Below are 53770 nucleotides of genomic sequence, written 5' to 3'. Positions count from 1 at the left end.
CTTACTTGATGCCGGTGATCTTGACGCGCGTGAGGTCCTGACGGTGGCCCTGGCGCTTCTTGTAGCCGGTCTTGTTCTTGAACTTCTGGATCACGATCTTCGGGCCGCGCTCCTCGCCGAGGACCTCGGCGGTCACGGTCACCTTCGCGAGCTTGTCGGCGTCGGTCGTCACGGCGTCACCATCGACGAGCAGCACCGCGGGCAGCTCGAGCTTGTCGCCGATCTTGGCCTGCTGACGGTCGAGGACGACGATCGTGCCGACCTCCACCTTCTCCTGACGGCCACCGGCGCGCACAACTGCGTAAACCACTTCACACCTGTTTTTCTTCTGCGGAGCCAACGGCCCCGGCTGTCTTCATGGGACGAGTACGTCCCCTGAGGGTGTACCCAAATATCCAGTGCGGAGGCGAAACTCGACGCACCAAGGGTCTACTTTACCGGATGCCGGGGCCATCGGCAAAAGCGACGCAAGGCGTGTCGCGCGTCGACCTAGACTGCGAGGATGGCGATCCTCATCGACGACCCGCGCTGGCCCGCCCACGGGAGGTTGTGGGCGCACCTGGTCAGCGACAGCGACCTCGATGAACTGCACGCCTTCGCGGCCGCGAACGGCATCCCGCGGCGCGGATTCGATCGCGATCACTACGACGTTCCCGAGGATGAGCTGACGCGCCTCGTCGCCGCCGGTGCCGAGCACGTCAGCGGCCACGAACTCGTCAAGCGTCTGATCGCCTCGGGCCTGCGGATCACGGCACGCGAGCGTCGCGAGGGCTGACCGCTCCCCCGCCACGCGCGAGCATCACTCGGCGGCGGGCTCGGCCGTCGGCGTCGCCGCCACCGGGGTGCCGGTCAGCGCGGCGGTGGTGACGCGTCGGCGTCCCCGACCCTGGCCAGGAGCCTTCGGCTCCGGAAGAGCGCTCAGCACCGAGTCGAGGAGGATCTCCTTCTCGCTCCGCTCGTTGGCCGAGGAGCGAGAAGCCGGCTCGCGCTTCTTGCGGGGACGCTTGGCGCGCTCGGGTGCGGCCTCAGGCTGCGCATCGATCAATGTCACCGCCGGGGCCTCTGCGGCCTCCGGTGCATCCTCGGCTGCGGTGTGGATGGTGGATGCGGCGATCTGCGCGAGCGCGGACTTCGCACTCTCGGTGATCACGTGCGTGCCGCCGCTCACGGAGCCGTTGCCGCCGGCGGCGGCGGGCGAGGAGCTCTGTCGCGACCGACGGCCGCCGGTCGACGCGGGCGCCTGCGCGCCACGGTGCTTGACGACCGGGTCGTGATGCACGATCACGCCGCGACCGGCGCAGACCTCGCAGGCCTCGCTGAAGGTCTCGAGCAGTCCCAGTCCCAGCTTCTTGCGGGTCATCTGCACGAGGCCGAGCGAGGTCACCTCGGCGACCTGATGCTTGGTGCGATCGCGGCTGAGGCACTCGACGAGGCGTCGCAGCACGAGATCGCGGTTGGACTCGAGCACCATGTCGATGAAGTCGACGACGATGATGCCGCCGATGTCGCGCAGGCGGAGCTGGCGGACGATCTCCTCGGCGGCCTCGAGGTTGTTCTTGGTGACCGTCTCCTCCAGGTTGCCGCCGGAGCCGACGAACTTGCCGGTGTTGACGTCGACCACCGTCATGGCCTCCGTGCGATCGATGACGAGCGAGCCGCCCGACGGCAGCCAGACCTTCCGGTCCAGCGCCTTCTCGATCTGCTCTGTCACGCGGAAGCGGTCGAACGGGTCCTGGTCGTCTTCGTACTTCTCCACGCGCTCGAGAAGGTCCGGCGCGACGCCGGCCAGATAGGCCGTGATCGTCTGGTAAGCGTCCTCGCCCTGGATGAGCATCTTGGAGAAGTCCTCGTTGAAGACATCGCGGACGATCTTCACGAGCAGGTCGGGCTCGGAGTGCAGGAGCGCAGGAGCGCCGATCTTCTCGACCTGAGACGAGATGTGCTCCCACTGCGCGGTGAGCCGCTGCACATCGCGCGTCAGCTGCTCTTCCGTGGCGCCCTCTGCGGCCGTGCGCACGATGACGCCGCTGGATTCCGGCAGCACCTCCTTGAGGATGCGCTTGAGGCGCGCGCGCTCGGTGTCGGGGAGCTTTCGCGAGATGCCGTTCATGGCGCCGCCCGGCACGTACACGAGGTAACGGCCCGGCAGTGAGATCTGACTCGTCAGGCGCGCGCCCTTGTGGCCGACGGGGTCCTTCGTGACCTGGACGAGAACGCGGTCGCCGCTCTTGAGCGCCAGCTCGATGCGCCGCGGCTGGTTGCCCGTCTCCACGGCATCCCAGTCGACCTCTCCGGAGTAGAGCACGGCGTTGCGGCCCCGGCCGATGTCGACGAAGGCAGCCTCCATGCTCGGCAGCACGTTCTGCACGCGGCCGAGGTACACGTTGCCGATGAGCGAGGACTCCTGGCTGCGAGCGACGTAATGCTCGACCAGCACGTTGTCTTCGAGAACCGCGATCTGGATGCGACCGTTCTTCGAGCGCACGATCATGTCGCGGTCGACGGCCTCGCGCCGGGCGAGGAACTCGGCCTCCGTGACGACGGTGCGGCGGCGTCCGGCCTCGCGGCCGTCGCGGCGACGCTGCTTCTTGGCCTCGAGGCGCGTCGATCCCTTGATCCGCTGCGGCTCGGTGATCAACTCCACGGCGCGCCGGCGAGGCTGGCTCTGCTCTCGCGGGGTGTCATCATCGTTGGCCGACGATCCGCCGCCACGTCGACGGTTGCGCCGGCGCGCGCTCGTGCCGGACTCGGAGGGCCCCTCGTCCCGGTCGTCTCCCTGATCGACACGGATGCCGGGACGCGCGGGAAGCGGCACGATCTGCGGGGCGTAGAAGACCAGCTTCGTCGAGACGGCGGAGACGAACTCGGCGGGCAGGAGCCCGAGGCTCACAGCCGTGACGGGCTCCGTCGCTTCGGGTTCCGTCGCTTCGGGTTCCGTCGCTTCGGGCTCGGTGGCTTCGGGCTCGGCGGCGTCGGACTCGCTGCCGGCGGCCTCGGTGCTCTCAGCATCCGCGGCCTCCGCCTCGCCGCTGTGCTCCTCCGCGACCGGCGCGCCGTCAATGATAGGCGCGTCCTCGGCGGCGGCGTCGTCGTGCGTGCCGGCGGCGGCGTCGTGCGTGCCGGCGTCCGTGGGCGCACCAGCCTCCTCGATGGAGGGAAGCGACGGGGTCAGGACCTCGTCGGCAGGGATTGTGGACTGATCGTTGTTCTCATCGGCCATCTCTGGCTTACTCCTCGCCGCCGGCTCCGCGTGCCGTCGGGTGAACTCTGGCGGCGTCACCCGATAGTGGGGAACCGCATACTCACTCGGTCTGCAGCCTCACCCGCTCGTCGGCGGGACTCGTGCTGCCAAGGGCGTTCATCGCCCGAAGTCTTCGGTGATGCGTGGTGCGGCGCGGCCGCGATGCATCGGCCACCATTATCGCATCATCCGACGAAGATTGAGCAGAGCGACGCTCGGACCGTGCTCTGACGCTCACTCGGTCTCCCAGCAGCGACCGTCCGTGTGGATGCGATAATCGCCAGCATGTCCGCGCAGACCATCGACACCCGCCCGAAGATCCTCGCCATCTGGCTGGTGATCGCGGGAGTCATCGGGTGGATCGCGGCGTTCGCCCTGACGTTGGAGAAATTCGACAAGGCCACCGGATCGACCGCACCGGCGTCATGCGACTTCAGTGTCGTCGTGCAGTGCAGTGCGAACCTCGACTCCGCTCAGGGCAGCGTCTTCGGCTTCCCCAACCCCATCCTGGGCCTCACCGGATGGATGGCGCCGATCGTGGTGGGGATGGCTGTTCTCGCCGGCGCCCGTTTCGCCCGCTGGTTCTGGCTCACGTTCTTCGCGGGCGTCACGTTCGCCTTCGGATTCGTGATCTGGCTGATCACCCAGAGCATCTTCTTCCTCGGAACGCTGTGCCCCTGGTGCATGGTCACGTGGCTCGTCACGATCCCGACGTTCTACGCCGTGGCGGTCCAGCTGCTGCGCTCGGGCGTGATCTCCTCCCACCCGCGTGTGCGTGCCGTCGGCGACTCTCTGGCCGCGTGGGTCCCGCTCATGGCGTTCGTGTCGTATGCGGTGGTGCTCCTGCTCGCGCAGCTGCGGCTGGACGCCGTCCCGCAGCTGCTCGACGTCATCTTCTGAGATTCCGCGTCGCCGGCGCCCGGCGCTCGAACGGCCGGTGCCCTCCCGTCTCAGGGACGGAAGGGCACCGGATCGCGCAGGGTGGGATCAGAACCAGATCGCCAGTTCACGTGCGGCCGACTCGGGGCTGTCGCTGCCGTGGACGAGGTTCTGCTGAACCTTCAGTCCCCAGTCTCGGCCGAAGTCTCCCCGGATCGTGCCGGGTGCCGCGGTCGTGGGATCGGTCGTGCCGGCGAGTGAACGGAAGCCCTCGATGACGCGGTTGCCGGCGAGACGGATCGCGACCGACGGCCCGGAGAGCATGAACTCGAGAAGCGGCTCGTAGAAGGGCTTGCCCGCGTGCTCGGCGTAGTGCTGCTCGAGGACGTCACGGTCGGGCTCGACCAGCTTGATGTCGACCAGGGCGTAACCCTTGGCCTCGATGCGCGCGAGGATCGCTCCGGTCAGGCCGCGCGCCACGCCGTCAGGCTTGACGAGGACGAGGGTCTCTTCGGTGGGCATTTCAGTCTCCGTTCGTGACGTGCGGGGAAGCGCCTGCGCGGACCGCGTTGCGGCGGTCGAGCGCTCTGCCCTTGATGGTCGCATACGCGTACATGCCCCCGAAAATCACTCCCACGAGGACGAGTGCGGGCACGAGCAGTCCGCCGAGCACGACGACGACCTGCCAGAGCCAGCCGAGCAGGATGCCCACACGTGAGCGGGTCAGGCCGGTGGTGATGACCATGAGTGCCGCGAGGACGGAGCCGCCGACGATCCCCCACCATGAGGGGATGCCGTCGGGAAGGGCGTTCAGGCCATAGATCGCCAGGCCGCCGAGGAAGACGATGATCGACTCGAATCCGAGCACGACCTGCGCGAGCGACTCTTCCGCGCCGCGCGCGCGTCGCACGCGCCCGCTCACGCGCTCCACCCCGCCTTCCAGTCACCGTCGGCAGCAAGTTGCAGGGCCTCGCCCGCCAGCACGACGCTGCCCGCGATGACGACGGCGCGTCGGTTCGAGCCCGCCGCCCATTCGCGCGCGGCTTCGGCCGCGTCGGCGAGGTCGCGGTGCACGGTGACGGGAACTCCCGCAGCTTCGACCAGGTCGGCCAGCGCATCGGGGTCGGCCGCCCGCTCGGAGTCCGGCGCCGTCACGAACACCTGGGTCGCCGCCGGCGCGACAGTGGCGACGATCCCCGCGATGTCCTTGTCGGCGAACGCGCCGAGCACGATGCCCCATTCGTCGAAGTCGAACGAGTCGCCCAGCGCGGCCACCAGGGCGCGTGCGCCGTGCGGGTTGTGCGCGCTGTCGATGAGCACGGTGGGCGCGACACCGATCAGCTGGAGACGGCCGGGCGAGGTCACCTGTGCGAGTCCGTCGGTGAGCACATCGGGCGCGATCGGCTGTCGGCCGGCGCCGATGAGCGACTCGACGGCCGCGATGGCCAGGGCCGCGTTGTGCCCCTGGTGTGCGCCGTACAGCGGCAGGTAGAGATCGTCGTATGTCGCCGCGAGGCCCCGCACGCTGAGCTGCTGTCCGCCGACGGCGAGCGTCTGGCTCGTGAGGCCGAAGGCGGTCCCCTCGACCGCGAGGGACGCGCCTCGCGCGGCCGCGGCTGTGGTGAGGACGTCCAGGGCCGAGGGATCCTGCTGTGCCGACACCGCGGCGGCGTCGGTCTTGATGATCCCCGCTTTGACGGCGGCGATCTCGGCGATCGTGTGTCCGAGCTTGTCGGCGTGGTCGAGATCGATCGGTGCGATCACCGCGACGTCGCCGTCGGCCGTGTTCGTCGAGTCCCACGTGCCGCCCATCCCGACCTCGATGACGGCCACGTCCACCGGCGCGTCAGCGAAGGCCACGAAGGCGAGCACCGTGAGCAGCTCGAAGAAGGTGAGAGCGGCGTCCCCGGATGCCGCGAGCTCGGCATCGACGAGGTCGACGATCGGGGCGATCTCGTCCCAGGCATCGGCGATGAGTGCGTCCTCGATCGGCTCCCCGTCGATCATGATCCGCTCGGTGAAGCGTTCGAGGTGAGGACTCGTGAACAGCCCCGTGCGCAACCCGTGGGCGCGCACGATCGATTCGATGATGCGGCTGGTCGAGGTCTTCCCGTTCGTCCCGGTCACATGCACGACGCGGTAGGTCCGCTGCGGATCGTCGAGCAGTTCCAGCACGCGGCGGGTGCGTTCGACGCGGGGCTGCACCCATTGCTCGCCCTGGCGGGTCAACAGGGCGCGGTAGACGGCGTCGGCGCGCTGGCGGTCGTTCACGAGGACGCTCCGATCCGGGTCACGGCAACGGTGACGTCGCCGGTGTTGGCGTACGTGCCGGCGGCGACCACCGCCGTGTGATCGGCGTCGATCGTCTCGGCGGCAGCCAACACCGATCCCTCTCCGACGAGCGCGGTGCCCTCGGGTGAGACGACCGCGTAGTCGAGGGCGAGTGTCTCGCCCGCGACGTCCGCGGTGGCGAAGGCGGCCGCGACGGCCGCGGCATCCTCCGATGCGGAGAACAGCAGCTGCAGGCGGATGCGGTCGCTCACGTCGAAGCCGGCGGCCTTGCGGGTATCCTGCACGGCGCGGATGATGTCGCGCGCGAGACCCTCGGCTTCGAGCTCGGGCGTCGTGGTGGTGTCGAGCAGCACGAAGCCGCCCTGGCGGTCTCCCGCACCCGTCAGCACCGCGAGCGCCTCGCCGTCGGGGCGTCCGGCGGTCTCGAGCACGAGGTCGTACTCCCCCGGCTCCAGGGCGATCCCGCCGACGACGACAGAGCCGTCGGCGTCCGTCCACTCCCCTGCGCGGGCGGCGGCGATCACCTGCTGCACCTGCTTGCCCAGGCGGGGACCGGCGGCGCGGGCGTTGACCGACAGGCGGTGCGTGATGCCGTAGTCGACCGCCGTGCTCGCCTCGAGCTCGACGAGCTCCACGGCCTTCACGTTGAGCTCGTCGCGCAGAATGTCCTCGAACTGTGCGAGCGCCTCGGCGTCCGGCACCACGACCGTGAGCCGCGGCAGGGGCAGGCGCACGCGTTTGCCCTCCTTCTTGCGGAGGGCGTTCGCGACGCTCGAGACCTCACGGACGGCGTCCATCGCGGTGCGGATGTCGGATGCCGTCGGGAACGCGTCGGCGTCCGGCCAGTCCTCCAGGTGCACGCTGCGACCACCGGTCAGGCCCTGCCACACGCGCTCGGAGATCAGCGGGATCAACGGCGCGGCGACGCGCGTCAACGTCTCGAGCACCGTGTAGAGCGTGTCGAACGCGTCGGTGGATGCCGGGTCGTCAGTCACCCCCACCCAGAAGCGGTCGCGCGATCGGCGGACGTACCAGTTGGTCAGCGCCTCGGCGAAGTCGCGGAGCTTCGCCGCGGCCGTCGTCGAATCCAGCTGCTCCAGGTCGGCGGCGACGCCGCGCACGAGGTCGCCGGTCAGCGCGAGGATGTAGCGGTCCAGAACGTTCGTCGAGTCGGTGCGCCACGTCGCCTGGTAGCCCCCGGGGGCGGCGGCGTTCGCGTACGTCGCGAAGAAGTACCACGTGTTCCACAGCGGCAGCAGGAACTCGCGCACTCCGGCGCGGATCCCCTCCTCGGTGACGATGAGGTTGCCGCCGCGCAGCACCGAGGACGCCATGAGGAACCACCGCATGGCGTCGGAGCCGTCGCGGTCGAACACCTCGCTGACATCCGGATAGTTGCGCAGCGACTTGCTCATCTTCTGCCCGTCGCTTCCGAGCACGATTCCGTGGCAGGCGACACCCGTGAAGGCTGGCCGGTCGAACAGGGCACCGGACAGGACGTGCATGACGTAGAACCAGCCGCGCGTCTGGCCGATGTACTCCACGATGAAGTCGGCCGGCGCGTGCTCGTCGAACCACTCCCGGTTCTCGAACGGGTAGTGCACCTGGGCATACGGCATCGACCCCGAGTCGAACCAGACGTCGAAGACGTCCTCGATGCGTCGCATGGTGCTCGCACCCGTCGGATCGTCCGGGTTCGGGCGCGTCAGCTCGTCGATGAAGGGACGGTGCAGATCGATGTCGCCGGCGGCATTGCGCGGGAGCCGGCCGAAGTCGCGCTCCAGGTCGGCGAGCGACCCGTACACGTCCACGCGCGGGTACTCCGGGTTGTCACTGCGCCAGACCGGGATCGGCGAGCCCCAGAAGCGGTTGCGGCTGATGGACCAGTCGCGGGCGCCTTCGAGCCACTTGCCGAACTGGCCGTGCTTGACGTTCTCCGGCGCCCAGGTGATCTGTTCGTTCAGTTCGATCAGACGGTCCTTGATCGCCGTGACGCGCACGAACCAGCTGGAGACGGCCTTGTAGATCAGAGGGTTGCGGCAGCGCCAGCAGTGCGGGTAGGAGTGCTCGTAGGAGGCTTCGCGCAGCAGGCGACCCTCGGCGCGCAGCAGACGGATGAGCGGACGGTTGGCGTCCATCCACAGCTCGCCCGCGACATCGCCGACCTGCGGGAGGAAGCGTCCGCCGTCGTCGAGGCTCATGATGAGCGGGATGCCGGCCGCCTCGGTGATCCGCTGGTCGTCCTCACCGAACGCCGGTGCCTGGTGCACGATGCCGGTGCCGTCGGTCGTGCTGACGTAGTCGTCGACGAGGATGCGCCAGGCGCTCTCGGTGCCCCACACCTCGGCATCCGCGTAATAGTCGAAGAGCCGGTCGTAATGCACGTCCGCCAGCTCGCTGCCGAGAATGGTCCGTTCCACGGCTTCGGCCGCCTCGGCCGCGTTCTCGTATCCGAGATCCTTCGCATAACCGCCGAGCAGATCGGAAGCGAGCAGGTAGCGATGTGCCGCCGCGCCCTCGTCGTCGCCGGATGCCGGGACATCCGCCGCTCCGTTCGGCCCGCCCGGCACGACGACGTACTCGATGTCGGGGCCGACGGCCAGAGCGAGGTTGGTCGGCAGCGTCCAGGGCGTGGTCGTCCACGCCAGGGCACGGACACCGGTGAGCCCCAGGCTCTCCGCCTTCACGCCGACGAGCGGGAACGTGACGGTGACCGAGGGGTCCTGCCGCATCTTGTAGACGTCGTCGTCCATGCGCAGCTCGTGGTTCGACAAAGGAGTCTCATCCCGCCAGCAGTAGGGCAGCACGCGGTGCCCCTCGTAGGCGAGGCCCTTGTCCCAGAGCTCCTTGAACGCCCAGAGCACCGACTCCATGTAGCCCGTGTCGAGCGTCTTGTAGCCGCGTTCGAAGTCGACCCAGCGCGCCTGGCGGGTGACGTAGTCCTCCCATTGCTGCGTGTACTCGAGCACCGACTCGCGGGCCTTCGCGTTGAAGGAAGCGATCCCCATCTGCTCGATCTCGCTCTTCTCGGTGATGCCGAGCTGCTTCATGGCCTCGAGCTCAGCGGGAAGGCCGTGCGTGTCCCAGCCGAAGACGCGGTCGACTTTCTTGCCCCGCATCGTCTGGAAGCGCGGGAAGAGGTCCTTCGCGTATCCGGTCAGCAGGTGTCCGTAGTGCGGCAGTCCGTTGGCGAACGGCGGGCCGTCGTAGAAGACCCACTCCTCGGCGCCGTCGCGCTGCGCGATCGACGCGCGGAAGGTGTCGTCGCGCGCCCAGAAGTCGAGCACGTCGCGCTCGATCGCGGGAAAGCGCGGGCTCGGAGACACGTCGGCGGCGGGCCCGAAGGGGCTCGTGACGCCGGCGGCGGGGTTCGTCGAGGGACGGGGGTAGCTCATGTCACTCCAGCAGGTGCTCGTGCATCGGATTCGTGCAGTCTTCCTGCGAGGACGATCGTGCGACCGCGGTACCACCCCGCTTGCCGACACCCATCGTCGGCCACTCATGCGACGGCTGTGACGGGCCTGCCCCGCGCGGTTCTAGTGACCCCGGGGGTTCCCTGGGCGTTCTTCCGCGAGCTCCCCGGTGATGGCCGGATCGGTGCTGATCAGACCATCATACCGGGCGCGTAGGCTCGAGGGATGGCTGCCCGCTCCTCCGGTTCTCTCGGCCCCCGGCCTCCGCGAATCAGCGCCCCCGACGTTCCCACCGACCTCGACGCGGTCAGCGCGCTGCGCAGCCGGGCCGACCTGCTCGGCGTTCTCGTCGACGGCCTGGGCGGCGAGGTGGATGCCGCGCACTGCCGTCTCGTCGAGTCTCGGGTGGCTGCGGCATCCGGACCGGCCGCCGGTCACGTCGACGCCACGGGCGCCACGTTCGTCGACGTCGCGGTCGACCAGCTCCGCGCGATGGCGCTGGTCGCCCGTGACGGAAGCTGGCGCAATGTCGAGCTGACCGGCGGGCGTATCGCGACGCTCGACGGGCTGCGGGTGCGCTGGGACAGCGTCGTGGTGCGAGGGGCGCACATCGACTACCTCTCGCTGCCGTCCGCCGAGCTCACCGACGTGCTCTTCGTCGACTGCAGCTTCGGCTCGATCGATCTGCCTGAGGCGCGACTCGCGCGGGTCGCCTTCGAGGGATGCCGCGTCGACGAGGTCGACACGCGTGGAATGCGAGGCGACGATGTGGATCTGCGCGGGCTCGAAGCGCTCGCATTCACCGATGTTCGTGCGCTCACCGGTGCCTGGCTCCAGCCCCGACAGGCTGAGCTTCACGCCCCCGCGTTCGCGCAGGCTCTCGGCATCCGGATCGTCGCGTGAACATCGCGACGGCCCGGCTGCGGCTGCGAGAGATGACCGACGAGGATCTGCCGGACCTGCGCGCGATCCTCCACGACCCGGAGGCGATGACGGCGTACAACGGCGCGTTCAGCGATGCGGAATCGTCGGCGTGGCTGCGTCGCACGCAGCAGCGGTACCGGGACGACGGTTTCGGGCTGTGGGCGGTGGTGCACAGCGGGACGGGCAGGATGATCGGGCAGTGCGGCATCACGCGGCAGCAGATCGATGACGACGAGATCGTCGAGGTCGGCTACCTGTTCCAGCGCGCTCACTGGGGTCACGGGTACGCCGTCGAGGCCGCCGCCGGGTGTCGTGACTGGGCGTTTTCGACGCTGGGGATCGACGAGCTGTACGCGAAGATCCGCTCGACGAACGTGGCCTCGATGAACGTCGCGATCCGACTCGGCATGACGGTGCGCCGCACCTTCACCACCCACCACCGCGGCGTCGACATGCCACACCTCGCCTTCGCCGTCGACCGCAGTGCGTGGGAGCGCCACGCCGATGCGCGGCCGATTGGTTCGCGAGGAGATGTCGAGATCGGATCGGGTCGGGCGTTCCTCGGCATCCGCCATTTCGTCGGAACCTACCGGCGCGCGCCCGGTAGACTGGGGCGCACATTCCACACTCAGGCACGCTCACACAGTGCCGCACATATCGTTCGAGGAGATCCATGTCCGACGCGCAGATTCCCGACAAGCCCGCCCTGGAGGGCCTCGAGCAGAAGTGGGATGCCGCGTGGAGCGCGGCGGGCACCTACCTCTTCGACCGCGACGCAGCGAAGGCCAAGGGTCGCGCCGGCGTCTTCTCCGTCGACACGCCGCCGCCGACCGCGTCGGGATCGCTCCACATCGGCCACGTCTTCAGCTACACCCACACCGACGTGAAGGTGCGCTTCGAGCGGATGCGTGGCAAGACGGTGTTCTACCCCATGGGATGGGATGACAACGGGTTGCCCACCGAGCGTCGCGTGCAGAACTTCTACGGAGTGCGCTGCGACACGTCATTGTCGTACGACCCCTCCTTCACTCCCCCGTTCCGCGGCGACGCGAAGAGCTTGAAGCCCGCCGATCAGGTGCCCATCAGCCGCCGCAACTTCATCGAGTTGTGCGAGGAGCTGACGCTCGAAGACGAGAAGGCGTTCGAGGCTGTCTTCCGTCAGCTCGGACTTTCGGTCGACTGGACGCAGACGTACCGCACGATCTCGGACGACACCATCCGCACGAGCCAGCTCGCGTTCCTGCGCAACCTCGAGCGCGGTGAGGCGTATCAGGCGCTCGCGCCGACGCTGTGGGACATCGACTTCCGCTCCGCGATCGCCCAGGCCGAGCTCGAGGATCGCGAACAGCAGGCGTCGTATCACCGTCTCGCCTTCCACAAGAGCGACGGCTCGGGAGACATCCACATCGAGACGACCCGCCCCGAACTGCTCGCGGCCTGCGTGGCGCTGGTCGCCAATCCCGGCGACGAGCGGTACCAGCCGTACTTCGGCCAGACGGTTCGCACGCCGATCTTCGACGTGGAGGTGCCCGTCCTCGCGCACCCGCTCGCCCAGCAGGACAAGGGTTCGGGCATCGCCATGGTGTGTACGTTCGGAGATGTCACCGACATCATCTGGTGGCGTGAGCTCGATCTGCCCAACCGGACGATCCTCGGCCAGGACGGACGTATCCTTCCCGACGCCCCCGAGGCCGTGACCACGGATGCCGCAAAGGCCGCCTACGCCGAGCTGGCCGGGCTCACCGTCTTCAGCGCCAAGAAGAAGATGGTCGAGCTGCTGGAGGCCTCGGGCGAGCTGCTGCAGGTTTCGAAGCCGTTCAGCCACCCGGTGAAGTTCTACGAGAAGGGTGACCGTGCGCTGGAGATCGTCTCCACGCGCCAGTGGTACCTGCGCAACGGCGCCCGCGACGAGGCGTTCCGCGAGAAGCTCATCGCACTCGGTCAGGGCATGCAGTGGCATCCGGACTTCATGCGCGTGCGCTACGAGAACTGGACCAACGGCCTGACCGGTGACTGGCTCATCAGCCGCCAGCGCTTCTTCGGCGTGCCGATCCCCGTCTGGTATCCGCTCGACGAGAACGGCGAGCGGGTCGAGGGCGGTGTGATCACCGCCGAGGTCGCGAGCCTGCCGGTCGACCCGACGACCGACGTGCCGCCCGGCTTCACGGAGTCCCAGCGCGGCGTGCCCGGCGGCTTCGAGGGTGAGAAGGACATCTTCGACACGTGGGCGACCTCCTCGCTCACGCCGCAGCTGGCCGGCGGATGGCAGCGCGACGAAGAGCTCTGGAACGTCGTCGCGCCGTTCGACCTGCGTCCCCAGGGCCAGGACATCATCCGCACCTGGCTGTTCTCCACGATGGTCCGCTCGGCCCTGGAAGACGATCGCGCTCCGTGGTCGGATGCCGCCATCAGCGGCTTCATCGTCGACCCCGACCGCAAGAAGATGTCGAAGTCCAAGGGCAACGTGGTCACCCCCGCCGACATCCTCGACCAGCACGGCACCGACGCGGTGCGGTACTGGGCCGCATCGAGCCGGCTCGGCGCCGATGCCGCGTTCGACCCCCAGAACCCGACGCAGGTGAAGATCGGGCGACGCCTGGCGATCAAGGTACTCAATGCAGCCAAGTTCGTGCTGTCGTTCCCCGTGCCGGCGGGCGCCGAGGTGACCCACGCTCTGGATGCCGCGATGCTCGCGACTCTCGACCGTGTGGTGCGCGACGCCACGGCCGCCTTTGAGGCGTACGACCATGCCCGCGCCCTGGAGATCACCGAAGCGTTCTTCTGGACGTTCTGCGACGACTATCTCGAACTCGTCAAGGAGCGCGCCTACAACCAGACCGACGTCGGACAGGCCTCCGCGGCACTCGCGTTGCGCACGGCGCTGTCGACGTTGCTGCGTCTCCTCGCCCCCGTGCTCGCGTTCGCGACGGAGGAAGCCTGGTCATGGTTCGAGGACGGCTCGGTGCACACCGCGTCCTGGCCTGAGCCTGTCGAGGGCGGCGCACCCGGTGACCCGGGCGTGCTCGCGGCGGCCAGCGCTGCGCTCATCGGCATCCGCCGTGCCAAGACCGAGGCCAAGGCGTCTCAGAAGACGCCGGTGGCGCGCCTCGTGCTCGGCGGCGACGACGTGACCATCGCCGCCCTCCGTCTCGCAGAGGGCGACCTCAAGGCTGTCGGGCGCATCGCCGAGCTGGAGCTGGTCGGTGGCGGGGAAGGCCTGGTCGTGCAGGCCGTCGAGCTCGCTCCGGAGGCGTGAGATGCAGCTCGGGACACGATGGACCAGCGGCGACGAGCCGCCGGCGGCCGTTCCTGCCGTCCTGCGACCGCAGATCCACGCTGTCGATCGCGCGCTTCCCGGCGACGACCTCGGCCAGCCGCGCCCTCGCTGGACGCTGACCTTCTTGGAGGGGCGCCCGATCGCCGAGTTGGACACCGGCGTGATCGTGGAGGCCACGGCATCCGGTGAGGTGCTCGTGCGGCACGACGACGAGGATGAGTTCGGCTGAGAACGGGCGCTCCTAGGTGAAGGACGGCGTCGGGCGGCACGACGTCGTAGACGAGCCGGGCGACGGGCCCAGCCGCGTGAGCAGAGCGCAAGGAGAGGCGCTCTGCTTCGCTGCGCCGGGGCAGCGGCGGCGCCCCTGCGCCGGGCGTGACGGGCGCGACCGACACGGCGATCTCGTCGAGGGCACCCGCGTCGAAGAACTGACCCGCCAGGTCTCCGCCCCCCACGACCCAGATGTCGCGGTCTCCTGCCGACGCGCGGATCCGCGGCAGCGCCGCCATAGAGGTCTCGCCGGCGCTCGGGGCGCACCAGCAGATCCTCCGCCGCGAGTACCCACTCGTACGTCGTCGCCCCCTCCACCAGAGCGCCGGCGTTCGAGGGGGAGCAGGTCTGGATCGGGGTCGGTCCCGCCGGCCGCCTCGAGCGCCGTCAAGCGATCTCCGCTCCCGCCTGTCGCGTCCCCGCGATGAGCAGTCGCATGCCGAGGAGCGCGACGATCGCCGTCGCGGCGCCACCGATGAGGAAGGGCAGGCGCAGATCGATCCGCGCGACGAGGCCGCCGAGGATCGTGGCGATCGGGAACAGCCCCCAGGTGAGGGTGCGCGTGATGCCGAGCACGCGGCCGAACATATCGGGCGGGATGATCTGCTGACGCAGGCTGCCCCACGGCACGTTCCAGATCGACACCGCGCACGCGGCGGTTGCGAAGGCGAGGATGGCCGTCCAGACCGACGGTGCGATGCCGGTGAGCAGCATCGCGACACCTCCGCTGAGGATTGCTGCGAACATCACCGGGCCCCGCCCCCATCGAGCCACCAGACGCGGCGCGAGCAGCGATCCGCACAGGGCGCCTACCCCGAGACCGGCGGTGACGAACCCGATGGCAGCGGCCGGGACGGCCAGCGCGTCGACGAAGAAGAGGACGATGACCGCCTGCGCGAAAGCCAGCGCGCTTCCGGTGAACGAGGTGAACACGACCATCGTGCGCAGATAGCGGTGATGCCACAGGTAGGAGAGCGCCTCCCGCGCCCCCGAGCGCTGTGCAGCAGGACGAGCGGCGTCGTCGGGATCGGCCGGCGTGCGAAGCGGCCGAGCCGCCGGAAGGGGAAGCAGCAGAGCGAGGACGACCGGGACAAGGTACCCCGCCGAACCGATCCAGAGCGGCAGGGCGAGTGAGGCGGCGAACAGGATGCCGGAGATCGGGGTGGCGATGAAACTGTCGACGGTCACCTGAGCAGCCTGGATCCACCCGTTCGCGCGATCGAGCTGATCACGCTCGACCACGCCGGGGATGACCGCATTCGTGGCGTTGTCGAACAGCGTCTCGCCCAGACCGAACACCAGCGTGCCGACGAACAGCGCCAGAGGCTCAGGCTGCCGGAGGCACCGAGGATGGCGAGCCACAGCGCCACGCTTCCCCGGATCACGTTCGCCAACGCCATGACGTAGCGCCGATCCAGGCGGTCGACGATCAGCCCCGCGGGCAAGCCGAAAATCAACCACGGCACGAACGCCAGTGCCGACAGCACCGAGATCACCAGCGGGTCGGAGCTCAGCGTGATGGCGATCAGGGGCACCGCCGTGCGTCCGACACCGTCGGCGAGGTTGCTGAAGACCGCCGCCGACCACAGCGTGCGAAAACCCCGCCCGGGCGGGGCCCGGTGGACGGGTGGCAGCGGCGAGGATGCCGGTGCCCCGGCATCCTCGTGCGTGGCGGGCGTCGTCATGAGCTGAGTCCATCTTCGGGGAGCGGGAAAACATCGGTGCGGATGCTGATGGGCTGGAGGTCCGCGCCGGTCTGATCGCGGTAGAGGTCGCCGTAGCGCAGCACGAGCTCGTGCATCTCGGTGATGAGCGCCTCCGTCTGCGCCGGAGTGAGTCGCAACGTCGAGGTCGCGACCATCGCGTTGGCTTCGTCGAGGCCGCCGGGAGAGGCCAAGCTCTCGGTCACGTAGCGCATCAACTGCTGGTGACGCCGCGTGAGGAACTCGCTCATGACGAGCTGCGTGGACGCCTTGCCGGCGGGCGTCTTCATCGCCTCGGGGTTGGTGAAGGAGATGCCGCCGCGGGGCCGCTCCCACCAGCGCTCGCGTCCCGTGCCGCGGTCACTGAGCTCTCGGATGAGGTCGTGCTTCGCGAGTGCGCGTAGGTGGTAGCTGGTTGCCCCGGACGACTCCCCCGTCATCGCCGCCAAGGAACTGGCCGTCTGCGGGCCGTACTGGTTGAGGATGTCGAAGATCTCGATCCGCAGCGGGTGGGCGAGGGCGCGCAGCGCTCCGGCGTCGAGTCGGCGCTCTTCGGCGCGTCCCGTTACGGATCCGTCGGGTGCATCATCGGGGATCATAATGCAAAGCTACTCTTGCAAAGAATGCTTTGCAACCAGATCTTTGGAGATTTCCGGCCTACGCTGGAGGGATGATCGACGTCGACTCCAATCCTCTGCTGGCACCCTCTTCACTGCCCTACGGCCTCCCCGACTACTCGTCGATCGCCCCGGCGCACTATCTCCCCGCGTTCATGGAGGGGTTCGCGCGGCACCGCAGCGAGATCGATGCCATCGTCGCTGACGAGTCCGCCCCCACGTTCGAGAACACGATCGTCGCGTTGGAGCGCGCCGGAGAGCTCTTGGGCCAGGTGGCGCGCACCTTCTACACGGTCTCCTCAGCCGACGCGTCGCCCGAGATCCAGGAGATCGAAGAGACGCTCGCGCCGCTGATGGCCGCCCATCACGATGCCGTGCAATTGGACGGCGCGCTCTTCGCGAGAGTACGGGCCGTTTTCGACAGTCGCGACGAACATGCGCTGAGCGCAGAGGAGCGCTATCTGGTCGAACGTCGATTCCGCGAGATGGCTCATGCCGGCGCGGGGCTCGACGATGCCGAGAAGCAGCAGCTCACGGATCTCAACCAGCGGCTGTCGGTGCTCACGACGACGTTCGAGAAGAATCTGCTCGCGGACACGAACGACCTCGCCGTCGTCTTCGACTCCGCGGACGAGCTCGACGGCCTGACGGACGGTGAGTTGTCTGCCGCCGCGCAGAATGCCGCGGACCGCGGACTCGAGGGGCGCTACGTCGTGACGCTCACGCTCTTCACCGGGCATCCGTACCTGTCGAGCCTCACGCGCCGCGAGAGCCGCCGACGTCTGCTCGCGGCCTCGCGATCGCGTGGCTCGCGCGGCAACGCGAACGACAATCGCGACGTGCTGCCTCAGATCGTGCGCCTGCGTGCGCAGCGGGCTGCGCTCCTCGGATACGAGAACCACGCCGCCTACGTGACCAGCGACGAGACGGCCGGCTCTCCCGGGGCCGTCCGTGCGCTGTTGCGGCAGCTCGCTGCACCGGCGGCGGCCAACGCGCGTGCGGAGCAGGCGGCGCTGCAGGCGATGGTGGACGCTGAGCCCGAGCCGTTCCCGCTCGAAGCGCACGACTGGGCGTTCTATACCGAGCGTGTGCGCGAAGCGGAGTATGCCGTGGATCGCACGGCACTGCGGCCCTGGTTCGAGGCGGAGCGGGTGCTCGTCGACGGGGTCTTCTTCGCCGCGACCTCGCTGTACGGCATCACGTTCACCGAACGTCCCGATCTTCCCGCCTACCACCCCGACGTGCGCGTCTTCGAAGTGCACAACGCCGACGGATCCGCGCTCGGCCTGTTCCTCTTCGACCTCTACACGCGCGACACCAAGCGCGGCGGGGCATGGATGAACTCCATCGTGACGCAGTCGCACCTGCGCGGTACGCGTTCGATCGTCGTGAACAACCTCAACGTGCCCAAGCCGGCCGCCGGCAAGCCGACGCTCCTGACGCTCGACGAGGTCACGACGATGTTCCACGAGTTCGGGCACGCGCTGCACGGTCTGTTCGCGACGGTGACCTTCCCGCACTTCGCCGGCACCGCGGTCTTCCGCGACTTCGTGGAGTTCCCGAGTCAGGTGAACGAGATGTGGATCCTCTGGCCGGAGGTGCTCTCCTCGTACGCTCGGCACATCGACACCGGCGAGCCGTTGCCCGCCGACGTCGTCGCCCGCCTGCACGCCTCCGAAGCCTTCAACCAGGGGTTCGCCACGAGTGAGTACCTGGCCGCGGCGTGGCTCGACCAGGCATGGCACGGCGTGAACGTCAAGGAGGCCGATGCGGTGACGGACGTCGCCGCGTTCGAGGCAGCGGCGCTGGCGGACATCGGTCTGCACAATCCGGTCGTGCCGACGCGGTACTCGTCCACCTACTTCGCTCACGTGTTCTCGGGCGGCTACAGCGCGGGCTACTACTCGTACATCTGGAGCGAAGTGCTCGACGCCGACACGGTCGAGTGGTTCGCGGAGAACGGGGGCTTGACCCGCGCCGGTGGCGATCGCTTCCGCGACCGCGTGCTCGGAGTGGGCGGCTCGAAGGACCCGTTGGAGGCGTACCGTGACTTCCGCGGGCGGGATGCCGACATCGCGCCTCTGCTGGTGCGGCGAGGACTCGGAAGCTGACGAGCGCGCGGGAGGCGGTGTGCGATGGCGCTACCTCCCGCTGCCTCGCTCAGGGTGTCGCCGAGGGAATCGGAAGGGGCGTCGCTGACGGCGAGGGGGCTGCGGACGCGGGGAGGGTCGGCGTCGAGGATGGAATCGAGGCGGGGCATTCGATCGGCCGATAGGACGAGCGACCCTGCCGCACGTGGAACCGGAAGCACTCCGTGGCGCTTCCTGCGGCGACACCGGGCTGGAAGAGTTCGCGGGACGGTTGCGGTTGGACGCTCACGCGCAGGCGGACGTCGATGCGGGCCCCGTCGGGATCGGACGTCGACCCGCGCCACGAATACGCGTGGACGTCGGCTCCCCCGACCGTCCCGATGAACTCGGCGGCGGCGAGAGTCTGTGCATCCACACCCGGGCCCGGCTGGTTCACCCGCCGTTGCAGCTCGCGTGCCGCCATGTCGACGCGCGCATGCGCGATCGATTCTCCGTCGCGCGGGCCGAAGGCGTGCATGAAGGTGACGGCTCCGACACCGACGAAGATGAGGGTGGCCATCACGATCGCCACGGTGACGCGGAGCACGCGAACGGCCTTGGAGGGCTGCTCGCGTGACGTGTACGGCGCGGACACCGCGTCAGGCGCTCTTGCGCTTGTGCTCCAGCACGAGGGTCGGCGGAGCTCCTTCGGTGACGGACGCCCGCGTCACGATGACCTTCGCGACGTCCTCGGTAGAGGGGATCTCGAACATGATCGGACCGAGAACGTCCTCGAGAATCGCGCGAAGTCCACGGGCACCGGTCTTGCGGGCGACGGCGAGGTCGGCGATCGCGCGCAGGGCGTCGTCCTCGAACTCCAGCTCTGCGCCGTCGAGTTCGAACATGCGCTGATACTGCTTCACGAACGCATTCTTCGGTCCGGTGAGGATCTCGATGAGTGCCGCCTGGTCGAGCGGCGCGACGGACGTCACCACGGGCAGGCGGCCGATGAACTCGGGGATCAGGCCGAACTTGTGGAGGTCTTCGGGCTGGACCTCGCCGAAGAGGTTGAGGTCCTCGGACTTGCGATGCAGTGGTGCACCAAAACCGATGCCGTGCTTGCCGACACGCGCGGAGATGATGTCCTCGAGGCCCGCGAAGGCGCCCGCGACGATGAACAGCACGTTGGTGGTGTCGATCTGGATGAACTCCTGGTGCGGGTGCTTGCGGCCGCCCTGCGGCGGCACGGAGGCGACCGTTCCCTCCAGGATCTTCAGCAGCGCCTGCTGGACGCCCTCTCCGGACACGTCGCGCGTGATCGACGGGTTCTCGGCCTTACGGGCGATCTTGTCGACCTCGTCGATGTAGATGATGCCGGTCTCGGCGCGCTTGACATCGAAATCGGCGGCCTGCAAGAGCTTCAGGAGGATGTTCTCGACGTCTTCGCCGACGTAGCCGGCCTCGGTCAGTGCGGTCGCATCCGCAACGGCGAAGGGCACGTTCAGTCGCTTGGCGAGCGTCTGGGCGAGATAGGTCTTCCCGCACCCGGTGGGGCCGAGCAGCAGGATGTTGCTCTTCGCGATCTCCACCTCGTCGGCGCGCTGCTCGGCCGACTGCAGGGTCCCGTGGGCGCGGACCCGCTTGTAATGGTTGTACACGGCCACGGCGAGAGCCCTCTTCGCCGGCTCCTGACCGACGACGTACTCCTCCAGGAAGGAGAAGATCTCGCGAGGCTTCGGGAGGTCGAAGTCGCTGACGACACCGTCGGCGGACTCCGCCATGCGCTCTTCGATGATCTCGTTGCAGAGTTCGACGCACTCGTCGCAGATGTACACGCCGGGGCCGGCGATCAACTGCTGCACCTGCTTCTGGCTCTTGCCGCAGAAGGAGCATTTGAACAGGTCGGCGCTCTCACCGATGCGAGCCATGATGCTCCTCCTCCAGAGACCTCTCAGGGATGCGCTTCGAGCCTAACCGCTGCGACCGACATCTCGCCGGATTGCGACACGGTTGTGAAACTCTGCGCACCTGACGAGGCCCCGCGGTCGAAGTGACGGCGGGGCCTGTGTCGGGTGGTGTCCGGTCAGGAGGTGAGCGCAGCCGGAACGCGCTTGCGCGAGGTCAGCACCTGGTCGACGACGCCGTACTCGAGCGCTTCGGAGGCCGAAAGGATCTTGTCGCGGTCGATGTCCTTGTGTACCTGCTCCTGCGTGCGGTTGGTGTGGCGCGCCATCGTCTCCTCCAGCCACGTGCGCATGCGCATGATCTCGGCGGCCTGGATCTCGATGTCCGATGCCTGACCGTGTCCCGACTCGCCGACGGCGGGCTGATGCATCAGGATGCGGGCATTGGGCAACGCCAGACGCTTGCCCGGGGCTCCGGCGGCGAGCAGCACGGACGCGGCAGAGGCCGCCTGGCCGAGCACGACCGTCTGGATCTCCGGAGACACGAACTGCATCGTGTCGTAGATGGCCGTCATCGCGGTGAAGGAGCCGCCCGGCGAGTTGATGTACATGATGATGTCGCGGTCGGGATCCTGCGACTCGAGCACGAGCAGCTGCGCCATGACGTCGTCCGCAGATGCGTCGTCGACCTGGACGCCGAGGAAGATGATCCGATCCTCGAACAGCTTGTTGTACGGGTCCTGGCGCTTGTAGCCGTAGGCGGTGCGCTCTTCGAACTGCGGCAGGATGTAGCGGCTGGAGGGCATCTGGAAGCCCTGCGGGATGCCGGCGGTGGGCATGTTCATTCTCGGTTCCTTCAGTTCTTGGTGCCGCCGCCGCCGATGACATCGGTGGCCGACTCGCGGATGTGGTCGACGAAGCCGTACGCCAGGGCCTCCTCGGCGGAGAACCAGCGATCCCGGTCGCCGTCGGCGTTGATCTGCTCCACGGACTTGCCGGTCTGGGCGGCAGTGATCTCCGCCAGGCGCTTCTTCATGTCGAGGATGAGCTGCGCCTGCGTCTGGATGTCGCTCGCCGTGCCGCCGAAACCGCCGTGCGGCTGGTGCAGCAGCACGCGCGCGTTGGGCGTGATGTAGCGCTTGCCCTTCGTGCCCGCGGTCAGCAGCAGCTGGCCCATCGACGCGGCCATGCCGATACCGACCGTGACGATGTCGTTCGGCACGAACTGCATGGTGTCGTAGATCGCCATGCCGGCGGTGATCGAGCCGCCGGGCGAGTTGATGTAGAGGTAGATGTCCTTCTCGCTGTCCTCGGCCGCGAGGAGCAGGATCTTGGCGCAGATCTCGTTCGCGTTCTCGTCGCGCACCTCCGACCCCAGCCAGATGATGCGGTCTCTCAGCAGCCTGTCGAAGACGCTCGTAGCGACAAGTGGTTCAGCCATGGATACTCCTGATTCCGGGTTTCCGTACGCCATTGAATCTATCTGGGCAGGCACGCCGCCTCGCCCGTGTTCGCCGTCGGCGGAGCCTCGTGTCGCAGGTGTCACGAGCGGGAACGACGAAGGGCCGGTTGCCGCAGCATCCGACCCTTCGTGGGGACGCGTCCCCGTGGACTTACTCCGCGTCGGCCTTCTTCGCCGGCGCCTTCTTGGCAGCGGGCTTCTTGGCGGCGGGCTTCTTCGCGGCCGGCTCCTCGGCGGCATCCGTGTCGGCCTTCTTGGCGGCGGGCTTGCGCGCCGGTGCCTTCTTGGCCGGCTTCGCCTCTGCGGCGGCAGCCTCGTCGGCGATCTCCTCCGCCTCCGCGACGACCTCGGCCTCGGCGTCGGCCTCATCCTCGACGACGAAGCCGGTCAGATCGACCGCCTTGCCGTTGGTGTCGACGACCGACACCTTGCCGAGGGCGATCGCGAGCGCCTTGTTGCGGGCGACCTCGCCGACCATGGCGGGCAGCTGCCCACCCTGCTGAAGAGCGTCGACGAACTCCTGGGGAGCCATACCGTACTGCGCGGCCGACTGGATGAGGTACTGCGTCAGCTCCTCCTGCGAGACCTGCACGTCGTGCGCCTCGGCAAGCTTGTCGAGGATCATCTGCGTGCGGAACTGCTTCTCGCTGGCCTCGGTGACCTCGGCACGGTGCTCGTCGTCCTCCAGGCGGCCCTCGCCCTCGAGGTGCGTGTGCACCTCGTCCTCGACCAGCTGCGCCGGCACCGGGATCTCGACCTTGGCGAGCAGCGCCTCGATGAGCTTGTCGCGCGCCGCAGCGCCCTGGAGGTACACCGACTGCTCCGAGACGCGCTCGGCGAGGCTCTCGCGCAGCTCTGCGATGGTGTCGAACTCGCTGGCCATCTGCGCGAAGTCGTCGTCGGCCTCGGGCAGCTCGCGCTCCTTGACGGCGGTGACGGTCACCGAGACCTCCGCCTCCTGGCCGGCGTGGTCGCCGCCGACGAGGGAGCTGCGGAACGTCGTGTCCTCACCGGCGGTGAGCGACTCGACGGCCTCGTCGATGCCCTCGAGCAGCTCGCCCGAGCCGACCTCGTACGACACGCCCTCTGCGCGGTCGATCTCCGCGCCGTCGATCGTTGCGACGAGGTTCAGCTCGACGAAGTCGCCCTTGGCTGCGGGACGGTCGACGGTCACCAGCGTGCCGAAACGGCCGCGCAGGCGGTCGAGCTCCGCATCGACGGCGGCCGCGTCGGTCTCGACGGCGTCGATCTCGACGGTGACGTCGTCGAGGGCCGGCAGATCGAACTCGGGACGCACGTCCACCTCGACCTCGACCTTGAGGTCACCGGAGAAGTCCTTGTCGCTGGGCCATTCGATGACCTCGGCCGACGGACGGCCGACGATGCGCACCTCGTTGGCGGTGACGGCTTCGCGGTAGAAGGCATCCAGTCCCTCGCTGACCGCGTGCTCGATGACGGCACCGCGGCCGACGCGCTGGTCGATGATCGGGGCGGGAACCTTGCCCTTGCGGAAACCGGGGATCTGGATGTCCTGGGCGATGTGCTCGTACGCGTGCGAGATGCTCGGCTTGAGCTCGTCCGGGGTGACCGTGATGTGCAGCTTGACCCGCGTGGGGCTGAGCTTCTCGACGGTGCTGGTGACCATGCCTGTGTTCTCCTCGTGTCCGGACGCACACGTGCGCGTCCGTGGTTTCTTAGGTCTGGGGGTCGTTCGTGTCGGGGCGACAGGATTTGAACCTGCGGCCTCCCGCTCCCAAAGCGGGCGCTCTACCAAGCTGAGCTACGCCCCGGGCGCGCACTCACCTTTTCAGGTCGCGTGCGCCGAATAACGGCCGTTGGTCAGTCTAGCCGACAAGACCTTGTAGACTCTTCGGGATGCCGCTCGCAAGCGGCCTCGGGGATGTAGCTCAATGGTAGAGCCTCAGTCTTCCAAACTGATGGTGCGGGTTCGATTCCCGTCATCCCCTCCACATGACTGATCCGGAGCACTGGCCCTTCTCGACGCCAGCGGCCCGACCCGGTCAGCACCGCGGGATCCACGAACGATCGACGCCGCAGCGATGTCGGAGTAGTCGACCAGGATCGATGCGCGCTCGCGAGGCGAGCACGCCGTGAGGTAGAGACGTTGACCCTCGACATACCGTCGCTGACTGGTGTGCAGGGGATCCGGCGAGGAGCCGTCGCGGAGGGCGAGCCGCCGCACTGACTCCGTGGCCGGGACGTCGAGAAAGACAGTCGTATCCCAGACGTCGCGCAGCTCGTCACGGTGGAGGAAGATTCCGTCGGTGATCACCGTTGCGCCGGCGATCACCGGAAGCCGAGGAGCGGACACAAGCGCGTCGCTGTCGACGTCGTGGACCGCGGCTAGATAGGTGCCCGTCCCCGAGCGGAACGGCACGACGACCTCACGCCAAAAGGCAGCGTAGTCGTAGGAATCGAGCCAGAAGCCTTCGGGTGAGTCGCGACCACGCGCGTGTCGCGCTGCGCGTGGCCGATGGAACCCATCGATGGAGATCCTTACGACCGCTCTCGCCGGTCGCATGATCTCCGCGAGGTTGTCCGCGAGCGTGGTCTTGCCGGCGCCGTCCACACCGTCGATGGCGATGAAGGTGCACGCCGTGCCCGGGGCCGGAGCCGGCAGCAACCGCGCCAACTCCTCGACGAAACTCGAACGCGGCAACATCAGCGCCCGTCGGATGCCGTCGCGTGCGCGGTCGAGTGCGCCCGGTAAATCTGGGCGTTGCGGAGGATCCCCGCCTTCTCCTCGTTGGTGAGCTCGCGGCGGACTTTGGCGGGCACGCCGGCAACCAGCGACCCCTCCGGGATGACGGACCCTTCGAGCACGACGGCTCCCCCGGCGATCAGGCACCCCGAACCGATGACCGCACCCGACAGCACCACGCTGCCCATGCCGATCAGCGAGCCATCGCCGATCGTGCACCCGTGCACCACGGCGTTGTGACCCACCGACACATCCCGCCCGATGACCACGGGGTGCTCGGCATCCACGTGCACCGAGACGTTGTCCTGCAGGTTGCTTCCGGCTCCCAGCGTGATCGAAGCACTGTCGCCGCGGACGACGGCGTTGTACCAGACGCTTGCGCCCTCTTCGAGGGTGACGTCGCCGACCAGGCGTGCGCCGGAGGCGACGAACGCGGTCGCGTGTACGACCGGCCGACCGGCCGGGATGGACAGGATCGAGGCGTCTTCGGCGATCGTCATGTGGCCGACGATAGTCGCGGCGGCATATTCACGGCCCATCCGTAAGCCCAGCCTTTTCTACCTTGCGGAATGCAGGGCGCTCGGTAGCGTTGTCATCAACGTGGGAGAACCCCGACGAACGGAGACGAGATCATGACCAAGACGCAGAACATTTCCATGACCGCTGCCGGCCCCGAGGCGGCCGCCGGCACCGCCCAGTTCCTGACGCCCGTCGTGCTCGGACTGCAGGCCCTGGCCGTCAACGGCAAGCAGGCGCACTGGAACGTGCGCGGCGCGAACTTCATCGCGATCCATGAGCTGCTCGACCAGATCGTCAGCAACGCTCGGGGCTTCGCCGACCTCGCAGCGGAGCGCATCGTCGCCCTCGGTCTGCCGGTCGACGCGCGTGTGTCCACGGTCGCCGAGAAGACCGACGCCACCTCGGTGCCGGCTGGCTTCGCGCAGTGGCAGGACGAGATCGTCGCCATCGTCTCGGACATGGATGCCGTCATCTCCGACGTGCAGGCCGCGATCGACGGACTCGACGAGACCGACCTCACCAGCCAGGACGTCGCGATCGCCATCAAGGCCGGCCTCGAGAAGGACCGCTGGTTCCTCTCGGCCCACCTCGCCGCGTAGTCACAGCTCGACACGAACGCCCCGGGACGACATCCCGGGGCGTTCGTTGTTCGTCGGGGCTCATGACACGTGCGTGAGACGGCCCTCGATCATGGTCGCCCGGGCGACAGTCGCGCGCAGGCTTGCCTCATCGGCGCTCAGCGGGTCGCGGTCGACCACGACGAGATCGGCCACGTCGCCGGGGAACAGGGCCGAGCCGGTGTGCGATCCGCCGTCGGTGGAGGCGGCGAGGGCGGTCGCGGCATCCACGCCCTCTTCGGGGCGCCAGGCCGGGCGCCCGTCGCGGGTCCGGAACACGGCGGCAGCCATCGCTGCCCACGGATCCAGCGGGGCGACAGGCGCATCGGATCCGAAGAAGAGGTTGGCGCCGGATGCCGCCAGCGAACGCAGCGCGTACGGGATGCCGGTCTGCGTCGCCCAGATCGTGTCGGTCATGTCGCGGTCATCGATCGCGTGCTCCGGCTGCACGCTGGCACCGACGCCGAGGCGCGCGAAGCGGGGGATGTCGACGTGGGCGACCAGCTGTGCGTGCTCGATGGTGCCGGTCGCACCGGTGGTCGCGAACGCGTCGAGCGCGTGCGAATTCGCGACGTCGCCGATGGCGTGCACGGCGCACGCCAGCCCTCCCCCTGTGGCGCGGGTCATCAGCTCCGCGAGCGTTTCCGGGGGCACGGTGAGCAGCCCGCGGTTGTGGGGGTCGCCGGGATAGGGGTGCGAGCATGCTGCCGTGCGGGTGCCGAGCGAGCCGTCGGTGATGATCTTCAGCGGCCCGACGCGGACGAGCCCCGCCCGATCCAGCGCGTCGCCCGACGCCAGCCTCTCCGCCAGGGCGCGGTCGAGCTGCGCCGGATAGATGCCGAAGCGGACGCGGGCGGCGTCGAACCCGGCATCCAGGCGGCGGCGCCACGCATCCGCATTCCACGCCATGTCGAGATCGACGATGCCCACGATCCCGCGCGCAGCGGCGTCGTCGAGTGCCGCCGTCACCAGCCGGTCGCCGACGAGAGGATCGGCGGCGTTCAGTCGACGGGAGATCTCGAACGCGGGTTCTTCCCGCAGCACACCGGTCTCATCGGCCGTGAAGCCCTCGCGTCGCAACGCCGCGGTGTTGAGCCACACGCTGTGCACGTCGGCGTTGATCAGGTACGTGGGCACATCGCCGGTCGCCGCGTCGAGAGCCGCGAGGGTCATCTCGTCGGGCCACAGCGCATCGCGAAAGCCGGTGCCGATACGTCGACCGTCGCCGAGCGGCGCCGCACCGGCCATCAGAGCGGCGGCCTCGGCGGCCGAGCCCACCGAGCCCAGCGCCACGCGCTGCGCCACGAGTGCCCACTGGACGGTGTGCACGTGGTGGTCCCAGAGCCCCGGGATCACCCAGCCGCCATCCGCGTCGAGCACCTCTCCGCGTCGGAGAAGGGCGCGCACCGGGGCGATGTCGACAATCCGCCCCTGGGCGAGGTGGATGTCGACCGGGTCGTCACCGAACGGGTCGAGCCGGTCGGCACCGGTGAGGCGGGCGTTGGCGATGACGTCGACGGTCGCGCCTCGCGGCGGCATCCCGTTCACAACTCCTCCTCAGGACGCGTCGACGGCGCAGGTGAGGCCTCTCCCGGCCCGTTCAGGCGGACTTGTGCACCACGCGCGGCCCGGAGCGTCTCGTGCGCGCGTCGCATCTCCCCCGCCAGCCGTGGATCGGCGTAGGGACTGCCGGCCTCCAGCTGCACGATGACCTCGTCGACGGTCGCGTCGGGCTTGTTCTGGCTGAGCTTGCGCTTGGCCGCCACCTTTGTGGGCGTCAGCCGGAAGCCCACGGTGCCGCGCTCCAGTCGCCGGACGAACTCCTCATCGTTCGGCGGCTGCCACATCAGCCGCGGCCGCGGCAGGGCGCTCTCGAACCGTGCCACCAGTCTCTCCAGCACCCGGAGGTTCTCTTCCGGCGTGAGGATCTCGGGGATGCCGGACAGGTGCACGGCGACGTAGTTCCAGGTCGGGACGTCGGGTCCGGGGAGGTACCACTGCGGAGAGATGTACCCGTGGGGCCCTTGCGCGATGACCAGCAGCTCGTGCTGCCCGAGGCCGTGGATCGCATCGTCGGGCCTGCCGACGTGGCCGACGACCGTGAGGTCGTCGCGGTCCTCGTCCAACAGCACGGCGTAGTGCGAGGCGACCAGACCGTCGGGTCCCTGGCTCACGAGCGTCATCCAGGGGTTCTCGTCGAGGATGCGCCGCAGCTCGGCGACGTCGGTCATGGTGAAGCTGGGGTTCTGTCTCATCGGTGTTTCACTTCTGGCAGTTCGGGCACCAGTAGAGCTTTCGGGCGGCCATCTCCTCGAGGACGATCTCGGTGCCGCAGATGCGACACGGCAGCCCTGCCCGGTGGTAGACCCAGTGTCGATCGTCGCGGCTCGCCATGGCGCGCCGGTAGGCCTCGGCGTCGAGGTCGTCCATGGTCATCATCTGGCCCGTCTCGACCCCGATCACGAGCAGGCGCGACCAATCGCGCCAGAGCTGTCGCACGAGCTCTTCGGGAACCAGCTTTCCCGGCGTGTGCGGGTCGAGCAGGGCGCGGTACAGCAACTCCGCCCGATAGACGTTCCCGATGCCGCTGACGACGGATTGGTCCATGAGTAGCAGACCGATCGGCGTGGGCTTGCGGCGGACGGCCGCGACGAAGCGATCTTCGCCCTCGGCGAGATCATCGACCAGAGGGTCGGGTCCGAGTTTCGCGATCGTCGCCTGCACGTCGTCCGGAGTCTGCAGCTCGCAGGCGGTGGGGCCGCGCAGATCCGCAGACGTGACGGCGGTGAGCAGTCGCAGCCGCACCTGGCCGACGACCGGTGGCGGCCACTCGGTGTCGTCGGCGCCTTCCAGGCCGCGTGTCTGCTCACTCATCCGCACATGCACGCGGGTCTTGCGCGGCGCGCCGATCGAGCTCAGGGAGTTCTCGCCCGCGGCGTCGTAAACGGCGTCCAGATCGGTCCCGCGCTGATTGGTCTGGCCCATGCGCCCGTTGGCCGAGGCGATCGTGGGATCGATCTCGATTTCGCCCGCGAAGTCCCACGCGCCGTACATGCCGAGGTGCACCCGGAGCCAGACGTCTCCGTCGAAGGCGAGGAACATCTGCTTGCCGACAGCGCGCACCTCGATCGCTTCGCGGCCGTCGATGACCGCGGCGCCCTCGGCGAAGCGGCCCTGCGGACTGGATGCCGAGACCTCGCGTCCGACGATGTTTCGATCGAACTGGCGGGCGATGCGGTGTACGGAGTGTCCCTCGGGCATCAGCCGGCTTCGGGATCCATCGCGTCGACGGACTCGCCACCCGCCGGCGCGGGCACCGCTGCCCGCGGGTCGGGAAGGAGACTGCCGTCGTGCTCGAACGCCGCCAGCTGGGCGATGCGGCGTGCGTGGCGCTCCTCCCCCGAGAAAGGGGTGGCGATGAAACGGTCGATGAAGGCGATGGCCTCGTCGACGGTGTGCTGACGGGCTCCGATGGAGATCACGTTGGCGTCGTTGTGCTCGCGCGCCAGCTCGGCGGTCGCGATGCTCCAGACGAGGGCGGCGCGGACACCGCGCACCTTGTTGGCGGCGATCTGCTCGCCGTTTCCCGACCCGCCGAACACGACGCCCAGCGTCTCGATCCCGGCCGCCTGATCGCGGACGACGGCCTGGGCGGCGCGGATGCAGAACGCGGGATAGTCGTCGAGCGGGTCGTATTCGATCGGCCCGTGGTCCACGACGTCGTGGCCCTGCCCCGCGAGGTGGTGCTGCAGCTGCGTGGAGAACTCGAGACCCGCATGATCGGTGGCGATGTGGATGCGCATGCCCCCATCCTAGGGAGCCCCGGAACGCCTGCGGCGGCGCGCGAAGAGACGATATGATGGCTTTATCATGCCATTCACTCAGAGCCAGCGCCCCCTCTACGAGGTCAAGGCGAACCTGTTCAAGGGGCTGGCGCATCCCCTCCGCATCCGTCTTCTCGAACTGCTCGCAGGGGCTGAGGAGGTCCGCGTCGCGGACCTCCAGTCCGAAACGGGCCTGGAGGCTTCGCATCTGTCCCAGCACCTCGCCGTGCTGCGCCGTCACCGACTCGTCGAGTCCGAGCGTCGCGCCAGCCACGTCTACTACCGGTTGGCCGACCCCGGCGTCGCGGACCTGCTGACCGCGGCTCGTGAGCTGCTTCTCGGCATCCTGAGCGCGGATGGCGAGCTTCTCGTCGATGCGCAGTCCCTGCCCGCACTGCCTGCGGCGCGCTCGTGAACGTCCGGATCCGCAACCTGCTGCCCTCGCGTCGGGACTACGCGGGGCTGCGGCGCACGTGGCGCGGTGACCTCGTCGCCGGCGTGACCGTCGGCATCGTCGCGCTCCCGCTGGCGCTGGGTTTCGGTGTGAGCTCGGGTCTCAGCGCGGAGGCGGGCCTGGTGACGGCCGTCGTGGCCGGAGTGATCGCCGCGGTCTTCGGCGGCGCGCACGTGCAGGTGTCCGGGCCGACCGGGGCGATGGTCGTCGTCCTGGTTCCGATCGTGGCCGGCCACGGCCCGGGCGCCGTCGTGGTGGTGACGCTCCTGGCGGGCGTCCTGGTGGTCCTTGCCGGCGTGCTCCGGCTGGGGCGCGCCGTCTCCTTCATCCCGTGGCCCGTCATCGAGGGGTTCACGCTCGGCATCGCGGTGATCATCTTCGCCCAGCAGATCCCCGCGCTCGTGTCGTCCCACGTCGCCGGTGCGAGCGAGCACAGCTCCAACGCGATCGTCGCGGCCGTGCAGGCCTTCGCCACTCTCGACCCTGCGTATGCCGCGTGGGCGCTGGGAGCAGTGGCCGTCGTCACGGCATGTATGTGGGGTGCGCCCCGGCTGCACCGCAGTGTGCCCGGGTCTCTGGTCGGCATCGTCGTCGTCGCCGTCGCGGCCCTCGTCGTCGGCACCCCGTTGGCCCGGATCGGTGCCCTCCCCGGCACACTGCCCGCTCCCGCGCTGCCGGCGATCGACCTCTCCAGCCTCGCGGCCCTGACGGCCCCGGCTGCGACGGTCGCAGCGCTGGCCGCCATCGAGTCGCTCCTGTCGGCGCGCGTCGCCGCGAGCTTGGGTGACACGGGGACCTATGACCCGGATCGGGAGCTGATCGGGCAGGGGCTCGCATCGATCGGTTCGTCCCTGTTCGGCGGGATGCCGGCGACCGGCGCGATCGCACGGACCGCCGTCAACGTGCGATCGGGTGGGCGCAGTCGCCTGGCCGCGGTGACGCATGCCGTCGTTCTGCTGCTGGTCGTGCTCGTGGCCGCCGGCCCCGTCGGGCAGATCCCGCTGGCAGCCCTCGCGGGCGTGCTCATGGTCACGGCCGTCCGGATGGTGCATCTCGACACCGTGCGGGCCATTCTGCGCTCCACGCGCGCGGATGCCGTGGCCTTCGTCGCCACGGCCGTCATCACCGTCTCGTTCGATCTGATCGTGGCGGTCGTCATCGGAGTCGCCTTCGCCGGATTCTTCGCGCTGCGCGGCATGTCGCAGGCGTCGCAGGTGCGGCGCGAAGACGTGCGCGGACAGACGCAACCGGGCGACGACCGTATCGCGATCCTGCGCTTCGACGGGCCACTGTCGTTCACCTCCGCCGATCGGGTGTCGGCCGAAGTCGACGCGGTTCGCGGCGTGTCGGTCGTCATCATGCGGATGAGTCAGCTGGAACTGGTCGATGCGACGGGGGCGCACATGCTCGGCGAGATCACGCAGACGCTGGAGCGCCGCGGCATCACCGTGCTCATCAAGGGCGTGCAGCCCCGACACGAGGATCTGTTCCGCACGGTGGGCGTGCTCGCCGCCCTGCGCCACCACAACCACCTGTTCACCGACCTCCCCTCCGCCATCGCACACGCCCGCAGCCACGTGCAGCGTGAAACGACGACCGCGTAGGCTGGATGGGTTGCCGTCGGCGCCAGCAGTGCCGGATGGTTCAGACCCCACCCCTCACCCACGGGAGTACCGCAGTGCCTGGAGAGAACCTCACCCGCATCGAGGCGCAGGAGCGCCGCGCCATCGTCGAAACGCAGTCGTACGACATCGCGCTCGACCTCACTCGTGGCCCGGAGGTGTTCGGCTCACGCACGGTCGTGTGCTTCGGCGCCACCGAAGGTGCGTCGACGTTCATCGACCTGATCGCCCGCGACGTCCGCGAGATCACGCTCAACGGCACCCCGGTGGACGCGTCCGCCTTCGGCGACGCTCGCATCGTGCTGGAGGGTCTGCGCGCCCAGAACGAGCTGATCGTCGACGCCGACTGCCTGTACACCAACACCGGCGAGGGCCTGCACCGCTTCGTCGACCCGGTCGACGGCGAGGTCTACCTCTACTCGCAGTTCGAGGTTCCCGACTCCCGTCGCGTGTTCGCCGTGTTCGAGCAGCCCGACCTGAAGGCGACGTTCCGCTTCACCGTGACGGCGCCCGCCGCCTGGAAGGTGATCTCCAACTCCCCCACGCCCGAGCCGGTGGCCGGCGATGGTGGCGCCGCGATCTGGGCGTTCGAGCCCACCCCGCGGATCTCGTCCTACATCACCGCCATCGTCGCCGGCCCGTACGAAGCGACCTTCAGCGAGCTGACCAGCGCCTCGGGCGCCGTCATCCCGCTCGGTGTCTACGGCCGAAAGAGCCTCTGGCAGCACCTGGATGCCGAGTACATCTTCGACAAGACGCGTGAGGGGTTCGCGTACTACGAGGAGAAGTTCGGCGTCCCCTATCCCTTCGCCAAGTATGACCAGCTCTTCGTCCCCGAGTTCAACGCCGGCGCGATGGAGAACGCCGGGGCCGTGACGTTCACCGAGACGTACGTCTTCCGCAGCAAGGTGACCGACGCCGTCAAGGAGCGCCGCGTCGTCACGATCCTGCACGAGCTGGCGCACATGTGGTTCGGCGACCTGGTGACCATGAAGTGGTGGAACGACCTCTGGCTCAACGAGTCCTTCGCCGAGTGGGCGTCGACGATCGCCACCGCGGAGGCGACCGAGTGGACCGAGGCGTGGACGACCTTCAACGCGATGGAGAAGACCTGGGCGTACCGCCAGGACCAGCTGCCCTCCACGCACCCGGTCGTCGCCACGATCAACGACCTCGAAGACGTGCAGGTCAACTTCGACGGCATCACCTACGCCAAGGGTGGCTCCGTGCTGAAGCAGCTGGCGGCGTGGGTGGGCATCGACGCCTTCTTCGCCGGCGTCGGTCAGTACTTCCAGAAGCACGCGTTCGGCAACACCGAGCTGTCCGACCTGCTGGTCGAGCTGGAGGCCACGAGCGGCCGCGACCTGTCCGGCTGGTCGCAGAAGTGGCTCGAGACCGCGGGCGTCAACACGCTTGCGCCGGAGCTTCGCGTAAGCGATGACGGCGTCATCTCGCGGTTCGCCATCGTGCAGACCGCGCCTGCCGATTACCCGACGATCCGACCGCATCGCCTCGGCGTCGGCTTCTACGCGCTCGAGGGTGGGGCGCTCGTGCGCACACGCAACATCGAACTCGACGTCGATGGCGACCTCACGGAGGTGCCCGAACTCGTCGGTGAGCGTCAGCCCGACCTCATCCTCCTGAACGACGAGGACCTCGCCTACGCGAAGATCCGTCTCGACCCGCGCTCGCTGACCACCGCGATCGACCACCTCGCCGGTATCAGCGATCCGCTGGCGCGCTCGCTCGTGTGGGGTGCGGCCTGGGATCAGACACGGGATGCCGAGGCGTCGGCATCCGATTACATCGATCTGGTCCTGCGCAACATCGGCGCCGAAACCGAGTCCACGACGGTGCGCACCACCCTCGCGCAGCTGCAGCTCGCCGCGAACGCCTACGTCGCCCCGGACAAGCGCGAGGCCGCGCGGGTGCGCGTCGCCGACGGCCTGTGGGAACTGGCTCAGGATGCCGAGGCGGGCAGCGACAGCCAGCTGCAGTTCGTCACCGCCTTCGCCTCGGCGGCGGCGACTCCCGCCCAGTGGGAGACGGTGCGCGCTCTGCGCGACGGTGAGCTGACGTTGCCTGAACTCGAGATCGACGCCGACCTCTCGTGGGCGCTGCTGGTGTCGTTGGCAGCCGGCGGGGTCGTCTCGTCCGAGCAGATCGATGCGGCGCTGGCCGCGGACAACACGGCGAAGGGCGGAGAGTTAGCGGCGCAGGCGAAAGCGGCCCTGCCCACGGTCGAGGCCAAGCGTGCGGCCTGGGCGTCGCTCGTCGACAGCGCCGACCTGCCGAACACCGTCGTGCGCTCCGCCGCTCTCGGATTCGTGCACCCCGCCGGCATCGCGGCGCTGGAATCGTTCGTCCAGCCGTACTTCGACATGCTGCTGCCGGTCTGGGAGTCGCGGACCTACCAGATCGCGAACTACCTCATCACGGGGCTGTATCCCGCGCCGCTCGCCTCCCTGGCGTTGCGCGACGCGACCCGTCAGTGGCTCGCCTCGCACACCGAGGCCCCGGCGGCCCTCCGCCGGCTCGTGAACGAGAACCTCGCGGGCGTCGAGCGCGCCCTCGCTGTGCAGGAGCGCGACGCCGACAGCTGACCGCGTCCCGCCACGCTCAGCCGCGCATCCTTCGTCCGGACGAGGGTGCGCGGCTGATCTCATCCTCTCGCAGGATGTGGTGCCGACCTGGGTCGCCGTAGCGTCGAAGCATGATTGTTGCGGAGAACCTCACGAAGAGATACGGAAGCACCACCGCCGTCGACGACGTCTCGTTCACGGTGCGACCCGGGCAGGTGACCGGCTTTCTCGGCCCCAATGGCGCCGGAAAGTCGACGACCATGCGCATGATCGTCGGGCTCGACGCCCCGTCGGCGGGCCGCGTGAGCGTCGGTGGGCACCGGTACACGCAGAGTCGTTCACCGCTCACGGAGGTCGGCGTGCTGCTCGATGCGAAAGCCGTGCACACGGGGCGTTCGGCCCGTGGGCACCTGCGTGCCATGGCGGCGACCCACGGCATCGCGAACACGCGCGTCGACGAGGTCATCGCCCTCACCGGTCTCGAGGCTGTCGCGGGCACGCGCGCAGGGAAGTTCTCCCTCGGCATGGGGCAGCGACTCGGCATCGCGGCGGCGCTTCTCGGCGACCCGCAGACGCTGATTCTCGACGAGCCGGTCAACGGCCTCGACCCCGAAGGCGTGCGGTGGGTGCGTCAGCTCGTGCGTCATCTGGCGGGAGAAGGCCGCACCGTGCTGTTGTCGAGCCACCTGATGAGTGAGATGTCGCAGACCGCCGACCACGTGATCGTCCTCGGTCGCGGACGCGTGATCGCCGACGCGCCCCTTCCCGATTTGGTGCGGGCATGGACGCGCAATGAGGTGCTCGTCCGCACCCCGCGCGCATCCGATCTCGCCGGAGCGCTCGGCTCGCCAGACGTCACGGTGACCGATGCCGGCGACGGAGGCCTGCTCGTCGCGGGCGTCAGCGCTCGCGCGATCGGCGATCTCGCCGCTGAGCGCGGCATCCCCCTGCACGAGCTCACACCACGAACCGGTTCGCTTGAAGAGGCCTACATGGCGCTCACCGAAGGCGCCGTCCAGTACAAGACGAAGGAGATCGCATGAGCACCGCGACCGTCCCGACGGCATCGTCCGCTGCGCAGACACGTGCCGCGGCCTCGCCCTACCACCTCACGTTCGCCCGCGTCGTTCGCAGCGAGTGGCTCAAACTGCTGTCGCTGCGCTCGACCTGGTGGTCGCTCGCGATCACCGTCGCTCTGTCCGTCGGCATCTCGCTGTTGATGGCCTCCGCATTGCGTGACTTCGACGCGGGGTTCGCGCCGGTGATGGTCATCGTCATGCCGATGCAGTTCACGATGCTCGTCGCCGGCATCCTGGGAGCGATCGCCATCACCGGGGAGTACTCCACGGGGATGATCCGCTCGACTCTGACGGCAGAGCCGCGTCGTGGCGCCGTGCTGGTCGCGAAGGCCCTCGTCGTGGCGGTCGTCCTGGCCCTGACGACCGCGGTGACCTACGCGATCGCCGTGCTGACGACGGCACCGATCCTCAAGACGGCGATCGACTGGTCGGATCCCACGCTGTCCTGGTTCCCGCTGCTGGCGGGTGTGTTCGCCCTGGCGATGTTCGCCCTGATCGGTCTCGGCTTCGGCTTCATCGTGCGCAACGGTGCCGGCGCGATCGCGGCGACCGTGGGCGTGCTGTTCGTCCTGCCGATCGTCCTCAGCATGTTCTCCTTCGCCGGCGAGGGCTGGAAGTGGATCGTGGATGCCAGCGCCTATCTGCCCGTGTCGGGGGCGCAGTCCGCGACCACCGCCGGTGGCGAGGACGTGCTGCGAGGCGTGGCGACCCTCGCGGCATGGCCTGCCGCGCTGCTTCTCGGAGCCTGGGCGAGCCTGCGCGGTCGGGACGCCTGAGCTGGAGGAGATGACCGCTGAGAGCCGCAGCTCGCTGGACACGGGGTCCAGCGAGCTGCGGCTTCCGCGTCCACCCGGCGTGATCCGCCGCTTCTGGGCGCGCCATCCTCGCCTGACCGACGTCATCGTCGCTCTTCTCACCGCCCTGGTGACGTTTCCCGCCCCAGGACGGGACGATTTCGCCGGCGACGCGCGGCTGTGGACGGGGGTGCGTCCCGTCGTCGTCGTGCTCACCCTCGCGTGCGTGGCGATGCTCTGGCGTCGCCGTCTCCCACTGGTGCCGTTTTCGCTCGCGGCGGTGGGCGTCGTTCTCGCCGTGTCATCCGGTGCGGGTGTGGGGGCGGCTACGACGGCCGTCGCCGTCTACGCCGTCGCCGTGTACGCGGGGTCCTCGGCCGCGTGGATCGCGTCGGGAATCGTCGTCGGTGGGGCGGCGATGGCCGCGGGCACCGCCGTCCTGCTCGGGGCGTTGCCGTGGTCGACGGCGGTCAACGGGTGCGCCGCTCTTGCGGTGGGCCTCCTGCTCGGGTGCCTCGTGGGCGTGAACATCGGCAACCGCGCCCGTTACGTCGAGGCGCTGATGGAGACTTCCGGTCAGCTGTGGGCCGAACGCTCGCAGCACGCGGAGCACGCCGCCGCTGCCGAGCGTGCGCGCATCGCTCGCGAGATGCACGATGTCGTGGCGCACTCGCTCACGGTGATGGTCGCGTTGGCCGAGGGCGCCACGGCCACGGAGGATGCGGCGCGCGCCCGTGCGGCGACGGGCCCGACCCGATTCGTGTCGTCATCGCCGACGACGGCAGCTCATCCGGCTCGGGTTCGGGCTGGTGCTCGACGCGGAGCACGACATCACGGTGGTGGGCGAAGCCGCCGACGGCGCCGACGCCGTCGCCCTGTGCATCGCCCTCCGGCCGGACGTGGTGCTCATGGACGTGCGCATGCCCCGCCTGGACGGTGTGGCGGCGACGGCGCGCGTCGTCGCCGAGGCGCCGGAGACGCGGGTGCTGGTGCTCACGACGTTCGACCTCGACGAGTACGCTTTCGGCGCTCTGGATGCCGGGGCCAGCGGCTTCCTGCTGAAGGACGTCGAGCGCAGCGCGCTGGTGACGGCCATTCGCGCCGTGGCAGCCGGCGATGCCGTGCTGGCGCCGCGGGTGACCCGTGAAGTGCTGCGTCGGCGCGCCGTCCGGGCGCCCGCGTCGCACTCCGTGGACGATGCCGAGAGGTCGGCCATCGAGGCGCGGGTGGGCGAGCTCACGCCTCGGGAGAAGGACGTGTTCTTCGCGCTGGCGCGCGGGCTGACGAACGCCGAGATCGCGCGCGAGCTGTTTCTCAGCGAGAGGACCGTGAAGACCCACGTCGGTCGCGTGCTCGCCAAGCTGGGTGCGCGAGATCGCATTCAGGCCGTCATCATCGCCCATTGGGGTGGGTGGGCCGACGACTCCCCCGCGGGTTCCCAGAACGGGCAGAGCCGGCCTCGTTAGGATTGAGGAGATGCGGTACTTCTCTGACTCCGGCGGCGGAGCGACGGCCCCCGTGATCGACCCCGGGGTGTGGACGGCGATCCTCACCTGGCTGGGCGAGGCCGGGGTGAACCTCCTCACGATCGCGGGCATCATCGTCGGTGCGTTCATCGTCTCGTGGGTGCTGCGCCTGGTCATCCGGAGGATCGTCAACCGGATCGTCTCCGGCGCCAAGAGCAAGGCGAACGTCGATGACACGCAGGCGTTGGAGCGCTCACCGCTGGCCGCCATGCGGCTCGTGCAGCGCACCCGCACGCTCGGGTCGATCCTGCAGAACATCGTCAACGTCGCGATCGTCACCATCGCCATCCTGCTGACCTTCAACGTGCTCGCTCCCAGCGCGCTCGGCTCCTTCGCGCTGCTGTCGGCGGCGATCGGCGCCGGCCTCGGCTTCGGTGCGCAGAACATCGTCAAGGATGTGCTCAACGGCATCTTCATCGTCGCCGAGGATCAGGTCGGCATCGGCGACGTCGTCGATCTGGGTCTGGCCACCGGCATCGTGGAGTACGTCAGCGTCCGCATCACGCACGTCCGGGACGTCAACGGGACACTCTGGTACGTACGCAACGGCGAGATCACCCGCATCGGCAACATGTCCCAGGGATGGTCTCGTGTGATCATCGACCTCGCTCTGCCGGTCGACGTCGAGATCGATCAGGTCGAGAAGACCATGCTCGCCACGGCGAAGAACCTCGCGAAGGATCCGAAGTGGCGCACCCGCGTGATCGAGCAGCCCGAGGTGTGGGGCCTGGAGTCGATCACGGGGGACGCGCTCGTCATCCGTCTCGTCATGAAGACGCGTGCCAACGCGAAGGACGATGTCGCCCGGGAACTGAGGATGCGTCTGAAGCGGGCGATGGACGAAATGGGCGTCACCCTTCCGTCGATGAACACGGTCATGCTGGCCGGCCTCGAGGGCGCCCAGCGCGTGCGCGGCGCCAACCCGCCGCGCACGCGGCCGACACCCGTCGCGACGGCGGACGGCAAGGGCATCTGGAAGCCCAAGCGCGGCGGAAAGGCGGCCCCCGCGCCGACGGCCTCCGGCGGGGCGGATGCCGCGACGTCCCCGGACGGCTCGACGACGACACCGAAGAAGACGGATGAGGAGAGTTCGTGAGCGACGACGCGGAGACGTTCTATGCGCAGGTCGGCGGGCACGAGACCTTCGTGCGGCTCGTGGATGCCTTCTACCGCGGCGTGGCCGCCGACGACGTGCTCAAACCGATGTATCCCGAGGACGACCTGGGCCCCGCCGCCGAGCGGCTCACCCTCTTCCTCGAGCAGTACTGGGGCGGACCGACGACGTACAGCGAACGACGCGGGCATCCACGTCTGCGCATGCGGCACATGCCTTTCCACGTCAATCCGGACGCGCGGGATCGATGGTTGACGCACATGCGCCGTGCCGTCGACGAGCTTGAGCTGTCTCCGCTGCACGAAGCCACACTCTGGGACTACCTCCAGCGCGCCGCGCATGCCATGGTGAACACATTCGAGCCGCGTGGGATCGGTCCCGAACGGACCCCCACGGCATCCTCGCTACCGCTTCATCCCTCGGATCCGACGAGCTGACGCTCCCCCTCCGGCACGGGACCACGACGAAGGAGTCGACGATGGCAAAGTCACAGCATCACGAGGCGGACGTGCTCGTGATCGGGTGGGGCCTTGCCGGGCTCGTGGCCGCGACGGAAGCGGCCGCCGCCGGGCGGCGCGTGATCATCGTCGACCAGGAACCACGCGCCAACCTCGGCGGCCAGGCGTTCTGGTCGTTCGGCGGCCTGTTCTTCGTCGATTCTCCGGAGCAGCGACGGCTCGGAATCTCCGACTCCCTCGAGCTCGCCCGTCAGGACTGGTTCGCCACGGCGCAGTTCGACCGCGACGATGATCATTGGCCGCGCCAGTGGGCCGAGGCCTACCTCGACTTCGCGAGCGGAGAGAAGCGGGCCTGGTTGAGGGAGAAGGGGGTCGGCTTCTTCCCCGTCGTCGGGTGGGCGGAGCGCGGTGGATACAACGCGACGGGCCCGGGAAACTCTGTGCCGCGCTTCCACATCACCTGGGGAACGGGCCCAGGACTGGTCGCGCCGTTCCAGGCGTCCGTGGAGGCCGCGGAAGCGACCGGGCGCATCACGATCCTCCCCCGTCACCGCGTCACGGCACTGAGGACCCACGCGGGGGGTGTGACGGGCGCGCACGGCGACGTGCTCGCCCCCTCAGCGGCCGCGCGAGGAGAGCAGACGTCGCGGGACGTCGTCGGCTCGTTCGAGATCCTCGCGGCCGCGACGATCGTGTCCTCCGGCGGCATTGGCGGCAACCACGATCTCGTCCGCGCACAGTGGCCGGCGCGATTGGGCACGCCGCCGACGCGGATGATCACGGGCGTCCCCGCGTACGTCGACGGGTCCATGCAGCCCGTCGCGCGGGCGGCCGGGGCGCACCTGATCAATGGGGACCGCATGTGGCACTACGTCGAGGGCATCCAGAACTGGAGTCCGATCTGGCCGAACCACGGCATCCGGATTCTCCCGGGCCCGTCGTCGGTGTGGCTCGAGGCGACGGGTGCGCGCCTCCCGGTGCCGTTGTACCCCGGGTTCGACACGCTCGGCACACTGGCGCACCTGCGGCGCACGGGACATGACCATTCCTGGTTCGTGCTGTCGCAGAAGATCATCGAAAAGGAGTTCACGCTCTCCGGAAGCGAGCAGAATCCCGATCTCACCGGGAAAGACGTGCGTCTGCTGCTGCGTTCGCGACTCGGCAAGGGAGCCGCAGGTCCCGTCAAAGCCTTCATGGACCGGGGAGCGGATTTCGTCGTCCGCAGGTCGTTGGACGAGTTGATCGAGGGCATGCGGGCTCTTCCCGGTGGCGAGGTGCTCGATCCGGAGCTCGTGCGCCGCGAGATCGAGGCGCGCGACCGCGAGATCGCCAACGACTTCACGAAGGATGCGCAGATCGCGATGCTCAGATCCGCACGCGCGTTCCGCGGCGACCGCCTCATCCGCACCGCGGCACCTCACCGGATTCTCGACCCGGCGAACGGACCGCTGATCGCCGTCAAGCTCCACGTCCTCACGCGGAAGTCTCTCGGGGGCATCAAGACAGACCTGTCGGCACGGGCGTTGGACGAACGGGGCTCCGTGATCCCGGGGCTGTTCGCCGCCGGTGAGGCGGCGGGCTTCGGCGGCGGCGGTGTGCACGGCTACCGGGCTCTGGAGGGCACCTTCGTCGGCGGATGCCTCTTCTCCGGTCGCATCGCGGGACGGGCGGCAGTCGGTTAGTGTGCCATCGCCGCGGGGCGGGTCAGATCACGTTTCAGGCGACGCCCGTCGCCCGAACCTCCGTCAGCCCCGTGTGCACGCGCGTCCGTGTCAGCACGTGCCCGCGTTGCAGAGTGATCCGCGTCCACGGGCCGCTGCGCCGAACCGCGGCCGTCTCGCCACCGGCGATGAAGCCCAGAGCGAAGGCGGCGAACGCCACCCCACGGGGCAGCTGGCCCAGCTCCCCGTCGGCCTCCCCCCACACCTGGGCGCGCACGAGCCGGACCACGTCTTCACCGGCGGCCTCGGGGACCGCTTCGGCCACGGCCGCGATGCCCCATTGCGCGCGCGAGGCGAGTGTGGCGGCCTCGATGCTGCTCTCCTCCACCCAGCCGCCCCGCGGCGGAGACACTCCCGCCCACGGTGCCGTGACGGCGGAGTCGGGGAGAACAACCGCGCGCGGGTCGTCGCCGATCGTGAGTGACGCGGCATCCACGACGAGATCGCACTCGAGTTCGGGGTCGACGCGCACGAACCGCATCCCGAGCACGGTCGGGGTGGACTCCAGCAGGCTCTGGGGTGCGAGCGGCGCCGACGTCAGCGCGAGTGTCCCCCCTGCGGCGCGCAGGCGCACGGCGCCGTCACCGAGTCTCGCAGCGCGGTCGGCGAAAGTGAGGACGTCCGACCTCGTCGAAGGGTCGGGGAACCACAGCTGTGCAGACATCCGACTTAAACTATCAAGCGGTACGGATCACGGACGGAGAGCGTGTGGGAGCAGGGATGCGCGGCGAGACCGATCCGGTCGCCGAAATGCTGGACGTCCTGGATATCTCCTCCGGTGACGCCCGGACGACCGAGGACATCTTCACCGGGATCTCCCACCCGATGCCGACGGGCCGCATCTTCGGGGGCCAGGTGCTGGCCCAGGCCATCATCGCCGCGGACAGGACGACCGGCGACGATCGCGTGCCCCATTCGATGCACGGGTACTTCCTGCGCCCCGGCGACGCGACGCGGGGAGTCACCCTGTCGGTCGATCGCATCCACGACGGCCGCTCCTTCTCCACGCGCCGCACGCAGGTCTACCAGGACGGGGTGCCGATCTTCTCGATGATCGCCTCCTTCGAACACGAGGATGCCGGGTTGGACCACCAGAGCCGCATGCCGGAGGACGTCCTCGGTCCCGAAGAGGCGCTCGCGCGATGGGAGACGACGCGGCGGCATCCGCTGTCGCAGCGCCTTCTGGATCGCAACCCGATCGAGGTCGTGCATGCCGAGGGAGCGATCTACGACGCGGTGCATGGCGAGCACGTTCCCGCCCAGAACGTCTGGATGCGGGCGAAGCGGCCTATCGGGAGCGATCCCGCGCTGCATCGCGCCGTCTTGGCCTATATGAGCGATCTGACCATCCAGGAGCCGGTGCTGCGCGGTCATGGGATCGCCTGGTCGCAGCCCGGGCTGAAGGTCGCCAGCCTCGATCACGCGATGTGGTGGCACCGGCCCGTGCGCGTCGACGAGTGGCTGCTGTACGTGCAGAACTCGCCCAGCGCGCGCGCCGGGCGCGGGCTCTCTTCGGGTCGGATCTTCACGCGCGAGGGCGAACTCGTCGCTTCGGTCGGGCAGGAGATCATGGTCCGCGTCCCCTGACACCGGCTGACTCGTCGGGCTGTCAGCGCCGCCGGAACGACACCGGGTCACCGAGGTAGGGAGCCCACGCGTCACGCATCGTGTCGGTGAGTCGCACCGGTCGGAAGGTGTCTGCTTCGACGAGCACGACGGATGAGGATGCCTTCGCATACAGCGTCTGACGCTCGTCGCCGCGCGGGCTGTAGACCTCGTAGCAGACCTCGATACTCGATCCTCCGAGCTTTCCGAACCACATCTGGATGTCGAGCGGCTCGCGCCTGTACGGCACCGGCGCGAGGTACTCGATCTCCTGATGAGCGATGAGCGTCAGCACACCGGCATCCGTACCCGCCTCGATCACCGCCGTGTCGGGTGCTTCGTCGCCGAAGACCGGCGTCCAGAACACCCGCACGCGCGCTTCTTCGAGCAGCTTCAGCATCGTCGCGTTGTTGACGTGGTTGAAGGCGTCGAGGTCGCCCCATCGCAGGTGGATGGGGACGTGCAGTCGCTCAGTCACGGGTGAGCTTGCGGTGGGTCGAGCGGTGCGGCTTGGCCGCGTCCGGGCCGAGGCGCTCGATCTTGTTGGCCTCGTACGCCTCGAAGTTGCCCTCGAACCAGTACCACTTGTCGGGGTGCTCGTCGGTGCCCTCGTAGGCGAGGATGTGGGTCGCGATGCGGTCGAGGAACCACCGGTCGTGGGTGATCACCACCGCGCAGCCCGGGAACTCCAGGAGGGCGTTCTCGAGCGAGCTCAGCGTCTCGACATCGAGGTCGTTGGTGGGCTCGTCGAGCAGGAGCAGGTTGCCGCCCTCCTTCAGGGTGAGTGCCAGGTTGAGACGGTTGCGCTCACCGCCGGAGAGCACCCCCGCCTTCTTCTGCTGGTCCGGGCCCTTGAAGCCGAACTTCGACACATAGGCACGCGAGGGGATCTCGGTCTTGCCGACCGTGATGATGTCGAGGCCGTCCGAGACGACCTCCCACAGCGTCTTGTTCGGGTCGATGTTGGCGCGGCTCTGGTCGACGTAGCTGATCTTGACCGTCTCGCCGACCTTGAGATCGCCGCCGTCGAGCGGCTCGAGGCCCACGATCGTCTTGAAGAGCGTCGTCTTTCCGACGCCGTTGGGGCCGATGACACCCACGATGCCGTTCGGGGGCAGGCTGAAGCTCAGCCCGTCGATGAGGGAGCGATCGCCGAAGCCCTTCTGGAGCTTCTTGGCTTCGATGACGACGCTGCCCAATCGGGGACCTGCCGGGATCTGGATCTCTTCGAAATCGAGCTTGCGCGTACGCTCCGCCTCGGACGCCATCTCTTCGTATCGGGCGAGACGAGCCTTCGACTTCGTCTGACGCCCCTTCGCCGAGGAACGGACCCAGTCGAGCTCGTCCTTGAGGCGCTTGGCGAGCTTCGCGTCCTTCTTGCCCTGGATGTCGAGGCGCTCGGCCTTCTTCTCCAGATAGGTCGAATAGTTGCCCTCGTAGCCGATGAGCCGGCCGCGGTCGACCTCGGCGATCCACTCCGCGACATTGTCGAGGAAGTACCGGTCGTGGGTGATGGCGATGACCGCGCCCTTGTACGACTGCAGGTGCTGTTCGAGCCAGAGAACGCTCTCCGCGTCCAGGTGGTTGGTGGGCTCGTCCAGCAGCAGCAGGTCGGGCTTCTGCAGCAGCAGCTTCGCCAGTGCCACCCGGCGGCGCTCGCCTCCGGAGAGCTTGGTCACGGGCTCGTCCGCGGGCGGGGTGCGCAGCGCGTCCATGGCCTGCTCGAGCTGCGAGTCGAGGTCCCAGCCGTCGGCCGCGTCGATCTCCTCCTGCAGCACGCCCATCTCGGCCAGCAGGGCATCGAAATCTGCGTCCGGGTCGGCCATCAGCGCCGAGATCTCGTTGAAGCGGTCGACCTTGGCCTTGATCGCCACGCCCTCCTGGATGTTCTCCAGGACCGTCTTGGTCTCGTCGAGCTCGGGCTCCTGCATCAGGATGCCGACAGTGAAGCCCGGCGTCAGCTTGGCCTCACCGTTGGACGGCGCGTCCAGACCGGCCATGATCTTCAGGATCGTCGACTTGCCGGCGCCGTTGGGGCCGACCATGCCGATCTTGGCCCCGGGGAGGAACGCCATCGTGACGTCGTCGAGGATGAGCTTCTCGCCCACTGCTTTGCGGGCACGGACCATGGAGTAGATGTATTCGGCCATAACGGGCCAAGTCTACGCGGCCGTGGTGACCTCCACGGCGTGCGGGCGGCTGGTCACCAGTCGATCGGGCGTGTCTGTCCGACCAGGCACGTGCCCTCCGGCACGAGCGGAAGCACGCGCGCCTGCGGGCCGGGTACCGACGGGCCGACCTGTCCGACCAGGCACTCGCCCTTCCACTTGACGGAGAACTGGACCGAGTCGGCCTGATTTCCGACCGTCGTCAGATCCTGCGTGACTTCCATGGCCGACTTGTCGAAGCCGCCCGCAGTGAGCGCGTCGATGTATGCCCGCCCCTGCGCCGCCTGTGGACCGGACGCCACCGCGTCGACGATCGACGTGAAGTAGGGCAGATTCTGGGCGGCAGAGCCGTTCGGCATCAGCGCTGGTCCCGTCGGAGTCGGTGTGGGTGTCGCCGTGGGCGTGAGGGACACCGACAGTGTGGGTGTCGGGGTGGGGGCTGCGGTGGTGCAGCCGCTGAGCATGAGGACCACGCCGACGCATGCGGCGAGGGAGAAAGGGACCGCACGCTGACCGACGTTTCGCACGTCACGAGTCTAGGCGGCGTCAGAACGGGGTTGTGTCCTCGCCCGCTGTGGCCCACCCGCTGGCGCTGACGAGGGCGACATCCGGTTCTTCGGGTGAGGAGGCCGCGTCGCTGGAAGCCTCCGTGCTCTGTGGAATGTCGGAGGGGCCGTCGCCGGGCACGGCCCACCCCGTGCTTTGCGCCACAGTAGCGGACGCCGACGGTGTGGTTCCCTTCTGGAAGCTCGTGGTGCCGAACATGAGGTCATGGCCGAGTCCTTCGGCGTCGATCTCGGCGGAGGATCCGCTCTTTCCTCCCGACTCCCATTGCTTGACGTGGAACCGTCCGGTGACGATGACCCGCTGCCCCTTCTCCAACGATGCCAGGGCGTGATCGGCCAGCTTCCTGTATGCCGAAACCCAGTACCAATTGGTGTGACTGTCGACCCACTGACCGTTCTCGAGGCGTCGTTCGCTGCTCGCGAGTCGAAAACTGATGGCGGGGATGCCGCCCGGCAGTTCCCGACGCTCGGGCTGGGACGCGACGTTGCCGATGACGGTGATGCGATCGCTCATGATGACTCTCCTTGTCTTCGATGCCCGGACGATCCGGCTGGCGCCGCGACCGGCGTATCCTTCGTGCGCCGCGGCACCCTCAGCGTCCTTCTCGCCGCAGAGCGTCGACGCGAGGCGCGAGCAGATTGTGGAGACGGCGCCGAAGCGCAGAGATGGGGAGGAGGCGTCGATCGGTCGTCCGACGGCGGCGCCCGGGGGTGCCGACGATGTCGGAGGGAGAACGTATCTTCGAAAGTGGCGGTGTCAGTGGCGGTGACGGGAGTGGCGACATGATCAGTGCGGCAACGGCCCTACCTCGGTCCGTGCGCGGGTGTTCCTTGCGAGCGGTGTCCGACCGTCGGTGGAGGGTCATCGACAGACGCGGCGTCGTGATCGGACACGTCCGGCGCGAGCAGTCGGCGCAGGGGACGCGTTTTCACGCGGAGCGCTTCGAACTCGCCCGAGCCAGAATGCGCGAGCTGGGCTCGTTCTGCAGGCTCGACGAGGCGGTCGAGTGCCTGGCGTATCTGCGCTGACGAGCAAGCCGCGCTCGTCACACCACCGCGTCGAGGATCTCGCCGCCGTGCACGGGGGCGGCGGCTCGCACCGAGGGCCACGCGTCGGCGAGCGTGTCGACGGCGCGTCGGAGCTCCTCGGGTGGTGCCGTGAAAGGCAGGCGGAGATGACGGTCGTGCGTCCCGTCGACCCCGAATCGCGACCCGGACGAGAGAGAAACGCCATGGGCGCGGGCTGCGAGGACGAGCCCCGTGCTCAGAGGCGCATCCAGCTCCACCCAGAGCGCCACGCCGCCGTGCACCTGCGGGATCTTCCACTCCGGCAGGCGGCGGGTGAGCGCATCGACGAGAGCGTCTCGGCCCGATCTGAGCAGCAGAGAACGCTGCGTGAGAATCTCCGGCAGGTGGCTGAAGAGACGAGCGGCGACCGCCTGCTCGAAATCCGGTGTGCCCAGTTCCCTGGCGGGGCGCGCCGCGACGATTCGCTGCACGAGTTCCCCGTCCGCGCGGATCCACCCGATGCGCAGACCACCCCAGACGATCTTGCCGAGCGAGCCGACGCGCACCACGGCATCGTGGCCAAACGCCGGTGATGCGGCCGGAACGTCGATGGTCAGATCGGCGGTGGTCTCGTCGATGACGAGAGTGGCGCGCGAGGCGCGGGCAGCGTGTGCGAAGGCTGCCTCTTCCTCGTCCGTCATCGAGCGGCCCGTCGGGTTCTGGAAGCGTGGCATCAGATAGGCCATCCGTGGCTGCGTTCGTGTGAACACTTGAGCCGCGCGATCGAGGTCCCAGCCTCCGCCGATCGTGACCGGCACAGCTACCAGGCGCGCGCCGGCGGCACGAATCGCCTCGGCCGCATGGGGGTACGTCGGCGTCTCGATGACCACCCGATCCCCACGACCGACGAGAACGGTCGACAGGAGGTGGATCGCCGACTGCGCACCCGTCGTCACGACGATCTGGCTCGGGTCGGTCGGGATGCCGCGTGCGCTGTATCGGTCTGCAATCGCTTCTCGGAGTTCGATGGCGCCCCGGATGTCATAGCCCGACCGAGCGACGATGCGTGCGGCATCCGCCGCGGCCTCCGCGATGATGCCGGCGAGCCCCGGCCACGCGGCGGGACTGGCCTGTTGCAAATCGATGGCGCCGGTCGTGGCCGCTGCGCCTCCGATGTCACGGCTCGGCCGCGCCGTCGTCACGCTTCCCGATCCGCGAAGGCTTGCGATATGACCGGTGTCGCGCAGGCTGCGATATGCCGCAGCGACCGTCGTTCGGCTCACCGAGAGTGCAGCGGCGAGTTCTCGTTCGGCAGGAAGAGCGGTGTGCGCGGCGATGCGGTTGTCGAGGCACAGGATGCGGATGCTGTCGGCGAGGGCCTCATACGCCGGCTCCCGCGTGCGCCACCCGCCCAGCATCCCGGCGAACGTCCGTGCCCCGATCCTCGAGTCCATGGTGGCCACGGTATCCGAATTGGACTGGTAGTAGATGTCCAATTGTGAGATTGGATTGCTGCATGACTGCACGTCTTGCTCGCCTGCTCATCGGTCTCATCCTCTACGGCGTTGGTTGCGGCGTCATGGTGCAGGCCCAGATCGGCGTGGATCCTTGGACGGTCTTCGCGCAGGGACTGTCGGTGCAGACGGGGGTGGGCATCGGATGGATCACGAACCTCGTCGGCCTGCTCGTGCTGCTGCTGTGGATTCCGCTGCGCCAACGGCCGGGCATCGGCACCCTTGCCAACATCCTCCTCGTCGGAACCAGCATGCAGCTGACGATCTTGGCGCTTCCGACGATGAATGGATTCGTGACGCAAGTGATCGTGTTCGTCGGCGGGATGGCGCTGGTCGCGCTGGCCTCGGGAATCTACATCGGAGCGCGTTTGGGGCCGGGGCCGCGCGATGGCCTCATGACCGGCATGAACTCCCGGCTCGGGTGGCCGGTGTGGGCATGTCGACTCACGATCGAGGCGACCGTGCTTCTGTTCGGGTGGCTCCTCGGCGGCACCGTGGGCCTCGGCACGGTGCTGTTCGCAGCCGGCATCGGTCCCCTGGTCCACGTCGCTCTGCGACTGCTCGACGTGTCACGTCGCGGGGCCGCGGCCGAGGTCGACCCCGGTCGAGACCCGGTCGCGGCGGCGGGCGCCCCGCGCGTGGGCTGATCCGATCGCGCAGGGACGCGCGCCGTGGCGGTGCGGGCTGCGCCGCAGAGCGCCTAGTGCTGGCGGAACTGCGGCCAGTCGGACCCGGGAGCAAGGTGGCTGTGGAGGGCGCTCTTCGCGACCTCCATGGACGGATACGTGCCGACACTCGCGGTGGCGCCGGCGACCGTGGGCGTGTAGCCCTCCTCGCTCTTTCTCACCGTGCCGACGACGTTGCCGTCAGTGCCGTATGCGACCCACAAGGTGGATGATGCCGAGGTCATGATGACTCCTCTCGTCACCGCCGACGGTACGCGCTCGCGGCGGAACTATCGAGGGGTCGGCTCACCGTCATCCGACGAGCGACACTCCGAAGCCGGCCACCACCTGGCGCAGTTCGGTGAGGTAGCGCTGGGCCTGGTCGGTCAACGGCACCGCCGTGCGCCCGATCCATCCGATCTCGATCTGCTCGTCGACGTCGAGCGCAACGGCCACGATCTCGGGATCGAGGTCGTCGCTGATGATGCCCGTCGAGATGGTGTAACCGTTCAAGCCGATCATCAGGTTGAAGATCGTGGCGCGATCCGAGACGCGGATCTCGCGCGAGCTCGACAGCGTCGACAGGATCTCTTCGGCGAAGTAGAACGAGTTGTTCGCACCCTGATCGAACGTGAGTCGAGGCAACGATGAGAGGTCTTCGAGACTCACGCTCCGCTGCAGCGAGAGCGGGTTTCGGCGCGAGACGAAGACGTGCGGTGCAGCGACGAAGAGCGTGTGAAATGCCAGCCCCGAGTCGCGCAGGAGCTTTCCGATGACGTTGCGGTTGAACTCATTGCGAAACAGGATGCCGAGTTCGCTGCGCAGCGTGCGCACATCCTCGATGATGTCGAAGGTGCGCGTCTCCCGCAGCGAGAACTCGTACTCGGCGGCATCAGTTGCTCTGACCATGCGGACGAACGCGTCGACGGCGAAGGAGTAGTGCTGGGTGGAGACGCCCAGCAGGCGCCGCGAGGGGGCAGCACCGAGGTAGCGCTGTTCGAGCAGTGCAGCCTGCTCGACGACCTGGCGGGCGTATCCGAGGAACTCGATGCCGTCGGTGGTCAGGCTCACTCCGCGGGCGGATCGCAGCAGCAGGTCGCGTCCGATCTTCTTCTCGAGGTCGCGCATCGCAGCGGACATCGTCGGCTGCGACACGAACAGCAGGTCGGCCGCCGCACTGATCGACCCCTCCGCAGCGACCTCGATGAAGTACTGGAGCTGCTGCAGCGTGATTCCCATCGGGGGTCGAGACATAGCCACAGACTATATGGGTGCATAGTTTGAGCGCATTACTCGATGACAGCGCTCGTCCCGCATGCTCGGATCAGCATCATTCGCGGCCGTACCGGCCCCGGCCCAGGATTGGCCCTCGCATGGCGAACGACATCGCTTTCAGCATCACGACCACTCGTTTCGACGAGGACTACGCACCCGCCGCACATTCGCGTGTGACGACGAACTTCGCGAATCTGGCCCGTGGAGCCGGGCGCCGCCAGAACCTCCGCAACGCGCTCGCGATGATCGACCGTCGGTTCAACGATCTCGCCGCCGGCGACGATCAGGGCGCCGAGCGCTATCGGGTCGAACTCGACATCGTCACGGTGCAGCTGCAATTCGACGACACGGCCGAGGCCGAGCGCTTCCCCATCATCGAGGTTCTCGACGTCGGCATCCTCGATCACTGCACGGGTGAACGCCACCGCGGCATCGTCGGGAACAACTTCTCCTCATATCTGCGCGACTACGATTTCAGCGTCGTGCTGCCGGCAGCGACAGCTGCCGCGGGGACGTTCACCGTTCCGGAGGATTTCGGCATCCTGCACGGTGAGCTCTTCCAACGGTTCTTGGCGTCGGATGCCTACCGCCAGCGCTTCGCGGGCTCGCCGGTGATCTGCATCAGCGTGTCGACCAGCCGAACGTACCGTCGCACGGGCCTCGTACACCCGGTACTCGGCATCGAGTACGTTCAGGATGCCTTCTCTCTCACCGACGATTACTTCGCCCGGATGGGTCTGCAGGTGCGCTACTTCATGCCGCGCGGCTCCGTCGCACCACTGGCGTTCTACTTCCGCGGCGACCTGCTGAACGACTTCTCCGATCTGCAACTGATCGGCACGATCGCGACGATGGAGACGTTCCAGAAGATCTATCGTCCCGAGGTGTACAACGCACTCACCCCCGCCGGCGAGGTCTACCGTCCCACCCTGGACCATGTCGACTTCGTCCGCACCGAGATCGACTACGACCGTGATGAGCGCAGCCAGCTGGCCGTCACCCAGGGCCGCTACGCCGAGGAGTACTTCGTGAAGCCCCACCTCCAGACCCTGGAACAGTGGATCGCCGGCGTGGCGGAGCCCGTCGCATGACCGGCGACGGCACCGTCCATCAGGCTCCTCTGCTGCCGGTGACGACGGTCGGCAGCCTCCCCAAGCCCGCCTGGCTCGCCGAGCCCGAGGTGCTCTGGTCGCCGTGGCAGCTGCACGGCGACGTGCTCGCCGATGGCAAAGGCGACGCGCTGCGCGCCGTGGTGCACGAGCAGCAGCGGCGCGGCGTCGACATCATCACCGATGGCGAACAGACCCGTCAGCACTTCGTCACGACCTTCATCGAGCACCTCGACGGCGTCGACTTCGACAACCGCGAGACGGTGCGCATCCGCAACCGCTACGACGCCAGCGTGCCGACGGTGGTCGGCGCGGTCGGTCGTCGCGCGTCCGTCTTCGTCGAGGATGCCGCGTTCTTGCGCGGGCAGACCGACCTGCCCATCAAATGGGCTCTGCCAGGACCGATGACGATGATCGACACGTTGGCGGATCGGCACTATGGCAGCCGTGAAAAGCTCGCGTGGGAGTTCGCGACGATCCTCAATGAGGAGGCTCGCGAACTCGAAGCCGCCGGAGTGGACATCATCCAGTTCGACGAGCCGGCGTTCAACGTCTTCTTCGACGAGTTGAAGGACTGGGGAATCGCTGCGCTCGAACGCGCCGCGGAGGGCCTGCGCGTCGAGACCGCGGTGCACATCTGCTACGGGTACGGCATCAAGGCGAACACCGACTGGAAGGCGACACTCGGATCCGAGTGGCGTCAGTACGAGGAGTCCTTCCCTCTTCTGCAGCGCTCGCGTATCGATATCGTCTCGCTGGAGAGCCAGCACTCGAATGTGCCGATCGAGCTCATCGAACTGATCCGCGGCAAGAAGGTCATGCTCGGCGCCCTCGACGTGGCCAGCGCGCACGTCGAGACCCCGGAAGAGGTCGCGGCGGTGCTGCGGCGGGCGTTGCCGTTCGTCGACGCCGACAAGCTGATTCCGAGTTCGAACTGCGGGATGGCCCCGCTGTCACGGGAGGTCGCATTCGGCAAACTGAGCGCACTGTCCGCCGGAGCAGCACTCGTGCGCTCGGAGCTGGCAGGCGCGGACTCGTGACGGGCGGCTCGATGCGGTGCCCCCGGCAGGATTCGAACCTGCGACCAACGGATTAGAAGGCCGTCGCTCTTCCACTGAGCTACGGAGGCGCTCTCCCAGCGTACTGTGGTCGCCGGCCCGTCGCTGATCGTGACGCGTCGGCGCCGAGGTCGCAGGCCCTCATTAGGATGAACGCATGGTGAATGCCGCGGAGAACGATCGTCTCGTCTGGATCGATTGCGAGATGACCGGTCTCGACCTCGACGTCGACGAACTCGTCGAGATCGCGATCGTGGTCACCGACTTCGAGCTCAACGTCCTCGACCCCGGCTTCCAGGTGGTGATCAAACCTGACGCCTCGGCGCTGGCGAACATGAACGATTTCGTCACGCGTATGCACGAGACCTCCGGGCTCCTCGCCGAGATCCCGGACGGTATCAGCCTGGCCGAGGCGGAGTTCGAAGCTCTTGCGTACATCCAGAGGTTCGCTCCTGAGGGCAAGGCGCCGCTTGCGGGAAACACGATCGGCACCGACCGGATGTTCCTTGCAAAGTACATGCCGCGTGTCGACCGCTGGCTCCATTACCGCAGCGTCGACGTCTCCAGCATCAAAGAGCTGTCTCGGCGCTGGTACCCGCGCGCGTACTTCAACGCGCCGGCGAAGGACGGTGGCCACCGGGCACTGGCCGACATCCTCGAGTCGATTCGTGAGCTGGCGTACTACCGGCAGGCCGTCTTCGTTCCGGAGCCGGGGCCCTCCAGCGACCAGGCACGCGACGCGGCGGCCGCCGTCGTGTCGTCGTATGCCTCCGGTGTGTAATACAATCGTCTGGTTGCCTGGAGGCAGGCGCATGGTGGCTATAGCTCAGTTGGTAGAGCACCGCGTTGTGGTCGCGGGGGTCGCGGGTTCAAGCCCCGTTAGCCACCCCAAACGGGTCAGGTGTGAACTTGCGACCAAGGGTCCGCCCTTGGTCGCGGTTCGCGCCTGGCCCATCTTCTTTGCCTCGGCGGCCCAGCTCAGGGCGTCGGCATGGAGGCCGGAAAGGCTCAGCCCGTCGTACGGGTTGCGGTAGCCGACGCGCACGTCGTTGTCCTCGTCGATGTAGATCGTCTTGAACAGCGCCTGATTGATGAGCCGACGGTTCGCGTCGTCGGCGTGCTCGTAAATGTCGGCGGCGTTGGACAGCAGTTTCAGGGGGTCGTCGAGGTTCTCTCGCGCAGCCGCGTAGTGGCCGTGGTGCGCGCCGATCCTGTGTTCGATAGTCTCCAACGAGGCGGTGATCCGGTCCTGCTCCTTCTTGAGGAGGTGGAGTGGGATGGCTCCGGCGTAGTGGGCTTGGAGCAGCTTCTGCTGCTCACCTTCGAGCTGGGTTCTCCGGGACGCGAGGTCGGCGAGTTCGGCGGCACCTTCGGCCATCATCTCGTCGAACCGGGCGTGAATCATCGCCGAGAGCGCCTCGATCGTTTCCGGGTCGAGCTGCACCTTGGCGTAGAAGCGCTCGATGAGTCGTTCGACCTGCTCGATCAGCATCGCTTGCCGGGTGCAGTCGCCTCGTCCTCCATGCCGACTCGCGCACACGAAGTACGGGTAGATCGTGCCCTGACTGCTCTTGGCGTTGCACACCAGTAGCCGCGAGCCGCACTGCCGGGCATGAGAAACGAACTGGTGACAGGTTCGGTTTAGGCCGCGAGTGTGAGCGGCTCGGCTAGCTTGGCTTCGAACTCGATGGGCGTCAAGCCGCCGAGGGTGTCCTGGGC

47 protein-coding genes, 4 tRNA genes and 5 pseudogenes are annotated in these 53770 nt (G+C 68.3%); 26 read left to right on the top strand and 30 right to left on the bottom strand.

Features of this window, described 5'->3' with window-relative positions; all coding sequences use genetic code 11:
* Nucleotide 1: 1 nt before the first annotated feature.
* Complete coding sequence (rplU, locus tag ABS64_RS10300; RefSeq protein ID WP_005053490.1) at nt 2–310, bottom strand: 50S ribosomal protein L21; 309 nt, start codon at nt 308–310, stop codon at nt 2–4.
* Nucleotides 311–502: 192 nt separating this feature from the next.
* On the opposite strand from rplU, the gene ABS64_RS10295 reads away from it, so the two are divergent.
* A complete protein-coding gene (locus tag ABS64_RS10295; protein WP_061683214.1) occupies nt 503–775 on the top strand; it encodes a DUF4031 domain-containing protein in 273 nt (90 codons plus the stop codon).
* 24 nt (nt 776–799) lie between these two features.
* On the opposite strand, the gene ABS64_RS10290 is transcribed toward ABS64_RS10295, so the two are convergent.
* A complete protein-coding gene (locus ABS64_RS10290) occupies nt 800–3220 on the bottom strand; it encodes an Rne/Rng family ribonuclease (protein WP_292683404.1) in 2421 nt (806 codons plus the stop codon).
* A 306-nt stretch (nt 3221–3526) separates the two neighbouring features.
* Here ABS64_RS10290 and ABS64_RS10285 point away from each other — a divergent pair, with 306 nt between their 5' ends.
* On the top strand, nt 3527–4141 hold the full coding sequence (locus ABS64_RS10285) for a vitamin K epoxide reductase family protein (RefSeq protein ID WP_204947208.1): 615 nt from the start codon (nt 3527–3529) through the stop codon (nt 4139–4141).
* A gap of 87 nt (nt 4142–4228) precedes the next feature.
* Here the strand turns inward: ABS64_RS10285 and ndk are convergent, their stop codons facing one another.
* From ndk to ileS, 4 genes are read right to left on the bottom strand one after another with little or no spacing between them, the layout of a single operon-like run.
* Nucleotides 4229–4642 carry a nucleoside-diphosphate kinase gene (ndk, locus tag ABS64_RS10280; RefSeq protein WP_005053482.1) on the bottom strand — a complete coding sequence of 138 codons (414 nt, stop codon included), beginning with the start codon at nt 4640–4642 and terminating at the stop codon, nt 4229–4231.
* A 1-nt stretch (nt 4643) separates the two neighbouring features.
* Nucleotides 4644–5042, bottom strand: coding sequence for a DUF4233 domain-containing protein (locus ABS64_RS10275; RefSeq protein ID WP_271170971.1), 399 nt, complete (start codon nt 5040–5042; stop codon nt 4644–4646).
* Entirely contained in the window at nt 5039–6391 is a 1353-nt protein-coding gene (locus ABS64_RS10270; RefSeq protein ID WP_292683399.1) for a folylpolyglutamate synthase/dihydrofolate synthase family protein, read from the bottom strand. Before ABS64_RS10270 ends, ABS64_RS10275 begins: the two co-directional genes overlap by 4 nt.
* On the bottom strand, nt 6388–9807 hold the full coding sequence (gene ileS, locus ABS64_RS10265) for an isoleucine--tRNA ligase (protein ID WP_288119785.1): 3420 nt from the start codon (nt 9805–9807) through the stop codon (nt 6388–6390). The genes ABS64_RS10270 and ileS overlap by 4 nt, the downstream gene beginning before the upstream one ends.
* A gap of 243 nt (nt 9808–10050) precedes the next feature.
* On the opposite strand from ileS, the gene ABS64_RS10260 reads away from it, so the two are divergent.
* From ABS64_RS10260 to ABS64_RS10245, 4 genes and pseudogenes are all read left to right on the top strand, one after another.
* Nucleotides 10051–10728 carry a hypothetical protein gene (locus tag ABS64_RS10260; protein ID WP_061683220.1) on the top strand — a complete coding sequence of 226 codons (678 nt, stop codon included), beginning with the start codon at nt 10051–10053 and terminating at the stop codon, nt 10726–10728.
* Between the two features lie 32 nt (nt 10729–10760).
* Nucleotides 10761–11120 (top strand): annotated as a pseudogene (locus ABS64_RS10255) (GNAT family N-acetyltransferase); the annotation flags it as partial.
* A 302-nt stretch (nt 11121–11422) separates the two neighbouring features.
* Complete coding sequence (valS, locus tag ABS64_RS10250) at nt 11423–14005, top strand: valine--tRNA ligase (protein WP_061683221.1); 2583 nt, start codon at nt 11423–11425, stop codon at nt 14003–14005.
* 1 nt (nt 14006) lies between these two features.
* Entirely contained in the window at nt 14007–14255 is a 249-nt protein-coding gene (locus tag ABS64_RS10245) for a hypothetical protein (RefSeq protein ID WP_036285474.1), read from the top strand.
* Between the two features lie 142 nt (nt 14256–14397).
* On the opposite strand, the pseudogene ABS64_RS10240 reads toward ABS64_RS10245, so the two are convergent.
* The 3 genes and pseudogenes from ABS64_RS10240 to ABS64_RS10230 form a co-directional block, all read right to left on the bottom strand.
* Nucleotides 14398–14535, bottom strand: a pseudogene (locus tag ABS64_RS10240) (dihydrofolate reductase family protein); the annotation flags it as partial.
* A gap of 148 nt (nt 14536–14683) precedes the next feature.
* Nucleotides 14684–15981: pseudogene (locus tag ABS64_RS10235) on the bottom strand (MFS transporter).
* Nucleotides 15978–16598, bottom strand: a complete 621-nt coding sequence (locus ABS64_RS10230; RefSeq protein ID WP_288118968.1) for a helix-turn-helix domain-containing protein — start codon at nt 16596–16598, stop codon at nt 15978–15980. Before ABS64_RS10230 ends, ABS64_RS10235 begins: the two are co-directional and overlap by 4 nt.
* A 71-nt stretch (nt 16599–16669) precedes the next feature.
* Here ABS64_RS10230 and ABS64_RS10225 point away from each other — a divergent pair, with 71 nt between their 5' ends.
* The gene (locus ABS64_RS10225) at nt 16670–18727 is read left to right on the top strand and encodes a M3 family metallopeptidase (RefSeq protein WP_204947216.1); all 2058 of its coding nucleotides are present in this window, start codon (nt 16670–16672) and stop codon (nt 18725–18727) included.
* Between the two features lie 49 nt (nt 18728–18776).
* Here ABS64_RS10225 and ABS64_RS10220 read toward each other — a convergent pair whose 3' ends face one another.
* From ABS64_RS10220 to ABS64_RS10195, 6 genes are all read right to left on the bottom strand, one after another.
* A complete protein-coding gene (locus ABS64_RS10220) occupies nt 18777–19340 on the bottom strand; it encodes a hypothetical protein (RefSeq protein ID WP_231860893.1) in 564 nt (187 codons plus the stop codon).
* 4 nt (nt 19341–19344) lie between these two features.
* Complete coding sequence (gene clpX, locus ABS64_RS10215; RefSeq protein ID WP_061683225.1) at nt 19345–20613, bottom strand: ATP-dependent Clp protease ATP-binding subunit ClpX; 1269 nt, start codon at nt 20611–20613, stop codon at nt 19345–19347.
* Between the two features lie 155 nt (nt 20614–20768).
* Entirely contained in the window at nt 20769–21434 is a 666-nt protein-coding gene (locus tag ABS64_RS10210; RefSeq protein ID WP_016465112.1) for an ATP-dependent Clp protease proteolytic subunit, read from the bottom strand.
* A gap of 11 nt (nt 21435–21445) precedes the next feature.
* On the bottom strand, nt 21446–22030 hold the full coding sequence (locus ABS64_RS10205; RefSeq protein WP_016465111.1) for an ATP-dependent Clp protease proteolytic subunit: 585 nt from the start codon (nt 22028–22030) through the stop codon (nt 21446–21448).
* Between the two features lie 172 nt (nt 22031–22202).
* Nucleotides 22203–23696: a trigger factor gene (gene tig / locus ABS64_RS10200; protein ID WP_204947217.1), complete on the bottom strand. Its 1494-nt coding sequence runs from the start codon at nt 23694–23696 to the stop codon at nt 22203–22205.
* A gap of 71 nt (nt 23697–23767) precedes the next feature.
* Nucleotides 23768–23841 (bottom strand) — tRNA-Pro (locus ABS64_RS10195).
* A 106-nt stretch (nt 23842–23947) separates the two neighbouring features.
* On the opposite strand from ABS64_RS10195, the gene ABS64_RS10190 reads away from it, so the two are divergent.
* Nucleotides 23948–24021, top strand: a tRNA-Gly gene (locus tag ABS64_RS10190).
* A 712-nt stretch (nt 24022–24733) separates the two neighbouring features.
* Here ABS64_RS10190 and ABS64_RS10185 read toward each other — a convergent pair.
* Nucleotides 24734–25273, bottom strand: a complete 540-nt coding sequence (locus ABS64_RS10185) for a gamma carbonic anhydrase family protein (protein ID WP_204947218.1) — start codon at nt 25271–25273, stop codon at nt 24734–24736.
* A 132-nt stretch (nt 25274–25405) separates the two neighbouring features.
* On the opposite strand from ABS64_RS10185, the gene ABS64_RS10180 reads away from it, so the two are divergent.
* A complete protein-coding gene (locus ABS64_RS10180; protein ID WP_036285456.1) occupies nt 25406–25891 on the top strand; it encodes a DNA starvation/stationary phase protection protein in 486 nt (161 codons plus the stop codon).
* A gap of 60 nt (nt 25892–25951) precedes the next feature.
* Here ABS64_RS10180 and ABS64_RS10175 read toward each other — a convergent pair whose 3' ends face one another.
* The 4 genes from ABS64_RS10175 to ABS64_RS10160 are packed head-to-tail and all read right to left on the bottom strand — an operon-like array spanning nt 25952 to nt 29712.
* The gene (locus ABS64_RS10175; protein ID WP_036285569.1) at nt 25952–27448 is read right to left on the bottom strand and encodes an amidohydrolase family protein; all 1497 of its coding nucleotides are present in this window, start codon (nt 27446–27448) and stop codon (nt 25952–25954) included.
* Between the two features lie 5 nt (nt 27449–27453).
* Complete coding sequence (locus ABS64_RS10170) at nt 27454–28164, bottom strand: FMN-binding negative transcriptional regulator (protein WP_036285454.1); 711 nt, start codon at nt 28162–28164, stop codon at nt 27454–27456.
* Between the two features lie 7 nt (nt 28165–28171).
* Complete coding sequence (locus ABS64_RS10165; protein WP_036285452.1) at nt 28172–29170, bottom strand: DNA-formamidopyrimidine glycosylase family protein; 999 nt, start codon at nt 29168–29170, stop codon at nt 28172–28174.
* Nucleotides 29170–29712 (bottom strand): ribose-5-phosphate isomerase, encoded by a 543-nt coding sequence (locus ABS64_RS10160; RefSeq protein ID WP_036285450.1) that lies wholly within the window; start codon nt 29710–29712, stop codon nt 29170–29172. The genes ABS64_RS10165 and ABS64_RS10160 overlap by 1 nt, the downstream gene beginning before the upstream one ends.
* Before the next feature lie 67 nt (nt 29713–29779).
* Here ABS64_RS10160 and ABS64_RS10155 point away from each other — a divergent pair, with 67 nt between their 5' ends.
* The 5 genes from ABS64_RS10155 to ABS64_RS10135 all read left to right on the top strand — a co-directional run bounded on the left by ABS64_RS10155 (nt 29780) and on the right by ABS64_RS10135 (nt 36246).
* Nucleotides 29780–30148 (top strand): metalloregulator ArsR/SmtB family transcription factor, encoded by a 369-nt coding sequence (locus ABS64_RS10155; protein ID WP_005050323.1) that lies wholly within the window; start codon nt 29780–29782, stop codon nt 30146–30148.
* Nucleotides 30145–31791, top strand: a complete 1647-nt coding sequence (locus ABS64_RS10150; protein ID WP_292683384.1) for a SulP family inorganic anion transporter — start codon at nt 30145–30147, stop codon at nt 31789–31791. Before ABS64_RS10155 ends, ABS64_RS10150 begins: the two co-directional genes overlap by 4 nt.
* Nucleotides 31792–31865: 74 nt before the next feature.
* Nucleotides 31866–34412 (top strand): aminopeptidase N, encoded by a 2547-nt coding sequence (gene pepN, locus ABS64_RS10145; protein WP_292683382.1) that lies wholly within the window; start codon nt 31866–31868, stop codon nt 34410–34412.
* Between the two features lie 110 nt (nt 34413–34522).
* Nucleotides 34523–35434 carry an ATP-binding cassette domain-containing protein gene (locus ABS64_RS10140; RefSeq protein WP_292683380.1) on the top strand — a complete coding sequence of 304 codons (912 nt, stop codon included), beginning with the start codon at nt 34523–34525 and terminating at the stop codon, nt 35432–35434.
* The gene (locus ABS64_RS10135; protein WP_292683379.1) at nt 35431–36246 is read left to right on the top strand and encodes an ABC transporter permease subunit; all 816 of its coding nucleotides are present in this window, start codon (nt 35431–35433) and stop codon (nt 36244–36246) included. The genes ABS64_RS10140 and ABS64_RS10135 overlap by 4 nt, the downstream gene beginning before the upstream one ends.
* Before the next feature lie 363 nt (nt 36247–36609).
* On the opposite strand, the gene ABS64_RS10130 is transcribed toward ABS64_RS10135, so the two are convergent.
* Nucleotides 36610–36738 (bottom strand): hypothetical protein, encoded by a 129-nt coding sequence (locus tag ABS64_RS10130; protein ID WP_292683377.1) that lies wholly within the window; start codon nt 36736–36738, stop codon nt 36610–36612.
* Here ABS64_RS10130 and ABS64_RS14700 point away from each other — a divergent pair.
* From ABS64_RS14700 to ABS64_RS10110, 5 genes and pseudogenes are all read left to right on the top strand, one after another.
* A pseudogene (locus ABS64_RS14700) lies at nt 36683–36991 on the top strand (histidine kinase); the annotation flags it as partial. The gene ABS64_RS10130 and the pseudogene ABS64_RS14700 overlap by 56 nt on opposite strands.
* 29 nt (nt 36992–37020) lie before the next feature.
* Nucleotides 37021–37730 (top strand): annotated as a pseudogene (locus ABS64_RS10125) (response regulator transcription factor).
* 10 nt (nt 37731–37740) lie between these two features.
* Complete coding sequence (locus ABS64_RS10120; protein WP_036285441.1) at nt 37741–38886, top strand: mechanosensitive ion channel family protein; 1146 nt, start codon at nt 37741–37743, stop codon at nt 38884–38886.
* Complete coding sequence (locus ABS64_RS10115; protein WP_036285439.1) at nt 38883–39341, top strand: globin; 459 nt, start codon at nt 38883–38885, stop codon at nt 39339–39341. The genes ABS64_RS10120 and ABS64_RS10115 overlap by 4 nt, the downstream gene beginning before the upstream one ends.
* Nucleotides 39342–39382: 41 nt before the next feature.
* Nucleotides 39383–41044 carry an FAD-binding dehydrogenase gene (locus tag ABS64_RS10110; RefSeq protein ID WP_292683374.1) on the top strand — a complete coding sequence of 554 codons (1662 nt, stop codon included), beginning with the start codon at nt 39383–39385 and terminating at the stop codon, nt 41042–41044.
* A gap of 34 nt (nt 41045–41078) precedes the next feature.
* On the opposite strand, the gene ABS64_RS10105 is transcribed toward ABS64_RS10110, so the two are convergent.
* Nucleotides 41079–41747 carry a hypothetical protein gene (locus ABS64_RS10105; protein WP_061683239.1) on the bottom strand — a complete coding sequence of 223 codons (669 nt, stop codon included), beginning with the start codon at nt 41745–41747 and terminating at the stop codon, nt 41079–41081.
* 56 nt (nt 41748–41803) lie between these two features.
* On the opposite strand from ABS64_RS10105, the gene ABS64_RS10100 reads away from it, so the two are divergent.
* The gene (locus ABS64_RS10100) at nt 41804–42670 is read left to right on the top strand and encodes an acyl-CoA thioesterase II (RefSeq protein WP_005050306.1); all 867 of its coding nucleotides are present in this window, start codon (nt 41804–41806) and stop codon (nt 42668–42670) included.
* Nucleotides 42671–42692: 22 nt separating this feature from the next.
* On the opposite strand, the gene ABS64_RS10095 is transcribed toward ABS64_RS10100, so the two are convergent.
* Genes ABS64_RS10095 through ABS64_RS10080 form a run of 4 tightly spaced genes read right to left on the bottom strand, consistent with a single transcriptional unit; the run spans nt 42693 to nt 45936 of the window.
* Nucleotides 42693–43166 (bottom strand): thioesterase family protein, encoded by a 474-nt coding sequence (locus tag ABS64_RS10095; RefSeq protein ID WP_005050305.1) that lies wholly within the window; start codon nt 43164–43166, stop codon nt 42693–42695.
* Nucleotides 43159–44838: an energy-dependent translational throttle protein EttA gene (gene ettA, locus ABS64_RS10090; RefSeq protein WP_292683370.1), complete on the bottom strand. Its 1680-nt coding sequence runs from the start codon at nt 44836–44838 to the stop codon at nt 43159–43161. Before ettA ends, ABS64_RS10095 begins: the two co-directional genes overlap by 8 nt.
* 53 nt (nt 44839–44891) lie before the next feature.
* Nucleotides 44892–45383 (bottom strand): hypothetical protein, encoded by a 492-nt coding sequence (locus ABS64_RS10085; protein ID WP_292683368.1) that lies wholly within the window; start codon nt 45381–45383, stop codon nt 44892–44894.
* A gap of 19 nt (nt 45384–45402) precedes the next feature.
* Nucleotides 45403–45936: a single-stranded DNA-binding protein gene (locus ABS64_RS10080; RefSeq protein ID WP_292683366.1), complete on the bottom strand. Its 534-nt coding sequence runs from the start codon at nt 45934–45936 to the stop codon at nt 45403–45405.
* 368 nt (nt 45937–46304) lie between these two features.
* Between ABS64_RS10080 and ABS64_RS10075 the strand changes: the two genes are divergently transcribed.
* A complete protein-coding gene (locus tag ABS64_RS10075) occupies nt 46305–46451 on the top strand; it encodes a hypothetical protein (RefSeq protein ID WP_231477064.1) in 147 nt (48 codons plus the stop codon).
* 17 nt (nt 46452–46468) lie between these two features.
* Here ABS64_RS10075 and ABS64_RS10070 read toward each other — a convergent pair whose 3' ends face one another.
* On the bottom strand, nt 46469–47884 hold the full coding sequence (locus ABS64_RS10070; RefSeq protein WP_292683364.1) for a PLP-dependent aminotransferase family protein: 1416 nt from the start codon (nt 47882–47884) through the stop codon (nt 46469–46471).
* A gap of 62 nt (nt 47885–47946) precedes the next feature.
* Here ABS64_RS10070 and ABS64_RS10065 point away from each other — a divergent pair, with 62 nt between their 5' ends.
* Nucleotides 47947–48591, top strand: coding sequence for a hypothetical protein (locus ABS64_RS10065; protein ID WP_292683362.1), 645 nt, complete (start codon nt 47947–47949; stop codon nt 48589–48591).
* 53 nt (nt 48592–48644) lie between these two features.
* Here ABS64_RS10065 and ABS64_RS10060 read toward each other — a convergent pair whose 3' ends face one another.
* Both ABS64_RS10060 and ABS64_RS10055 read right to left on the bottom strand, forming a co-directional pair.
* Nucleotides 48645–48854 carry a hypothetical protein gene (locus tag ABS64_RS10060; protein WP_036285410.1) on the bottom strand — a complete coding sequence of 70 codons (210 nt, stop codon included), beginning with the start codon at nt 48852–48854 and terminating at the stop codon, nt 48645–48647.
* A 67-nt stretch (nt 48855–48921) separates the two neighbouring features.
* Nucleotides 48922–49863: a LysR family transcriptional regulator gene (locus ABS64_RS10055; protein ID WP_292683360.1), complete on the bottom strand. Its 942-nt coding sequence runs from the start codon at nt 49861–49863 to the stop codon at nt 48922–48924.
* A gap of 119 nt (nt 49864–49982) precedes the next feature.
* On the opposite strand from ABS64_RS10055, the gene ABS64_RS10050 reads away from it, so the two are divergent.
* Together ABS64_RS10050 and ABS64_RS10045 are read left to right on the top strand one after the other, a co-directional pair.
* Entirely contained in the window at nt 49983–50975 is a 993-nt protein-coding gene (locus ABS64_RS10050; RefSeq protein ID WP_292683358.1) for a putative oxygenase MesX, read from the top strand.
* Nucleotides 50972–52033 carry a methionine synthase gene (locus ABS64_RS10045; protein ID WP_292683356.1) on the top strand — a complete coding sequence of 354 codons (1062 nt, stop codon included), beginning with the start codon at nt 50972–50974 and terminating at the stop codon, nt 52031–52033. The genes ABS64_RS10050 and ABS64_RS10045 overlap by 4 nt, the downstream gene beginning before the upstream one ends.
* A 17-nt stretch (nt 52034–52050) precedes the next feature.
* On the opposite strand, the gene ABS64_RS10040 is transcribed toward ABS64_RS10045, so the two are convergent.
* Nucleotides 52051–52122, bottom strand: a tRNA-Arg gene (locus ABS64_RS10040).
* Nucleotides 52123–52208: 86 nt separating this feature from the next.
* On the opposite strand from ABS64_RS10040, the gene orn reads away from it, so the two are divergent.
* Together orn and ABS64_RS10030 are read left to right on the top strand one after the other, a co-directional pair.
* A complete protein-coding gene (gene orn / locus ABS64_RS10035) occupies nt 52209–52832 on the top strand; it encodes an oligoribonuclease (protein WP_292683354.1) in 624 nt (207 codons plus the stop codon).
* Nucleotides 52833–52866: 34 nt separating this feature from the next.
* Nucleotides 52867–52942, top strand: a tRNA-His gene (locus ABS64_RS10030).
* Nucleotides 52943–53770 lie beyond the last annotated feature (828 nt).

Origin of the sequence: Microbacterium sp. SCN 69-37, from assembly GCF_001724435.1 — a bacterium.
GTDB lineage: Bacteria > Actinomycetota > Actinomycetes > Actinomycetales > Microbacteriaceae > Microbacterium > Microbacterium laevaniformans.
Note: the sequence above shows the minus strand (reverse complement) of the source record. Positions and strands in the feature narration are given on the sequence as shown.

Excerpts from the sequence above, each read along its gene's own strand:
- ABS64_RS10295 (WP_061683214.1), top strand. The coding sequence starts at position 503 with ATGGCGATCCTCATCGACGACCCGCGCTGGCCCGCCCACGGGAGGTTG.
- ABS64_RS10290 (WP_292683404.1), bottom strand. The coding sequence starts at position 3,220 with ATGGCCGATGAGAACAACGATCAGTCCACAATCCCTGCCGACGAGGTC.
- ABS64_RS10285 (WP_204947208.1), top strand. The coding sequence starts at position 3,527 with ATGTCCGCGCAGACCATCGACACCCGCCCGAAGATCCTCGCCATCTGG.
- ndk (WP_005053482.1), bottom strand. The coding sequence starts at position 4,642 with ATGCCCACCGAAGAGACCCTCGTCCTCGTCAAGCCTGACGGCGTGGCG.
- ileS (WP_288119785.1), bottom strand. The coding sequence starts at position 9,807 with ATGAGCTACCCCCGTCCCTCGACGAACCCCGCCGCCGGCGTCACGAGC.
- ABS64_RS10260 (WP_061683220.1), top strand. The coding sequence starts at position 10,051 with ATGGCTGCCCGCTCCTCCGGTTCTCTCGGCCCCCGGCCTCCGCGAATC.
- valS (WP_061683221.1), top strand. The coding sequence starts at position 11,423 with ATGTCCGACGCGCAGATTCCCGACAAGCCCGCCCTGGAGGGCCTCGAG.
- ABS64_RS10245 (WP_036285474.1), top strand. The coding sequence starts at position 14,007 with ATGCAGCTCGGGACACGATGGACCAGCGGCGACGAGCCGCCGGCGGCC.
- ABS64_RS10230 (WP_288118968.1), bottom strand. The coding sequence starts at position 16,598 with ATGATCCCCGATGATGCACCCGACGGATCCGTAACGGGACGCGCCGAA.
- ABS64_RS10225 (WP_204947216.1), top strand. The coding sequence starts at position 16,670 with ATGATCGACGTCGACTCCAATCCTCTGCTGGCACCCTCTTCACTGCCC.
- clpX (WP_061683225.1), bottom strand. The coding sequence starts at position 20,613 with ATGGCTCGCATCGGTGAGAGCGCCGACCTGTTCAAATGCTCCTTCTGC.
- ABS64_RS10210 (WP_016465112.1), bottom strand. The coding sequence starts at position 21,434 with ATGAACATGCCCACCGCCGGCATCCCGCAGGGCTTCCAGATGCCCTCC.
- ABS64_RS10205 (WP_016465111.1), bottom strand. The coding sequence starts at position 22,030 with ATGGCTGAACCACTTGTCGCTACGAGCGTCTTCGACAGGCTGCTGAGA.
- tig (WP_204947217.1), bottom strand. The coding sequence starts at position 23,696 with ATGGTCACCAGCACCGTCGAGAAGCTCAGCCCCACGCGGGTCAAGCTG.
- ABS64_RS10185 (WP_204947218.1), bottom strand. The coding sequence starts at position 25,273 with ATGACGATCGCCGAAGACGCCTCGATCCTGTCCATCCCGGCCGGTCGG.
- ABS64_RS10180 (WP_036285456.1), top strand. The coding sequence starts at position 25,406 with ATGACCAAGACGCAGAACATTTCCATGACCGCTGCCGGCCCCGAGGCG.
- ABS64_RS10175 (WP_036285569.1), bottom strand. The coding sequence starts at position 27,448 with ATGCCGCCGCGAGGCGCGACCGTCGACGTCATCGCCAACGCCCGCCTC.
- ABS64_RS10170 (WP_036285454.1), bottom strand. The coding sequence starts at position 28,164 with ATGAGACAGAACCCCAGCTTCACCATGACCGACGTCGCCGAGCTGCGG.
- ABS64_RS10165 (WP_036285452.1), bottom strand. The coding sequence starts at position 29,170 with ATGCCCGAGGGACACTCCGTACACCGCATCGCCCGCCAGTTCGATCGA.
- ABS64_RS10160 (WP_036285450.1), bottom strand. The coding sequence starts at position 29,712 with ATGCGCATCCACATCGCCACCGATCATGCGGGTCTCGAGTTCTCCACG.
- ABS64_RS10155 (WP_005050323.1), top strand. The coding sequence starts at position 29,780 with ATGCCATTCACTCAGAGCCAGCGCCCCCTCTACGAGGTCAAGGCGAAC.
- ABS64_RS10140 (WP_292683380.1), top strand. The coding sequence starts at position 34,523 with ATGATTGTTGCGGAGAACCTCACGAAGAGATACGGAAGCACCACCGCC.
- ABS64_RS10135 (WP_292683379.1), top strand. The coding sequence starts at position 35,431 with ATGAGCACCGCGACCGTCCCGACGGCATCGTCCGCTGCGCAGACACGT.
- ABS64_RS10120 (WP_036285441.1), top strand. The coding sequence starts at position 37,741 with ATGCGGTACTTCTCTGACTCCGGCGGCGGAGCGACGGCCCCCGTGATC.
- ABS64_RS10110 (WP_292683374.1), top strand. The coding sequence starts at position 39,383 with ATGGCAAAGTCACAGCATCACGAGGCGGACGTGCTCGTGATCGGGTGG.
- ABS64_RS10105 (WP_061683239.1), bottom strand. The coding sequence starts at position 41,747 with ATGTCTGCACAGCTGTGGTTCCCCGACCCTTCGACGAGGTCGGACGTC.
- ABS64_RS10100 (WP_005050306.1), top strand. The coding sequence starts at position 41,804 with ATGCGCGGCGAGACCGATCCGGTCGCCGAAATGCTGGACGTCCTGGAT.
- ettA (WP_292683370.1), bottom strand. The coding sequence starts at position 44,838 with ATGGCCGAATACATCTACTCCATGGTCCGTGCCCGCAAAGCAGTGGGC.
- ABS64_RS10080 (WP_292683366.1), bottom strand. The coding sequence starts at position 45,936 with ATGAGCGATCGCATCACCGTCATCGGCAACGTCGCGTCCCAGCCCGAG.
- ABS64_RS10070 (WP_292683364.1), bottom strand. The coding sequence starts at position 47,884 with ATGGACTCGAGGATCGGGGCACGGACGTTCGCCGGGATGCTGGGCGGG.
- ABS64_RS10065 (WP_292683362.1), top strand. The coding sequence starts at position 47,947 with ATGACTGCACGTCTTGCTCGCCTGCTCATCGGTCTCATCCTCTACGGC.
- ABS64_RS10060 (WP_036285410.1), bottom strand. The coding sequence starts at position 48,854 with ATGACCTCGGCATCATCCACCTTGTGGGTCGCATACGGCACTGACGGC.
- ABS64_RS10055 (WP_292683360.1), bottom strand. The coding sequence starts at position 49,863 with ATGTCTCGACCCCCGATGGGAATCACGCTGCAGCAGCTCCAGTACTTC.
- ABS64_RS10050 (WP_292683358.1), top strand. The coding sequence starts at position 49,983 with ATGGCGAACGACATCGCTTTCAGCATCACGACCACTCGTTTCGACGAG.
- ABS64_RS10045 (WP_292683356.1), top strand. The coding sequence starts at position 50,972 with ATGACCGGCGACGGCACCGTCCATCAGGCTCCTCTGCTGCCGGTGACG.
- orn (WP_292683354.1), top strand. The coding sequence starts at position 52,209 with ATGGTGAATGCCGCGGAGAACGATCGTCTCGTCTGGATCGATTGCGAG.